This is a genomic window from Microbacterium sp. OR16, assembly GCF_047306725.1.
GTDB lineage: Bacteria > Actinomycetota > Actinomycetes > Actinomycetales > Microbacteriaceae > Microbacterium.
This window is the reverse complement of sequence record NZ_JAZEXK010000001.1, coordinates 1,079,156-1,134,887: the sequence shown is the minus strand read 5'-3', so window position 1 is coordinate 1,134,887 and position 55,732 is coordinate 1,079,156. Positions and strand designations below refer to the sequence as shown.

Sequence of the window (55,732 nt, the reverse complement as noted above, 5' to 3'; positions counted from 1 at the left end):
GAGCGTCGCCCGTATGGTGACCGGAACCAGTCCGGTGAGCGTCGCCCGTACGCTGACCGGAACCAGTCGGGTGAGCGTCGCCCGTATGGTGACCGGAACCAGTCGGGTGAGCGTCGCCCGTACGGTGACCGGAACCAGGGTGAGCGTCGTCCGTACGGTGACCGGAACCAGTCGGGTGAGCGTCGTCCCTATGGTGACCGGAACCAGGGCGAGCGTCGCCCCTACGGTGACCGCCCGCGGCGGGACCGCGATCAGGGCGAGCGCGCGTCGTACCGCGACCGTCCCCGTGGTGGCGTCGACCGACCTGTCAACGAGTACGCCCCGGTTCGCGAGCGCGTTCCCGAGCCTCCGCTGCCCGACGAGATCACCGCGCGCGACCTGCATCCTGCTGCGCGCAACGAGCTGAAGACCCTCAGCAAAGAGAACGCCGAGCAGGTCGCACGACACCTTGCAATGGTCGCGCAGCTGATCGACGACGACCCCGCCCGTGCGCACGAGCACGCCCTGGCCGCATCGCGCCGCGCCGGGCGCGTCGCCGTCGTGCGCGAGACCCTCGCGATCACCGCCTACGGCATCGGTGACTTCGCCCTCGCGCTGCGGGAGCTGCGCACCTACCGTCGCATCTCCGGAAACGACGATCAGATCGCCCTCATCGTCGACAGCGAGCGCGGTGTCGGCCGGCCGGATCGCGCACTCGAGGAGGGACGGGCGGTCGATCGTGCCGCCCTTGCTCCCGCCGTGCGCGTGGCTCTGGCCATCGCGATGTCAGGCGCCCGCCTCGATCGCGGGGAGACCGAACTCGCGCTCGGAGAACTCGAGATACCCGAGCTCGACCCCGACCGCGCCTTCGAGTGGAGTCCCGCTCTCTTCTCGGCCCGGGCAGCCGTGCTCGAAGACCTCGGTCGCACCGAAGAGGCGACCTTCTGGACGCAGCGCGCTGAAGTGGCCGCCTCCGCCCTCGGGCACGACGGCGAGTTCGACGAGATCATCGTCGAAGACGGCATGATCGAGGACTTCGACGACAACGACGGTGCGCATACCGCCGATGACTCCGCCGACGCCGCCGAGCCGCAGCCTGCGTCGGATGCGGATGCGGATGCGGATGCGGATGCAGATGCGGATGTCGCCGAGCCGCAGCTCCTGGCGGATGCGGATACTTCGGATGCGGATGCTCCGAACGCAGCCGTTCCGAACGCCGCCGTCCTTGACGCTTCGGACGCCGGCGGTGGGGATGACACATCCCCCGACGAGGCCTCCTCCGCGTCCGACGTCGCGGAGTCCGATCGCTGATGGCCCTGTTCCGCCGCGCCAAGACGGCCGCCAAGCCGACCGCCACCCCGCTCGCCGGCCGCGACGCGATCCTCGCCGATCTCGACGGGGTCGTCTACGCCGGGCCGAACGCGCTGCCGCATGCGATCGACAGCCTGAACAGGGCTGCACAGACCGCTCGTCTCGGGTACATCACCAACAACGCGGCGCGTACCGACGCGTCGGTCGCCGAGCATCTCACCGGTCTCGGATTGACCGTCGCGGCCGACGACGTGGTCACCAGCCCGCAGGCCGCGATGCGACTGCTCGCGACGATGGTCCCGGCCCCGGCCACGATCCTGATCGTCGGAGGAGAAGGGCTCGTCGTCGAGGCCGAGAAGGCCGGGTACACCGTCACTCGCAGCGCGGAGGACGCGCCCGCCGCCGTCGTGCAGGGCTTCAGCCCGGACGTCGCGTGGACCGACCTGGCCGAAGCCGCGTTCGCTCTCAAGGTGCCGGAAGATGAGGGCGGAATCCCGTGGATCTCCACCAACACCGACTGGACCATCCCGCGCGAGCGGGGCGTGGCGCCCGGCAACGGCACGCTTGTGTCTGCGGTGCACACCGCGATCGGCCGGCTGTCGACAGTGGCGGGCAAGCCCGAGACGCCCATCTTCGAAGAGGCCATCGCGCGCTTCGACGCCCAGCGTCCGCTCTTCCTCGGCGATCGCCTAGACACCGACATCATGGGGGCGGTGCGGGCGGGCATCGACTCGGCGCTGGTGCTCACCGGCATCGACCGGCCCAAGCACGTGCTCGCCGCCCCGCAGGGTTCTCAGCCCGACTACATCCTCGCCGATCTGCGCGACCTGCACGAGCCGTACCCCGAGACGACCGCAAAGGACGGTGTCTTCACTGTGAACGGCGCATCGGTGCGCATCGTGAACGGCGATGTGCAGATCCTGTCGGAGGGCTCGGCGCAGATCGACCTGCTGCGCGCGGGAGCCGCTGCGATCTGGGCCACGGGCCTGGCGATCTACGCCTTCCGGGTGCCCGAGAAGCTGTACGCCGATCCTTTCCACAGGCCCTGAGAGTCGCGGCTGCCGCACCGGTGGCCCGGGCTACAGTTGACGGATGGAGCACACGCGAGACGAGCCGACCGATGCGCTCTGGAGCAGACTGCGCCTGATCGAAAGTCAGCCGCTCGCCGACCGGGCCGAGGCCTACGGCGCGATGCACGACGAGCTGATGAAGCGTCTCGAGAGCACCCCGCGCACCGGCGACTCGGCGCACGGCACCCGATGACCCGCCTCGACGCCGCCCTCGCCGCCCGGGGCCTCGCGCGTTCGCGCACCCATGCGGCATCGCTCATCGCCGACGGACTGGTGAGCGTCGACGGCCGCACGATCATCAAGGCCTCCACCTCTGTCGCCGATGAGGCCGACCTGCAGGTCGACGGCGGCGACCACTACGTCAGCCGGGCCGCACACAAGCTGATCGCCGCGCTCGACGGATTCCAGATCCGCGTCGAGGGGCGCCTGGCGCTCGACATGGGTGCCTCGACCGGGGGGTTCACGCAGGTGCTGCGCGAGCGCGGTGCACGCCGCGTGCTCGCCGTCGACGTCGGCCACGGTCAGCTCGCGCCGCAGATCGCCGTCGACCCGGGTGTCACGAGCGTCGAGGGATTCAACGTCCGCCACATGACCGCCCGATCGCTCGCAGACGCCACCGGCGAGCCGCAGCGACCGAATCTCGCCGTCGGCGATCTATCGTTCATCTCTCTGGATCTCGTGCTGCCGGCGATCGCCGAGACGGTCGCGCCCGCGGCCGACGTCGTTCTGCTCGTCAAACCGCAGTTCGAGGTGGGCCGCACCGCTGTGAAGGGCGGGCTCGTGACCAGCGTCGACGCCAGACTCGATGCCGTCGAGCGCACCCTGTGGAGCGCCCACGACGCGGGGCTCGGGATGCTCGGCATCCTGCCCTCGCCGATCCTCGGCACCCACGGCAACGCCGAGTATCTCGCGCACCTCGCGCCCGGTCGCGGAACGGATCCGTCAGAATGGTCGGAGCAGATCGCACACGTGGCAGGAGGACGATGAACGCGCGCCCCATCCTGGTCGTCGCCCACGCCAAACGGGAGGACACGGTCGTCGCTGCGCTGCGCGTCGTCGAGGCGCTGCGAGGCGCCGGCGCGACCCCCGTGCTGCCGGCCGACGAGCACCACGAGTTCGTCGCACTCGACCAGCGCTTCGCCGACGTCGCGCTGCTGGGAGCGGATGTCTCGGCCGACGACCTCGAGCTGGCCATCGTCCTCGGCGGCGACGGCACCATCCTGCGTGCGGCCGAGCTCGTCCGCGGGTCAGGCGCGCCTGTCCTGGGCATCAACATGGGCCACGTCGGATTCCTCGCCGAGATCGATCGCGACGACATGGACGACGCTGTGGCCCGCGTGATCGAGCGCGACTACGACGTCGAAGAGCGCCTCGCGCTCTCGGTGCGTGTGAAGGATGCCCACGGCACCGTCGTGTACGAGACGTGGGCGCTCAACGAGGCGACAGTCGAGAAGGCCAGCCGTGAGCGCATGATCGAGGTCGTGATCGAGATCGACGGTCGTCCGCTGTCGAGCTTCGGCTGCGACGGCATGGTCGTCTCGACGCCGACGGGGTCGACGGCATACAACTTCTCCGCCGGCGGACCGGTCATCTGGCCGACGGTCGAGGCCATCGCGGTGGTGCCGCTCTCGGCGCACGCGCTCTTCGCCAAGCCTCTGGTGGTGGGCCCCGAGGCATCGGTCGCCATCGAGATGCTCGAGCGCACCGACGGCAGCGGCATCCTCTGGTGCGACGGTCGCCGCTCGCACGAGCTGCCCCCGGGGGCGAGGGTGGTCGTTCGCCGCTCGTCGCGCCCGGTGCGGCTCGCCCGCCTGCATCCGACCGCCTTCACCGACCGCCTGGTGCGCAAGTTCCAGCTCCCGGTCGCAGGATGGCGAGGCGCGTCATGATCGATGAGATGCGCATCCGCGGTCTCGGCGTGATCGACGACGCCGTGCTGCCGCTCGGCGCGGGCTTCACCGCGGTGACCGGCGAGACCGGCGCGGGCAAGACCATGGTCGTCACCGGGCTCGGTCTGCTGCTGGGGGCACGAGCCGATTCCTCGGCGATCCGTGCCGGTGCGGCGCAGGCATCCGTCGCGGGCGTCTGGATGGTTCCCCCGACAGGACCCGTCGCCGACATCGTCACCGACGCCGGGGGAGACCTGGAACCCGCCGGCGACGTGGCAGAGCTCTACGTGTCGCGCACGCTCAGCGCCGAGGGACGCAGCCGCGCCAGCGTCGGCGGACGCCCGGCGCCGGCCGGTGTGCTGTCGTCGCTCGCCGAGGAGCTCGTGGTCGTGCACGGGCAGTCCGATCAGCTGCGTCTGCGCTCGGCCGCCGCCCAGCGGGACGCGCTCGACCGCTTCGGCGGCGAGCGGATCGCCGCCGCCCTGGCGGGGTATCGCGAATGCTTCACCCGGTGGCGTGAGCTGGATGCCGAGATCACCGAGCTCACCGAGAACCGCGACCGGCGCGCCGCCGAGGCCGCGCTGCTGCGCGACCAGCTCGCCGAGATCGAGCAGCTCGACCCGCAGCCGGGCGAAGACGTCGAGCTGAACGAGCGCGCAGAGCGTCTCGCGAACGCCGAGGAGCTGCGCCTGTCGGCATCCGTCGCCCGCTCGGCGCTGTCGAGTGAGGAGGGCGACCCCGACGTCGCGGCCCTGCTCGCCGAGGCCCGCCGCTCACTCGAGCGCAGCGCCGATCCGAAGCTCACCGAGATCTCCGAGACGCTCGCCGACCTCGGCTATCGCGCGGCCGATCTCGCGCAGCAGCTCTCGGGGTATCTCGCCGACCTCGACGAGTCGGGGCCGCACGAACTCGCCGCCGTCGAGGAGCGCCGCGCGGCCCTCGGCGGACTGATCCGTCAGCACGGCTCGCTCGACGACGCCCTGCAGATCTGGCAGACCGGATCGCTGCGTCTTGCCGAGCTCGACGACGACGGCGACCGCATCGAGCGTCTGACAGCCGAGGCCGACAGCGCCCGCGACGCCCTCGACGCTGCGGCCGCAGCCCTCACCGAGGTGCGCACGGCAGCGGCGGTGCGGCTCTCCGCCGCCGTGACCGATGAGCTGCACGCCCTCGCGATGCCGGATGCCACCCTCGAGGTGCGCGTCTCACCCGGCGCCGAGTCCGCGCACGGGCGCGACGACGTCGCCATCCTGCTCGCACCGCACCCCGGCGCGGAGCCGCGGTCGGTGTCGAAAGGCGCCTCAGGCGGTGAGCTCTCGCGGGTGATGCTCGCGATCGAGGTCGTCATCGCCGAGACCGATCCGGTGCCGACCTTCGTCTTCGACGAGGTGGACGCCGGGATCGGCGGCGCGGCGGCCATCGAGGTCGGCCGCAGGCTCGCGCAGCTCGCCCGGAACTCCCAGGTCATCGCCGTCACGCACCTTGCGCAGGTGGCGGCCTTCGCGAACAACCACCTCTCGGTGGTCAAGTCGAACGACGGCGCCGTGACCGCGTCGAGCGTCACCAGGCTCGAGGGCGCCGAACGCGAGGCCGAGATGGCCCGGCTGCTCTCCGGACTCGCCGATTCCGACGCCGCTCTCACCCATGCCCGCGAACTGCTGAGCCTCGGCGCCGGCGATCAACTGATAGGATAAAAGCCCGTGATGAACTCTTCTGTTGCGGCGCCAGACAACGACACCAGCTCCTTCACCACGAAGCACATCTTCGTGACGGGCGGTGTCGTTTCCTCGTTGGGCAAGGGGCTCACCGCAGCCAGCCTGGGCAACCTGCTCACCGCGCGCGGACTGCGCGTCGTGATGCAGAAGCTCGACCCGTACCTCAATGTCGACCCGGGCACCATGAACCCGTTCGAGCACGGCGAGGTCTTCGTCACCGACGACGGCGCCGAGACCGACCTCGACATCGGACACTACGAGCGCTTCCTGGGCATCAACCTGTCCCGCGCGGCGAACGTCACCACCGGGCAGGTCTACTCCGAGGTGATCGCGAACGAGCGCCGCGGCGACTACCTGGGCGCGACCGTGCAGGTCATCCCGCACATCACCGACGAGATCAAGCGCCGTATGCGCCTGCAGGCCACCGAGGAGCCGCAGCCCGACATCATCATCACCGAGGTCGGCGGCACGGTCGGCGACATCGAGTCGCAGCCCTTCCTCGAGGCGGCTCGCCAGCTGCGTCACGAGCTCGGACGCGACGCCGTCTTCTTCGTGCACGTCTCGCTGGTGCCGTTCATGGGCGCCTCGGGAGAGCAGAAGACCAAGCCCACCCAGCACTCCGTCGCAGCCCTGCGTCAGGTCGGCATCCAGCCCGATGCGCTCGTGCTGCGCAGCGACCGTCCGGTCAGCGCCGGCAACCGCAACAAGATCGCCCTGATGTGCGACGTCGACGTCGAGGGCGTGGTCAACACCGTCGACCTGCCGAGCATCTACGACATCCCGTCGACCCTGAACGACCAGGGCCTGGACGCCTACATCATCCGCAGGCTCGGTCTCGGCCGTGCGGGCGAGGTCGACTGGACCCGCTGGAACACCGTGCTGCACGCCGTGCACAACCCGAAGCACGAGGTCACGATCGGCCTCGTCGGCAAGTACATCGACCTGCCCGACGCCTACCTGTCGGTCACCGAGGCGCTCAAGGCCGGCGGCTTCGCGCAGGAGACCAAGGTCAACATCCGCTGGATCGCCTCCGACACCTGTGAGACGCCGGAGGGGGCTGCCAAGGCGCTCGGCGACCTCGACGGCATCTGCGTGCCCGGCGGCTTCGGCATCCGCGGCATCGAGGGCAAGCTCGGCGCGCTGAAGTTCGCGCGTGAGCAGGGCATCCCCACCCTCGGCCTGTGCCTCGGGCTGCAGTGCATGGTGATCGAGTACGCGCGAGACGTCGCCGGGATCGAGGGCGCCTCGTCGACCGAGTTCGATCCCGACACCGCCGAGCCGGTCATCGCGACCATGGCCGAGCAGATCGAGATACTCGAGGGGGGCGATCTGGGCGGCACCATGCGCCTCGGCCTGTATGAGGCGGCCCTCGCCGAGGGCTCGCTCGCCCGCGACCTGTACGGCGCGCCGACCGCCTCCGAGCGGCACCGTCACCGCTACGAGGTGAACAACGCCTACCGGCCGCGTCTCGCCGACGCCGGGCTGGTGTTCTCGGGTCTGAACCCCGACCTCGACCTTGTCGAGTACGTCGAGCTGCCCCGCGACGTGCACCCGTTCTACATCGCCACCCAGGCGCACCCCGAGCTCAGCTCGCGTCCGACGGCACCGCACCCGCTGTTCCGCGGTCTGGTCGGCGCGGCCATCGAGCGCCACCGCGCCAGCGAGCTGTTCACCGAGGACGCCTGATCCCCGTGCCCCTGGAAGACGAGCCGTTCGAGCCCGAGGTCATCTCCAGCGACCTGGCCTTCCATGGTGCCGTCTGGGACGTGCGCGACGACCGGGTGCGCTACGGCGACGGCGAGATCCGCCGGCAGTACGTCGCGCACACCGGCGCCGTGGCGGTCGTCGCACTCGACGAGCAGGAGCGGGTGCTGCTGATCCAGCAGTACCGGCACCCGATCCGCCACCGCGACTGGGAACTGCCCGCGGGTCTGCTCGACGTCGCCGGCGAGGAGCCGGCGCACGCCGCCAGGCGCGAACTCGCCGAGGAGGCGGACATCGTCGCCGAGCATTGGGAGCACCTCGTATCGGCGTGGACGACCCCCGGCGGCAACGACGAGATGATCCACGTGTACCTGGCGACCGGGCTGTCGGACGCCGACGCCCATGACCGCCAGGACGAGGAGGCCGACATCCGCGTGGAGTGGGTGCCGCTGGCCGATGCGGCGGACGGCGTGATGGCCGGGCGGCTGCACAACGGCATCCTGAGCATCGGCGTGCTCGCCGCCGAGCGGCGCCTGCGCGCGCAGCGACGCGACGAGCGCTGAGGTGCGGCTCGACCGGGCGCTGGACGCGTACGTGCGTCACGTCACGATCGAGCGCGGGCTCTCCGCGCACACCGTCGCCGCCTACCAGCGCGACCTGGCCGGATACGTCGCGTGGCTGGGGGAGCAGGGCATCGTGACGACGGACGCGATCGACCCTCGCACCGTGACGGCGTTCATCGCCGATCGTGCGAGCGCCGACCCGCCACCGGCGGCGACGAGCCTTGCGCGGCTGCAGTCGGCCGTTCGCGGATGGCACCGCTTCCTCGTCAGGGAGGGGATCGAGAGCGCCGATCCGACCGGTCGGCTGCGGCCGCCGAAGACGCCGCAGCGCCTGCCCAAGGCACTCACCATCGAGCAGGTCGAGCGACTGCTCGCGGCCCCGTCGGCGGACGAGCCGATCGGGATGCGCGATCGCGCGCTGCTCGAACTGCTGTACGCGACGGGGGCCCGGGTCTCGGAAGCCGTCTCGCTCGACGTCGACGACCTGGCCTACGGTGACGTGCTGCGCCTGCGCGGCAAGGGCGACAAGGAGCGCATGGTGCCCGTGGGGTCGTTTGCGCGGGACGCCGTCGACGCCTACTTGACGCGCGTGCGTCCTGGACTTGCGGCCAGGGGCCGCGCGACCGCTCGGCTGTTCCTCGGAGCGCGAGGGGCGCCGCTGTCGCGGCAGAGCGTGTGGCTGGTCATCCGCGCCGCCGCCGAGCGCGCCCAGATCGACGCCGACGTGTCTCCGCACACCCTGCGGCACAGTTTCGCGACGCATCTGCTGCAGGGCGGCGCCGATGTGCGCGTCGTGCAGGAGCTGCTCGGCCACGCGTCGGTGGCGACCACCCAGATCTACACGCACGTGTCGGTGGATGCCCTGCGCGACGTCTATGCGACGTCCCACCCCCGGGCGCGCTGAGCGCGGCGGATCCGGGCTGGAGCGCGCGCCGCGTGCCGCCCGGTGCCATGCGGCGGCCTGCGGCTAGAATCGAGCGAGCACGAAGGAGAAGGATGGCGGACAAGGTGACGAAGAGCAGGTCGAAGGCGACGAAGGGTGACGACACCCCCATCGGCCCGACCGGTCGTCCCTATCAGGGGTTCCCCACGCCCGCGCCGCTCGCCTCGCACGGCCCGGCGCGCATCATCGCGCTGTGCAACCAGAAGGGCGGAGTCGGCAAGACGACGACCTCCATCAACCTCGCCGCATCTCTCGCCGAGTACGGCCGGCGTGTGCTCGCCGTGGACTTCGACCCGCAGGGCGCGCTGTCGGCGGGCCTGGGCATCCAGACCCACGACGTGCCCACCGTGTACGACCTGCTGCTGGACACCAAGCGCGACCCGCGCGAGGCGATCGTGCAGTCGTCGGTCCCCAACCTCGACGTCCTGCCGGCGAACATCGACCTCTCGGCAGCCGAGGTGCACCTCGTCAACGAGGTGGCCCGCGAGACGATCCTCTCCCGGGTGCTGCGGCACGTGTCGGGCGAGTACGACGTCATCCTCATCGACTGCCAGCCGTCGCTCGGCCTGCTCACGGTGAACGCGCTGACGGCGGCGCACGGCGTGCTCATCCCTCTGGAATGCGAGTTCTTCGCCCTGCGCGGTGTGGCGCTGCTGATCGAGACCATCGACAAGGTGCGCGACCGGCTCAACCCCGCCATCGAGCTCGACGGCCTGCTCGCCACCATGTACGACCCGCGCACGCTGCATTCGCGCGAGGTGCTGGAGCGCGTCGTGGAGGCCTTCGGTGACGACGTCCTCGAAACCGTGATCGGTCGCACCGTGAAGTTCCCCGACGCGTCTGTGTCGGGCGTTCCCATCACCGAGTTCGCGCCCGAGCACGCCGCAGCACAGGCGTATCTGCGACTGGCGCGGGAGCTGGTCGCCCGTGGCGCCGTCGCCTGAGTCGGTCGAGCGCGCTTCGACAGGCTCAGCGACCCAGCCAGACGAGCCCGGCCGCCGCGCCGAGCCGCCTGACGCCTTCCGGGTCTCCCTGTCGAATTTCGACGGACCGTTCGACCTGCTGCTCACCCTCATCTCCAAGCACGAGCTCGACATCACCGAGGTCTCGCTGAGCCGGGTCACCGATGAGTTCATCTCGTACCTGAAAGAGCTCGACGGCGACGCCGAGCTCGACCAGGCGTCGGAATTCCTCGTCGTGGCGGCCACCCTGCTCGACATGAAGATCGCGGGACTCCTGCCGCAGGGCGAGCTGGTGGATGCCGAATCCGTCGCCCTGCTCGAGGCGCGCGACCTGCTGTTCGCGCGGCTGCTGCAGTACCGCGCGTTCAAGGAGGTCTCGGCGTGGTTCGCGCGGTGCCTGCAGCGGGAGGAGCGCCGGCATGTGCGCGCCGTGCCGCTCGACGAGAAGCACCGAAGTCGGACGCCCGAGCTGGTGTGGACGCTGACGCCCGCCGACTTCGCCGCGCTCGCGCTGATGGCGCTCACGCCGAAGGAGCTGCCGAGCGTCGGACTCGATCACCTGCACGCGCCTCTGGTGAGCATCCGCGAGCAGGCCGCGATCGTCGTGACGCTGCTGCGCAGCACCGAATCGCTGACCTTCCGCGAGCTCGTCGCGGGAATCAGCGAGCCGGGCATCGTGGTGGCGCGCTTCATCTCGGTGCTCGAACTGTACCGCCACGCCGCGCTGTCGTTCGAGCAGCTCGAGCCGCTCGGCGAGCTGACCCTGCGCTGGTCGGCCGAGAGCTGGTCGGACGAGCAGCTGGCCACGTTGGGAGCAGACTATGACCGATGAGATTGATGCCCGCACAGCGGCGCGGCCTGCTGACACGGACACCGCCGACGCAGACATCTCCGACGCAGACACCGCCGACGCAGACACCGCCGACGCAGACATCGCTGATGCCGCCATCTCCGACGCGGACATCTCCGACGCGGACATCGCCGACGCGGACACCGCCGACGCAGACGACGCCGACGCCGACGACGCCGACGCCGCCGGCGCCGCCGCGACAGCCGTGTCGCCGCTGGCCGAGCGCGTCGAGGCGATCCTGCTGATCGTCGACGAGCCGATCGGTGTCGTCGCCCTGGCCGCCGCCGTGCACGCGCCCGTTCCGGCAGTACGGCAGGTGCTCGGGCAGCTGGCAGACGACTACGACGGGCGCGGCGCCGGGCCGCGCCGCGGCTTCGAGCTGCGCGAGGTCGGGGGTGGCTGGCGGCTGTACGTGCGCGATGACCACGACGATCTCGTCGCGGACTTCATCGGCGGGCAGGCGCCGGCTCGGCTCTCCCAGGCCGCGCTCGAGACCCTCGCCGTCATCGCGTACAAGCAGCCCGTGACGCGCGGCCAGGTGGCGTCCATCCGCGCCGTCAACGTCGACTCGGTGGTGCGCACCCTGCTCGCGCGCGGGCTCATCACCGAGCTGTTCGCCGACTCCGAGACCGGCGCGATCAACTACGGCACCACCGACCAGCTGCTGCAGCACCTCGGCATCAACTCGATCGACGATCTGCCGCCCATCTCGCCGCTGCTCGACGACGGCGCCGACGGATTCGAAGAGGGAATCATCCGATGAGCACAGACCGGCCCCCCATGGACCAGCCAGAGGGCATCCGGCTGCAGAAGGCGCTCGCGAACGCCGGGGTGGCGTCGCGCCGCGTCGTCGAGCAGTACATCGTCGAGGGGCGCATCCGTGTCAACGGCAGGACGATCACCGAGCTCGGCACCCGCATCGACCCCGAGACCGACCTCGTCGACGTCGACGGCACCGCCGTCCAGCTCGACGTCTCGAAGCGCTACGTCATGCTGAACAAGCCCACGGGCGTGGTCAGCACCATGCGCGACGAGAACGGCCGACCCGACCTGCGCCGCTTCACGAAGGAGTGGCCCGAGCGGCTGTACAACGTCGGGCGACTGGATGCCGAGACGAGCGGCCTGCTGATCCTCACCAACGACGGCGAGCTCGCCCACGTGCTCGCGCACCCGTCGTTCGGAGTCACGAAGGTGTACATCGCGAAGGTGTCCGGGGCGGTCACCGCGCAGACCATCGCCACGCTCACCCGGGGGATCGAGCTCGACGACGGACCGATCAAGGCCGACAAAGCCCGGCTCCTCGACGTGTCGCGCGGGTCGAGCCTGGTCGAGCTCACGCTGCACTCTGGACGCAACCGGATCGTCCGGCGCATGATGGCGGCGGTGGGGCATCCGGTCGACGAGCTCGTGCGCCGCCAGTTCGGCCCGCTGCACCTGGGAACTCTCCCGGTCGGCAAGGCGCGCGAGCTGACTAAAATCGAACGAGGCGCACTTCTGACCCTGTCGCGCCAGGATTCCCCGGCGCCCGCTGCCGCTGAGCAGCGCCGAGCGCACGACAGCCCTCAGGAGAACGAGTGAGCGATTCCCACAGCGTGCGCGCGTCGCAGAACGCCGCGCGGCTCTCGGGGACGGTGCGCGTCGTCGGGGCGGGCCTTCTCGGCTCCAGCATCGGGCATGCCCTCAGCGCCAAGGGCGTCGACGTCGTGCTCGCCGACGCCTCGCCGTCGCAGCTGCGTCTCGCGATCGACTACGGCGCCGGCCGAGCCGCGCGCGACGACGACGCGCCGCGACTGATCGTCGTCGCCGTGCCGCCGGATGTCACCGCCGATGTCATCGAGGCCGAGCTCCGCGCGCATCCGGACGCCGTCGTCACCGACGTCGCCAGCGTGAAGCTCGAGCCTTTCGAAGAGCTGCGCCGTCGCGGCATCGACCTCACCCGCTACATCGGCTCGCACCCGCTCGCCGGTCGCGAGCGCGGGGGAGCGATCTCCGCGCGCGCCGACCTGTTCATCGGACGCCCGTGGGTGGTCTGCCGCGATGACGAGACCCGCGCCGCCGATCTCGCCCTCGTCGAGGCTCTCGCCCTCGACGTCGGCGCGATGCCGCTGGAGATGACCCCCGAGGAGCACGACCGCTCGGTCGCGCTCACCTCGCACGTGCCGCAGGTGGTCGCGAGCCTGCTCGCCGGCCGTCTGGCCGAGGCCGAGGAGGGCTCGCTGCGCCTGGCCGGCCAGGGGGTGCGCGACACGACACGCATCGCCGCGTCGGCCCCCGAGCTGTGGGTGCAGATCCTGGGCGCGAACGCCGCGCCCGTCGTCGAGCTGCTCGACGCGCTGGCCGTCGACCTCAAGGAGGTCGCCGACGCGCTTCGCGAGCCGGATGCGCCGGGGGCCCGGCGCACGGTGGCGGATGCCATCCGCCAGGGCAACGAGGGTGTCGAGCGCCTGCCGGGCAAGCACGGCCAGAACCGGCACTTCGAGACCATGGTCGTCATGGTCGACGACACCCCCGGTCAGCTGGGACGCCTGTTCGGCGAGCTGGGCGAGCTGGGCGTGAACGTGGAGGACCTGCGCCTGGAGCACTCTCCGGGCGCGCAGTTCGGTCTCGCCGAGATCAGCGTGGCACCGGCCGCGCTGCGGGGCGCGATCGAGGGGCTGGAAAAGCGCGGCTGGCGGATTGCGGGGAACACCAATGACTGACGCTTCGAAGTTCATCGCGATCGACGGACCGGCCGGCTCCGGCAAGTCCAGCGTCTCGAAGGAGATCGCGCGTCGCGAGGGCTATGGCTACCTCGACACCGGTGCCGCATACCGCGCGCTGGCGTGGTACGTGCTCGACCGTGGCGACGACACGGCCGATGCCGACGCGGTCCGCGCCGCGGCATCCGACTTCCCCTTCTCGCAGGGACTCGACCCCGACGACCGGATCGTGCGCGTCGGCGACGCCGACGTGACCGCGGCCATCCGCGAGCCGCGGGTGTCGAGCGCGGTCAGCGGTGTCGCCCGGGTGCCCGAGATCCGGGTGCAGGTGAACGAGATGTTCCGCCGCATCGTCGCCGAGTCCGACTACCCGGCCGTGATCGTCGAAGGACGAGACATCACCACCGTCGTGGCGCCGGACGCGCCTGTGCGGATCCTGCTCACCGCGGCGCCGGAGGTACGCGCCGCCCGGCGCGCCGGCGAGCTCGCGGGCGAGAATGCCGCCGCTGTCGCGGACGCGCTGCACAAGCGCGACGCGTCCGACAGCGCCGTCGTCGACTTCCTCAACGCCGCGGAGGGCGTTGACGTGGTCGACTCCACCGAACTTGATTTCGCGCAGACCATCGACGCCGTGCTCGCGGTGATCGCCCAGCGGCGCGACGCTGACAGAGGAGCTTGAACATGGCCGATGAAGAGTACACCGGCGCCCCCGACGATCTCGCCGAGAAGATGGCCTCGCTCGACGAGGACTTCGCCGAGCAGCGCGCCACCGCGATGCGCGCATCGCTCAGCGACTACGAGCTCGAAGAAGACGACGCCGCGCTGCTGGAGGGCGTCGCCCTCGGCGAGGACGGCATCGAGTACTCGCCCGCCCTGCCCGTGGTGGCGATCGTGGGCCGCCCGAACGTCGGCAAGTCGGCGCTGGTGAACCGCATCCTCGGCCGCCGTGAAGCGGTCGTCGAAGACACCCCCGGCGTCACGCGTGATCGCGTGACCTACAAGGCCGAGTGGAGCGATCGTCGATTCTCGCTCGTCGACACGGGCGGCTGGGAGCCGGATGCCAAGGGCATCGACCGCTCGGTCGCAGCGCAGGCAGAGGTCGCGATCGACCTCGCCGACATGGTGCTGTTCGTCGTCGACGCGAAGGTCGGCGCCACCTCTACCGACGAGCACGTGGTCAAGCTGCTGCGCAAGAGCGGCAAGCCGGTCTTCCTCGTCGCGAACAAGATCGACGACGCACGCCAGGAGCCCGAGGCGGCGCCGTTGTGGAACCTGGGTCTCGGCGAGCCGCATCCCGTCTCGGCCATCCACGGCCGCGGCGTGGCCGACCTGCTCGACCTCGTCATCGCGAAGCTGCCCGAGGTGTCGGCCGTCGCGAAGGCGGAGATCGGCGGTCCGCGCCGCGTCGCGATCATCGGCCGTCCGAACGTTGGCAAGTCGTCGCTGCTGAACAAGGCGGCCGGCGAGGAGCGCGTGGTCGTGAACGACCTGGCGGGCACCACCCGCGACCCGGTCGACGAGATCGTCGAGCTGGGCGGCAAGATGTGGCGTCTGGTCGACACCGCGGGCATCCGTCGCCGTGTGCACCTGCAGCAGGGTGCCGACTTCTATGCGTCGCTGCGCACGTCGGCCGCGCTCGAGAAGGCCGAGGTCGCCGTCGTCGTGCTCGACGTGTCGCAGCCGATCAGCGTGCAGGACCTGAACATCATCGACATGGTGCTGGAATCGGGCCGTGCGCTCGTGCTGGCGTTCAACAAGTGGGACCGTCTGTCGGACGACGACATGGAGAACGCCGACCGGCGCCGCTACCTCGAGCGCGAGATCGAGCAGGACCTCGCGCACGTGGCCTGGGCTCCGCGGGTGAACATCTCGGCGAAGACCGGTCGTCACCTCGACAAGCTCGTGCCCGCCCTGGAGCAGGCGCTCGAGAACTGGGACCGCCGCATCCCGACCGGCAAGTTCAACGCGTTCATCACCGAGCTCGTCGCCGCCCATCCGCACCCGCTGCGCGGAGGCAAGCAGCCGCGCATCCTGTTCGGCACCCAGGCGTCGACGCGTCCGCCGACGTTCGTGCTCTTCACGACCGGATTCCTCGACCCCGGCTACCGCCGCTTCGTGCAGCGGCGCCTGCGCGAGCTGTACGAGTTCGAGGGCACGCCGATCGTCATCAACATGCGCGTGCGGGAGCGTCGCCAGCGCTGACCGATTGGCTCTCCGCGCGTCTGCGGCGGGATAATGGCGTCGGATGCCGCAACACCGCGGCGTCCGATGCACCGCCCACGAGGCCCGCGCGATGGAGACTGCGATGACGCACACCCTGCCCCTGCCCGATTTCACCCACGAGCGCGTGGAGGTGATCACCGGTCAGCGCAGCGGGCTGTTCATCGCCGTGGCGCTGCACTCGTCTGTGCTCGGCTCCGCCCTGGGCGGCGCGCGGCTGTGGACCTATCCGCACTGGAGCGATGCGCTCGGCGACGCGCTGCGACTGTCGGCGGCGATGACGCTGAAGAACGCGGCGGCGGGTCTGGATGCCGGGGGCGGCAAGTCCGTGATCGGGCTCGCGCCCGGTGACACGCTCGACGCCGACCGTCGTCGTGACGCCTTCCTCGACCTCGGCGACGCCGTCGAGGTGATGGGCGGGCTGTACCGCACGGCGGAGGATGTCGGCTCGACCACCGACGACATGCTCACCGTCAGCGAGCGCACGCAGCACGTGGTCGGGCTGCCGTCGACCGTGGGCGGCTCGGGTGAGCCGGCGGGCCCCACCAGCCTCGGCGTGTACGCGTCTCTGCAGGCCGTGCTCGAGCGGGTCACCGGCTCGGCGGAGGCCGCGGGCCGTCGCATCACGATCTCGGGTCTCGGACAGGTCGGTGGTCGACTGGCCTCCCGCCTCGCCGAGCAGGGAGCGCAGCTGACGGTGACCGACATCAACCCCGCCCGCCGGGCGCTCGCCGAGGAGATCGGGGCCACCTGGGTCGAGCCCGGCACCGAGCACCTGATCGCCGGCGACGTGTTCGTGCCGGCAGGCATCGGCGGTGTGCTCACCGACGAGGTCATCGACGCGCTCCAGGTGAAGGCCGTGTGCGGTCCCGCGAACAACCCGCTCGCCGATCGGTCGGGTGCCGACCGTCTCGCGCAGCGCGGTGTGCTGTACGCGCCGGACTTCGTCGTGAACGCCGGTGGCGTCATCTACCTCGACCTCGAGGCGAAGCGCATCGGATCGAGCGAGGAGATCATGCAGCGCGTGGCCGGGATCGGGGACACCGTGCGCCGGATCCTCGACGACGCCGAGGCCCGGGGTGTGACGCCGCTGCTCGCCGCCGAGGAGCTCGCCGCGTCACGGCTGCGGGCAGGGGCCGCGGTCGCCGCACGCTGATCTTCTCGGCGTCCGTCGTGCCGGTGGCGTCGCGGCATGAAAAGCTGGGGGAGTGACGATCGTTCCCCCGGCCCCCGATGAGCCGCGTCGCCCGCACGGGCCGCAGGACCCGGGAGACGCGTGGGTCGTCGCCGAGACGGGGGAGAAGTACTGGGGCCGCTACGGCGCGGCTGGGGTTCTCGCCGTCGACCCGTCGCGCGGCGTGCTGCTGCAGCACCGGGTGGGATGGAGTCACTTCGGCGGCACCTGGGGGATCCCCGGTGGGGCGCTGCACCGGGACGAGACGGCGCTCGACGGTGCTCTGCGGGAAGCGCAGGAGGAGGCCGGCATCCCCGACGGCGCACTGCACGCACGGTTCGCGCGGGTGCTCGACCTGCGGATCTGGTCGTACACCACGGTCGTCGCCGATGTGCTCGCTCCGTTCGATCCGGTCATCAGCGATCCCGAGAGCCTCGCCCTGGAGTGGGTTGCGGTCGACGAGGTCGATCAGCGGCCGCTGCACCCGGGGTTCGCGGCATCGTGGCCGCTGCTGCGCTCGCTGCTGACCGTGCATCCGGCGGTGGTGGTCGACGCGGCGAACGTCGTCGGCTCGGTGCCGGACGGCTGGTGGAAGGATCGCGCGGGTGCCGCCTCGCGGCTGCACGCGCGGCTGTCGGCCTGGGCCGCCGCCGGGGTGGAGGCCGACGAGCTAAGCCTCGAAGCCGATCGCTGGTTCCCCCCGGTGTCGATGGTCGTGGAGGGCGCCGCCCGCGACATCCCGGATGCCCGCCACCAGACGCACGGCGCCCGCGTCGCCATCGTCCGCGCCGAGGGTGCCGGTGACGATGCGATCGTCGCGGAGGCCCGCCGCCTCGGCGTCGATGGAGCCGAGGTGATCGCGGTGACCAGCGACCGAGGACTCGCCGCGCGGCTCGACGATGTCGGCGCGCGGGTCGAGCCGGCCGGCTGGCTGCTGCGCCAGATGGATGCCCGCCCCTGACCCGACGACAGCTGATCAGAACGGCGGCTGCTGCGCCAGATGGATGCGCGCCCCCACCCGACCGCAGCTGATCAGAACGGCGCCTGCTCCGGAGGACCGCCCGGTCCGGGTGAGTCCGACGGATCGCCCCGCTCGCGTGAGTCCGGCGGACCCGGTGGCTCGACCGAGGGCACGAACATCACCCGACGGTTCGGCCTGTCGCGATAGCGCCGCCCGTTCGGGCTGACCCATTCGACCGAGCGGTCGGGAAGCTGGCGGGCGTACCACCGATGACTGTCGGGGATGTCAGGGTGCTTGAGCGGGTGATGTCTGGCGCAGAAGTGCGCGAGGTTGTCGATGTGGGTCTTTCCGCCCAGCGCCCAGTCGTCGTTGTGATCGATCTCGCACCGGTGGATCGGAGCACGGCATCCGGGGAATCGGCAGTGCTGATCCCGCGCCCGCAGGAACCGGCGCATCTGCTCGGTTGGCGTGTAGGTGTCGGTCTCGACGACCATGCCGGCGGGGTCGAGGAACAGCCTCGTCCAACCCGTGCCGAGACCGCAGAGCGAGCGGGCGACGGCCGGGTCCAGCGGCCCGCATCCGTCGAGTTCGGCGGGGAGATCGTCCTCTCCGACGAGGGTCGTGGCGGCGACCGTGACCTGGATCGTGGCGTGGATGCTCTCGAGCCCCGTTCCGTGTGCCTCGGTGGGGATCGACGCGAGCAGCAGGTCGGTGAACAGGTCGGTGCGCAGCTGATCCATCGTCCTCGTGTCGGCAGGGACGTGGGTGATGCAGGGGCTGTCATCGTGAAGCCTCGGGTCGAGGGGCGGCTCGAACGGATCGGCCGTGAAGGTGTGCGATCCGAAGATCGCGCCCTCTGTCAGGTCGCCGTCGGCATCCGGTCTGCGGCCGTCCAGCGGCATCAGGGTCTCGGGGTCGAGCCCGACGTCCTCCGGCTCCGACGGGCCGAGGTCAGGGTCGCGGTCCTCAGGGTGCTTCTGCATGTGCCGGGCCATCCTGGTGAGCCGGTCGAGAATGGCGACTCCCAGATGCTCGGGGAGGACAGCCTGAAGCAGCACGAGCCCGTCGCCGATCGAGCGCACCGTGACCGTGCGCTCGGCCGCAGCGCGCTCATGCTGCTCGACGATCGTCGACCCTGCCAGCGCTGCGGCGATGCGGCGCGCCTGTGCCCGGGTGCGCGCCGCGGTGTCGTTCTCGGCTGTCTCGAGGGCGGCAGCCTCGTAGAGCAGCAGGGTGCCGGCCTCGACCGCACCGGTCTCGATCGCCTCGCGCACCGGCCCGGCTTCGCGCAGGATCTCGCGCACGTGGTGAGGGGTGATGCGCCCTGCGGCGAACGATGCACGCACCGTCTCGAACTCCGTCGCCAGCAGATGAGCGTCGGTGAACGCGAACGTCATCGAACCCTGCGCGACACGGCCTGCGGCGGCGTACTCGGCCATCATCGACCGCTCGATGGCATCCCGGTGCTGCGGTGCGGCCGACACCTCTTCCTGCCACAGCTCCCACCGACGAGCGAGCAGGTCCGACGCCTCGGCCTGCAGCGCCGCGATCTCACGCTGCTTCACCGCCCACTCGTCGAGCAGCGCGATGCGCCGTTCGATGAGAGCCTGCATCTCGTTCGCCATGAGTTCAGAGTAGAACATACGTACGACATTCGGGCGGCGTGCAGCCCGCCTGTGGACAACTCGGCGAGTCAGTCGTCGTGCGGATCGCGACCGCGCAGCCGGTCGATCTCACGCCGCTCGCGCTTGGTCGGCCGGCCCGCTCCGCGGTCGCGCACGGCGAGCATGGCCGACGGCTCACGCGGGGGAGTGCGGTCTTCGTACGCCGTCACCGCGACCGGAGCGCCGACGCGCTTCGACAGGGTCTGCTTGACGATGAGTATGCGGTCGAATCCCGACATCCGCACTCTCACCTCGTCGCCGGGCTTGACGGTCTGCGCGGCCTTGGTGCGCTCGCCGCCGACGCGCACGTGTCCGGCACGGCAGGCGGTGGTGGCGGCGGAGCGGGTCTTGTAGATGCGGATCGCCCACAGCCAGCTGTCGACCCGTACGGGCTTCATGGCATCCATCATCCGTCCTTCTCCGATCGCAGGGTGCGGATCACACCGGCGATGATCAGCCCCTGCCCGAGGGTGTAAGTGAGCATCACGGCGGGGCTGGTCCAGGCCGGCATCGCGTCGGGGAGGAAGAGGCGGAAGGCGAGGATCGAATCGCTGGCGAGGAAGAGCGCGCCACCTGTGGTGATGACCGCGTTGCCGCGGGCGGAGGTCGCGGCCGTGCCGGCGAGCACCAGGCCGTACGCCGCCGCGGCGATGAACAGGCCGCCGACGTGCGGACCGACGACGGCCAGCATCCCGATCCACCAGGCGGCGTAGAGCAGCGCCCACCGCGGCAGTCGGCGGATCGAGGCGAATCGCAGGAAGACGACGATGTAGACGACGTGCGCGAGGCCGAAGAAGAGCAGCATGAGCGGCAGCTCGGGGCCTCCGGGGAAGAACGCGCCAGCGCCGTCGCCGAGCCACGAGAGCAGCAGCGCGGTCAGCAGAAGCGCGACGGTGACGCGCGGACGCAGCCGCGGGGCTGCGGCGGCCACGGGCAGCGCGAGCAGCGGCATGAGCGTCAGCTTCGTCGGTGCCGCGAGTGGACTCTGTGTCGCCAGTGCGATGACGTGGATGATAGCCAGAACGACGTACGGCGTCCAGACGGCGATGTCGAGCGGACGGATGCTGCGAGGCATCCAACCATCGTATTCAGCGGTCAGCCCTCGACGGTGACCTCGCCGATGGTGCCGTCGAGCCCGAGATGCACGGCCGGCCAGTAACCATCGGGAAAGTGCCGCCCGCAGGAGTCGGTGAAGTGCAGCACGGTCGCGTCATCGGTGATCTCGAGGGTGTCGAGCACGAGATCGTCGGATCCCGTCTCCAGCTCGTCCGGCGAGGGCTCGCCGTCGCTGAAGTGAGTGATGATCGCATCGGATGCCCGGCGGCGGATGCCCTCGAGGTCGGCCACGACCGCGTGGACGCGAGGGATGAGGCTGCCCACCTGGTCGACGTCGGCCCCGTCGATCATCAGCTCGAGTTCGCGGCCGTCGATCGTCAGCGCGCCCGAATACCAGTCGTGCGTGACGACGTCGCCATCGTCGAGCGTCGTCTCGGCGCGGGAGAGGGTGCCGAGTTGCGGGTCTTCGATGGCCGCGTGCTGGGTGCTCATGCGGTTACCGTAGCGCCGAAGTGGCCGGCGATCAGTCGGCCAGACCGCGCGTCACGAGTACTCGTCCTGCGGTCAGCGTCGGACCGAGCTCGAATCCGGCCGCGAGGAAGGTGGAGACGGTGCCGTGGTAGAGGTCGTTCGACCAGTGCGAGCCGGTGGAGGTGTCGACCGGGTACGCCTCGAGCAGGCGTGCGCCGGACTCGTGCGCGTAGTCGAGAGCGGATGCCAGGAGTCGGCCGTTCAGACCATTCCCGCGGTGCTCACTGCGGGCCACGAAGCAGGTCACCGCCCAGACGGAGTCGTCGTCGAGGGGTTCGGCGGTCGCCGCGGCGATGGCCCGGGTGTGCAGGATGCGCTGCTGCAGGGTGCGTGGTCCGACGCGGATCCATCCGGCAGCCTCATCGTCGACGTAGGCGATGAGGCCAGGGGGAGGGCCGGCCGCGACCTCGGCATGGAGCATGTCGCGTCGCTCTTCGAGTGTCGTCGTCTGCCAGACGCTGTTGCGCACGACGGGCCAGATGCACTGGCAGCTGCGCCCGTCGCCGCCGCCCGAGAATGCACGCTGAACGTCATCCCAGCGGGGGATCGTCGCAGGTTCGATGGTGATCGTCGCCATGTCGGCACGCTACGCGGGGGCGCGGACATCGGCAACGCCTCGCGTCGGCGCGCGGTGCGCCACGCCCGGCGGTGCCGGTTCGCGGTGGCCGAATCCGTCGGCTACGATAGTGGAGTTGCCCGCGCGAAAGCGCGGACTGCCACGGGCTGTGGCGCAGCTTGGTAGCGCACTTGACTGGGGGTCAAGGGGTCGCAGGTTCAAATCCTGTCAGCCCGACGTAAACGTAAACGTAGCGAAGAGGGCCGGATCCGCCAGGATCCGGCCCTCTCGTCACGCCTGCTCGCGCACGTGGAGCGGTGCTCACGTTGCTCTACTATGGCCCGATGCGAATGCTCTTCACGTCGAACGGCATAGCCAACGACGCCATTCACGAAGCGCTCGTCGATCTGCTCGACAAGCCCCTGGCCGAGTCCCGCGTCATCGTCGTGATCGACGGCATCCTCGGCTTTCCGGGTGACAACTCCACGCTCGTCGAGCACCTCGCGAGCCTGCGCTCGCTGGGGTGGGCCGAGTTCGATGTGGCATCGCTCTTCGCCGGTCCGCCGGCCCTCGTCGAATCGCGCCTGCGCTCGGCGGATGCGATCATCGGGTACGGCGGCAGCAATCTGTGGGCGGCACACGCCTGGCAGGCGACGGGGTTGGCGCCGGTGCTCGCGGAGCTGCTGCACGAGAAGGTGTACATCGGGTGGAGCGCCGGGTCGATGATCTTCGCCCGCCGACTGCATCGCTGGCCCGCCGACTTCGATGATCAAGAGGAACTCGAGCTGTTCGGGCTCAAGACGGTCGCACCTGCCGTTGCGCTGTTCGACTGGTTCTTCGCCGGGCACCTGGGCGCGGACTGGACGCCCGACGATGCAGAGGAGCGGTTCGCGCGAGGCGCTGACCGCTCGAACCAGGAGGTCTGGTTCGTCGACGATGACACCGCGCTCCTCATTCGCGATCCGGCACAGGAGCCGACCGTCATCTCGTCTGGCCGGTGGCGGCGATACGGCGTCGATGGTTCACTCGTCGCGGCCCGGTGACCTCAGATCGACCGAGCCACCGGGCCCGGTCGCGCGCGGGATGCGGACGACGCCGTGAGAGGCGGCGTTATCCCATGGCGGCGTCACGCACTGCGGCCCGCTCGCGTCGCGGCAGAGCCTCGCGAGCTCGTGCGTTCACCTCCCCGCTCAGCTCACGCAGGAGCGCTCGATGCTCGGGCGACGTCTCGGCGAGCGCGGCGAGGCACTTCTGAAGACGGATGAGGACTTCGACGAACCCGGCGCCGTCTCGGGCGAGAGGCCGGAAGGCGTCGGTGAGGAGGTCGCGCGCCCGCGCGCGTGGCATCCAGACGCGATCGTGGTCGATCTGCGAGGCCTCATCAGTGTCGGTCGTGAACGCCGTGCTGAAGACTCGCTGCAGGGCGGCAGTCACCTCGATCGCGGTGCCGGGGTCGTTGGTTCCCGGTGACAGAGCGCGGCTGCCGATCTCGGCGAGGGCGATGACGCCCAGGCGAGGGTCCTGGTCGTAGTCGCGGTGGCGTCCGAGAGTGAACGCGGCCGGAAGCTGTTCGCGCAGCGACTGCGTGGGTGGCACGCTCACATGCACCAGGGGATGCAGCGTGTCGGCGATCGTGCCGGGTGTCGCTGCGACGTAGATTTCGCAGTCGTGCTCCTGCGCGAGCGCGTCGAGTCGTGCGACGTCGATCGCGAGCACGTAACGAGCGTCGGTGACGGCGACGGGGAAACCGGCTGCAGGCATGCGAGTGAGCTCGCGGGCGCCGAGCGTCGGGCGGCGCATGTGCGAGGTCAGCGCGGAGGTCGCAGCATCCTCCACCCGATCGATGACGTCGGCCATCCGCCCGAATCGGGCGAGGTGACCGATCCAGCGCAACAGGGTGATCACGATGACGCCGATGACCACCAGCGTGCCGAAGAACAGGATGGTGCGACCCTGTTCGGTGTAGTACCCCGTGGACAGGGCGATGATGCCGACGAGAGCGAACACGAACGCGCCAGTGAACGTCGAGAGCGCCGTCTGCGAGGTCGGATCGGCGATGAGCAGCTTGGTTGACCGGGGTGTGGCGATCGTCGTCGCCGACGAGTACGCCGTCACCATCGCGGTGATGGAGAAGGTCGTCGCGGTGAGCATGGCGGTCGCGATGATCTGCAGAATCGAGTCGACCGAGTTCTGGCCGAGCTGCACCGTCACTTCGAACGGGATCCAGGCGCCGACGACTCCGGCCGCCAACGCGAACAGCACTGCGACGACGGTGAACCCGATCGCCCTGGCCCAGACGGTGCGCAGCGCGCGCTGCAGGTGAACCAGAAGACTCCCGCCAGAGGTGCTCGTCATGCGCCTCATTCAACACGGTCGGACGCACCGTTGTGACCGCGCCGCACCGCGGTGTCGTCAGCTGACCAGCAGCGCGTCCCTACAACGAGACAGAAGCTCGTGAAGACGCGCGCGCTCCACCGGCTCGACATCCGCGGTCATCAGCTGAACAACCGAGGAGACTTCCTCATGCGCGCGGGCGAGAAGCGGCTCCGCGGCGGCGTTCAGAACCACGCTCCGCTCTCGCCGGGGTCCTGGATCGGTCGAACGCGTCACCAGCCCGCGCTTCTCCAGACCCTGCAGAAGCACGTTCATCGACTGGCGGGAGACGAACGCCCGTCGGGCGAGCTCGGAACCGGTGATGCCCGGAGTGGTCTGCAGTGCGGTCAAGCACGCGTACTGCGGCACGCTTAGCGAGAGCGGGCGAAGCCGGTCATCCATCCGCTGATTCAACAGCGACTGCGTCTCCTTGATCAGCACGCCCAGCGCCTCCGGGCTTCGGTCAGATGCATCCATGTCAACAGTTTGACACACGACTGCTCAAAGTGTCAGCATATTGACACCCAAGCATCGAGCAGAACAGGAGCTCACTCATGGAAGCCACCACCGCCGGACCCGATTTCGTCTCGTTCCAGGTACGAGATCGAGCGACCTCCGCGAAGTTCTACCAGGACCTCGTCGGACTCACCCCGCTCCCGGGTTCGAACCCCGCCGCGACCGTGTTCTCCGCGGGAGATGTCGCGTTCGCTGTCCGTGACCCGTTCCCGGGTGTGGATCTCGATGCGATCCCCGAACTCGGCGCAGGCATCGGCGTCTGGTTCTACAGTGCCGACGCGGCGGGCGTGCACGCACGACTGGTCGATGCGGGAGTCGAGGTCGTGCAGGAGCCGATCGAGGGGCCGTTCGGCCTGCAGTTCTCCTTTCGTGATCCCGACGGCTATGTCATCACCGTTCACGCCGGCGGCTGAGTACGGTGAGGTGAGCACCCGTCAGGGCGTCACCAGCACCGAGATCACGTTGCCGGCGGGGTCCTTGAACCATGCGATCTCCGGGCCCGACGCGCCGTCCGGTCCCATCCGTGCGATTCCCTTCTCGTCGGTGCCGAAGTCGGGGTCGGTATAGATCTTGGTGACCACATCGCGGGCGTTCAGAGCATCGACGGCGGCATCGATGTCGGCCACCTCGAAGTTCAGAACGGTGTACGTCGCCGGCACATGGTCCGGCTTGTCGTACACGAGGATCGAGCCGCCCTGCGGCAGACCGATCTCGAGGAAGCCCATCGGGTTGCTCGAGACCGGCATGCCGAGCGTCTCGCCGTAGAACGTGCGGGCGACGTCGAGATCATCGACGCTGAAGCCGCTGAAGACCCGCTCCGGGTCGAATGCGCTCATGAGGCAATGGTGCGCTCGCCGCCGGCGCATTTCCACTGCTTCTGCGACCGTTCCGCGCCGCCGACGGCATCAGACCCGATCCACCGCCGACCGGTCGTCGACCCGCGTCTTCCGGAGGCTCGCGACCGTCGCCACCGCGATCGTGCCCGCGATGAACAGCAGCGACAGCCAGATCGGGATCTCGGGGATCACCGTGATCGGCTCGCCGCCGTTGATGAAGGGCAGCTCGTTCTTGTGCAGCGCGTGGATCAGCAGCTTCACTCCGATGAACGCGAGGATCACGGCCAGGCCCTGGGCGAGGTACACGAGTCGCTCGAGCAGGCCGCCGATCAGGAAGAAGAGCTGTCGCAGCCCCATCAGGGCGAACACGTTGGCGGTGAAGACGAGGTACGCCTCCTCGGTCAGCCCGTAGATCGCGGGGATGGAGTCGACGGCGAAGATGAGGTCGACGAAGCCGATGGCGACGATGGTCAGCAGCATCGGCGTCACCCACCGGCGGCCGTCCTTGCGCACGGTCAGCTTGTCTTCGTGGTACTCGTCCGTCACCGGCAGATGCTTGCGGACGAAGCGCATGAACCTGCCGTCGACGACGTTCGAGTCGCCGTGCGAGAACGCCTGGTGCCAGGCGAGCACGAGCAGCAGTGCTCCGAAGAGGTAGAAGACCCAGGTGAAGTTCTCGATCAGCGCGGCGCCGATCGCGATGAACACGCCGCGCAGGATGAGCGCGATCACGATGCCGATCATCAGCACCTTCTGCTGATAGATCTTCGGCACGGCGAAGCTCGACATCACGATGAGGAACACGAAGAGGTTGTCGATGGACAGCGCCTTCTCGGTCAGGTAGCCGGCGAAGTACTCACCGCCGAAAGTCCAGCCCGAGACCACTCCGACTCCGACGCCGAACAACAGCGCGAGAGCGATGTAGAACGCCGACCACCGGGCCGACTCGGCGATGGTCGGCTCGTGCGGCTTTCGCACATGCGTGAAGAACTCGTAGACGAAGAACGCGACGGTCACCGCGACCGTGACGATCCAGACGAGGGGCGTGACTTCCAAAGGGGTCTCCTGACCTGAGGCGAACGGATGACGCCAAGGTCTTCTCCGTGCCCGAATCGGGAACCGGTGGACCGGGATGCGACGTGCATCCGTGGTGACGAGCCACCGCGCGGGAGTACTCCCCTTGTGATGACAAGTGTAATCGCTGTCGCAATGCATCTTGAATGCGCTCCTCACACGCTGGGATCGTCGCCTCCGAGACGACAGCGAAGTTCGACAAGAGGAGTGTCAATGCAGATCTCACGACGCGGGTTCGCGGCGAGCGCGGCAAGGTCGGCGCGCACAGCCTGAAGTGGCAGCACGCGCCCGGCGGCGTGCTCACCATCAAAGAGCCGCTGCGGTATCAGGCCAGCCGCTACACCGCGGGCATGGACCAGGCGATGAACCGGGTGCGCTTCATCGCGCCGCGGCGTTCGGGCACCCTGTTCATCGACCAGGTGGTGCTGAACACCGAGATACGCCCCGATCACCCGACTCCCGACCGCCAGGCCCCCTTCGTGCAGCCCGAGATCGTCGAGGCCGACAACCGCCACTGGCTCGACCTGATGCGCTTCGACGACGACCTCGCCGCGGCATCCTTCCCGCCTGCCGAAGGGCTCGGCGATCTCGCCGGCATCCGCGCTGCGCTGCTGAAGTCGGCGACGGTCGCCGCCGACGTGACCGCCGCCGGGCTGGCGAAGGCGAAGGAACAGGTCGACGAGCTCGGCGTCCCGGCACGGGCTTCGGATGCCCCTGTCGGTCCGGGCTCGTACATCAACGGCTACCAGTCGGCGATCCTCCCTGCTGAGATCCGCGCCGACGTGATGACCCTCGCATCGGCGGTGGCGCTGCGCGCGTACGGCACGCGGATGCGCGCGATCGCCGCCGCCTCGGCGAAGGCGCGCAGCGCCGGGGCCGCGGCGTCGGCAGAGTTCGACGAGCTCTACCTGCGCATGTACGCCCACCTCGAAGACCAGGGATTCGCGAAGGGCAGCGCGCAGGGCACGATCCATCACATCGGCTACCAGTACCGCGAGGCAGCCGACTCGTTCCTTGTCGTGCAGCCGCTGCTCGCCGAAGCCGGGCTGTGGCGGCGCGCCATGGACAACCTCGCCTGGTTCGTCGGGCTGGGCCGGCTCACGCACGACTTCAGCGACCCGGCCGAGTACGGCGGCATCATTGATGTGCAGAACACCCTGCTGAAGCCGATGGCGATCTGCGCCGTCGGCGCCGAGACCGACGACGAGAAGTGCCGGCTGCTGGCCGCCCTCACCCGCTTCACCGAGCGCTCGCTGCGCACCTCGGGGCGGTGGTCGTGCGACGCAGACGACGTTACGGTGACGCTCGCGGGCGACACGACGAGGGTCGCCGTGACCTGCCGCGACGGCGCCTCGCGCGATCTCACCATGACCGCCATCGGGTGAGAGCCGGCGCAGGTACTTCGTAGGGATGCGGTGAACCGCGGCGACGCGCTCGGGCCGGCGTCGGTGGGATACTGGCGGCACCATGACGACGACGATGCTGCTGCTCGCCGACACGCACATCCCGGCGCGTGCGAGACGACTGCCGCGCGCTGTGCTCGACGCGATCGACGTCGCGGATGTCGTGGTGCACGCGGGGGACTGGGTCGACATCGCCACCCTCGATCTCATCGAATCGCGATCCCGAGAGTTCCACGGCGTCTACGGCAACAACGACGGGCCCGAACATCGCGAGCGGCTCCCCGAGATCGCGCGCTTCACCGTCGAAAACGCTCGTTTCGCCGTCATCCACGAGACGGGCCCGGCGGCGAAGCGCGAGCAGCGCATGGATCAGGCGTTCGCCGACACCGACGTGCTGGTCTTCGGGCACTCGCACATCCCGTGGGACACCGTCACGGCAGGCGGCCTGCGTCTGCTCAACCCCGGGTCGCCGACCGATCGGCGCCGTCAGCCGGCGTGCACGATGATGAGCGTGCGCATCGACGGGGGAGCGCTCGACGTCACGCTGATCCCGGTGAACCGCGACGAGTGAACCGCTGCCGGTGAACCGCTGCCGGTGAACCGAGGTGGACCACCGCGAGCGATTCTCTGAAAGCGCGGCGAACCATATCACCGCCAGTTATTCCGTGATAATGGTCGCCGGAACTCGGCATCGCCCAATAGGCTCCAAGAAGCGGAGTATTCTCGAGTGGCTCCGCATGTGTATCGCGCTTCCGGGGGGACTCTCTACCCGCGTCTCTCCTGCGCGGGTGATGGGCGGACGGATGAGTGGGCAAGCTCTGCTGACGGTACCGGCGATCGGCGTGCGCGCCGCAGAATTCCCCGCTCCGCCGTCCCCGCTGGGGCGGGCGGTGCCCCGGCTCACGTGGGTGCTGTGCGCCGCGCTGCTGCTCTGCGGGTGCATCCTCGTGTCGGCGGCGACCACGACCGACCCGGACTGGTGGCGACTGTACTTCAGCAGGCTCGGCATGATGGGCGACTTCTCCAGCTTCGCGTTCAACGGAGGGCTCGTCGCGAGCGGGGCGATCATCGCCGGCTCGTCGTGGATGCTGCGGATCCGCCTGACCGGAGTGATGCCGCACTCGCGGCGTTCACAGGTCGCGATGCGTGTGATGCCCCCGGCGATCGCCGGCCTCGGCATCAGCCTGCTCGCGATCGGCGCCTACCCGCTGTCGGTCGACCCGATCGCCCACGAGCGGGCCACCAACGGCGCGGTGCTCTCGTTCGCTTCTCTGCTGCTCTCGCACCGTGTTCTGCTCTGGCAGCTCGAAGGAGCGCTCCGCCGAGCCACGATCATCAGCGGCGTCACGATGGTCATCGCGCTCGCCGCGTTGAAGGCCGAGGTCATCTCGCTGACGATCTTCGAGGCGATCGCCTTCGCGATCATCCTGTGGTGGGTGCACCTGCTCGAGCAGATCGCGCACCGTCACGCGTCGGACGCACCGCGGACCACCTCCGCCTGGTGGCCGCGCCGACGGCGAATCGAGGCGAATGCTTGGAGCGCGACGTCTCAGCCGCACGCGGGCGAGGCGAGCATCCGTCAGGAAGATGCAGAGCGTCTCGCCCGTGCGACGACGATGCCGCGCCGCGACGTCTCGAACCCGTCGAGCATCTCGCGCAGCTCATCAGCGCCGACGTCGGCGCCGAAGGCGTCGGCTCCCGGCTCGAGCATGATGCCGGATGCCAGTGGGCCGGCGATCACCGGATCGAAACCCAGGTCGTCGACCAGCCTCGACACGACATCCAGGTCCTCGGCCGAATCACCGGCGATCGCGATGGCCTTGCGATCGGGTGCCCCGGCTGGGCGAGCCTCGTCCTCCATGTCGTGGTACCCCATGTGCCCCAGCCCCTTGACTACGCGGGCGCCCGCGAGGTGCCGCTGAACCAGCTCGCTCGTGGAGGTGCGCGGGTCGTCGAGGTCGGGACGGTCTCCGTCGGCGCCCCACCAGTAGTTCATGGCGTCGATGACGAGCATCCCGCTCATCTGCTCAGCCGGCAGCGTGCGGTACTCGCCGAGCGGCAGCGCCAGCACGATGGCATCCGACATCGCCACCAGGTCGCCGACCGTCGCGGCCTCGGCTCCGATCGCGGCGATCGCCCGAGCGATAGGCGCGGGGTCGCCTGATCGCGCGACGACGACCCGGTAGCCGGCACTCACCGCGAGAGCGGCCAGCACCCGACCCAGCCGGCCGGCGCCGATGATGCCCAGCGTCTCGATCGGCGAGATGACAGTCACCCCGTCATCGTACGGGTGCTCATCGGGGCGCCGGCGCGGCGTGCTCAGTGGTCGCGCAGCATCGTGATGAGCTCGGCCTTGCGCTTGTCGGAGTAGCCCTCGATGCCGAGCTCCTTCGCGCGCTTCTTCAGCTCCTCGACCGTCCAGTCGTCGTAGTCGCCGGACTTGCCTCCCCGGCGTCCGACCGCCGAGCGGCCGTCGCGGGCGGCCGCGTTCGAGATGCGCGCCGCCTTCTCCTTCGATGCGCCCTCGTCGCGCAGCTTCTCGTACAGCTCTTCGTCCTTGAGCTCTGGCTGGTTCGGCATGGCCGCCTCCTCGGATCGTCGGACGTCGCGGTCAGCGACTGGGGACGACCCTACGCACGGCACTGCGGCAGTCGAACGGCCTTGACACGCCGACGGAGGCGGCCTATCCGCGCACCTTCGAAAACCGCCGGCCGCTCAACCCCAGGCGGCTTCGTCGATGCCCGGCGGATGCTCGCCCGCGGTCTGCGGACGCTCGCGGATGTCGCCCACCTCGCGCGAGTCACGGGCCGCGTCGAAGAGCTTGATCAGATGGCCCGCTCCCACAGCTCCACCTGCCCGGGCACGACGGTGAACAGCGGATGCGGGGCGGGAGTCGAGGCGCGCCAGCGCACGGCATCCACCGGGCTGCGCTGATCGAGCTTCGCACCGAGGTGCTGCCACTCCAGCGCCAGCTGGCCATCGGTCACCGGGATGAGGGCGACCGGCGATGTCGGCGCGAGGATCCGCGTTCGATCGAAGCGGTAGCGCCGGGCATCCGCCTCATCCGCGACCGACGACAGGTACGCGCCGACCGACGCGAGCGGGTCCGCCTGCGCGCGGAACCGCTCGAGTTGCGGATGCCTGGTGTACCCCTTCGTGCGCCCGGCGAGCACCGCCTGCGCGAGCAGCGTCTCCCGCCAGCAGGCGACCAGAGCCGCCCTGTCGAGGTGCGCGGGATGCAGTGACCAGATCCTCACCTGCGGCTCGGCTCCTCCGGGTTCGTGGCCGCCGGCTCGACGCCCTGCTCGGCATCGGACGCCACAGCCGGCTCGGCATCGCGGCGGCTGAGCTTCGACGGCCACCAGATCGCCCTGCCGATGTCGTAGCTGAGCGCCGGCACGAGCAGCGAGCGCACGACGAACGTGTCGAGCAGCACGCCGAAGGCGACGATGAACGCCAGCTGCACGAGGAACAGGATGGGGATCACCGACAGCGCCGCGAACGTCGCCGCCAGCACGAGCCCGGCGGAGGTGATCACACCGCCCGTCACCGCGAGCCCGCGCAGGATGCCCTCGCGTGTGCCGTGACGCGTCGACTCCTCGCGCACCCGGGTCATCAGGAAGATGTTGTAGTCGATGCCCAGCGCGACCAGGAAAACGAAGCCGAACAGCGGCACCGCCGGGTCGGCCCCCGGGAACTGGAAGACCCCGTTGAACAGCAGCGCAGCCACGCCCATCGCCGAACCGAACGACAGCACGGTGGTGAGGATCAGCAGCACGGGTGCGAGCACCGCGCGCAGCAGCAGCATGAGGATCACCAGGATCACGCCGAGGATGACGGGGATGATCAGGTTGCGATCGTGGATCGAGGCGGTGTTCGTGTCGACGGCCGTCGCGGTGACGCCGCCGACCTTGGCGCCGGTCTCGTCGAGCTCGGCGCGCAGCCGGTCGACCGTCGCCTCGGCATCCGCCGAGTCGGCAGCGTCGGTGAGGGTGCCCTGCAGCAGCACACGCCCGTCGATGACCGTCGGCTCCGGCGCGGGAGTTCCCGGAGGGCCGAGGGCGGTGATGCCGTCCTCGGTGACCGGGGCGCTGCCCGACGGCGAGTCCTCCGCGGTCACGGTGACACCGTCGACGCCGTCGTCGGAGAGCAGCACGTCGGCAGCATCCTGCAGCCGGTCCTCGTCGACGAGCACGTACGCGGGGCTGCCGGATCCGCCCGGGAAGTGCTCGCCGAGCACCTTCTGACCGTCGCGGGCCTCGGAGGCGCCGAGCACGAGATCGGACTGCGGCACGCCCTTGGCGTCCAGCTGCACGACGCCCACCGCGGCGATCGCCAGCACGATCGCCGTCGAGATCCAGATGAGGCGCGGGCGAGTGCGGATGCCGCGCGCGAGCCTCGGCCACAGTCCGCGCCCCTGCAGCGGGCTCGCGTCGGCCACCCGCTCGGGCTCGTACTTCGGGCGCTTGGGCCAGAACGCGGCCCGGCCGAACAGGCCGAGCAGGGCGGGAAGCAGCGTGAGCGCGGCCAGCATCGCGAAGACGATGCCGATCGCGGCCACCGGACCGAGCGTGCTGTTCGACTTCAGGTCGCTCAGCAGCAGGCACAGCAGGCCGGCGATCACGGTGCCGCCGGAGGCGAGGATCGGCTCGAACGAGCCGCGCCAGGCCGCCGCGACCGCCGTCCACCTGTTCTCGGTGATGTGCAGCTCTTCGCGGAAGCGCGCGACCATCAGCAGCGAGTAGTCGGTCGCGGCGCCGATGACGAGGATGAAGAGGATGCCCTGCGTCTGACCGCTCAGCAGCAGGATGCCGAACTTCGCCGCCCACCACACGACCAGCAGAGCCACGCACAGCGCGAACAGGCTGGTGCTGAGCACGACGAGGGGAAGCAGCAGTGAGCGGTACACGATCACGAGGATGACGAGCACGGCGGCGAGAGCGACGAGCAGCAGGATGCCGTCGATGCCGGCGAATCCGGCGACGAGGTCGGCGGTGAAGCCGGCAGGTCCCGTGATGTACACGTCGACGCCGTCGGGCACGCTCTCGCGCAGGTCGGCTGAGAGCGCCGCGGAGATCTCGCCGATATCGGCGTCGGCGTCGATGGGCACGAACGCCTGGGCGGCGAGTGCGTCGTCGGAGACGATCACGGGGGAGGAGCCGTCGTTGACGCCCTCGGCGGTCGTCGCCTTCTCGAGCGCGGATGCCAGGTCGTCCCGCAGCGCGTCGTCGATCTCGTCGTCGGAGTCGAAGACCACCACCGCCGGGATCGAATCGGAGCCGAGGAAATCGTCGAGAGCGGACTGCACCTCGGTCGCGTCGGCCGATTCGGGCAGGTAGGCCGTGCGGTCGTTCGAGGAGACCTCGTCGATCTTGCCGAACAGCGGTCCGCCGAGCCCCGCGCCGGTGAGCCAGAGGAGGATGAGCGCGGCCGAGATCAGTACGCGCAACAGCGTCTTCGGCTTCTTCTTCTGCTGCTGCTGGCGGAGCTGCGCTCGCGTGTTCATCGGGGTCCTCTCGTCAGAGCAACGGTACCGGGCAGGAGAAAGGTCGCCGGAGGACTTGACAGGCCTAGCATGAGGGCATGCAGAGAACACTCGTCATCGCGGCATCCGCGCCGGTGCCGAGGGGGAATCGCGTCGAGATCGCGCAGGCGGTCGACGGGACGGTGATCGCCGTGCGCGACCTCGACCGGGGCATCCAGTACGAGGTGCGCGACGTCGCGCAGGAGCGGGTCGATGTCTGGCGGGCCGTCGTGCGCGACTGCCGGGTCACCGAGTCGATCCGCCACCCGCGCACGACTCTCGTCGTCGGATTCTCGGACGCGGTCTCGGCCGCAGAGGAGGCGCTCAGCGAGGCGGATGCCGCGGCCGCGGCGGCCAAGGCGGAGTCGGACCGCTGGGGCGGCGCCGACAAGCCGCCCGCCGAGGTGCCGGAGCGGTTCTGGTGATCGCGGGCTCGGCGCGGATCGTGGACTGATGCTCAGCGGAAGTCGCGGGAGCGGTGCGCGAGGCCGGTGCGCAGGTCTTCGAACGCGTCGGCGAGCACGTTCGTGACACCCTCCGGGGAGCGCTCCAGAAGCCCTCGGACGATGAGCGCGGGGGAGTCGCGGGCCACCCGGCGATAGCGGGCCCAGACTCCCGTCGAGCAGATGACGTTCACCAGCCCGTGCTCGTCCTCCAGGTTCAGGAAGGTGACGCCGCTGGCCGTCGCCGGACGCTGCCGGTGTGTGACCACTCCAGCGACCTCGATGCGCCGCCCGGTCTCGTGAGTGCGCAGCCGGGCGGAGGTGAGCACGCCCCGCTCGTCGAGCGCGGCCCGCAGGTGCGACATCGGATGATCGTCGATCGAGACGCCCGTCGCCCACAGGTCGGCCGCCAGACGCTCGTACCCCGACTGGTCGGAGAACAGCGGCGGCTGCACCGACAGGGCGGTGCCGGGCAGGAAGCGCGCCCGGTCTTCGGCGGCGGCACCGGCGAGCCAGATGGCCTCACGTCTGCTGAGCCCCAGGCACTCGAAGGCTCCGGCTGTGGCCAGCGCCTCGATCTGCGCTGTCGTGGCGTCGGTGCGGCGCACCAGGTCATGCAGGTCGCGGAACGGCCCGTGCTCGTCACGTGCCGCCACGATCCGCTCGGCGAGCTTCACGCCGATCCCGCGCACCCCCGACAGGCCGAGTCGCACGGCGAACCGGCCGTCGCGTCGGTGCGCGGCCGACTCGTCCGGGGCGGAGATGTCGAACCGCAGGGGAGCCGGCTGGTCGAATGACGCACAGGAATCCCGCCCGGTGGGCCCCGGCCCGCCGCCCGGTCCTGAACTGCCGTCCGGCCCGGTTCCTGCGTCCGGCCCGGTTCCGGCATCCGGACCCGCGTCGATCGGCTCCAGGCCGTCCATCACGCCGGACGCGTGCAGGTCGGGCCTGCGTACCTGCACGCCGTGATGGCGGGCGTCCGCCGTGAGGGAGGCCGCCGAGTAGAACCCCATCGGCTGCGCCCGCAGCAGCCCTGCCAGGAACGCCGCCGGATAGTGCAGCTTGATCCATGAGCTGGCGTAGACGAGCAGCGCGAACGACAGCGAATGCGACTCGGCGAAGCCGAAGTTCGAGAAGGCCTGGATCTGCGCATAGATCCGATCCGAGACCTCCGCGCTCAGACCCCGCCGGCCCATCCCGGCGTACAGCTTCGCCCTGACCTTCTCGATCTTCTCCAGACCGCGCTTCGAACCCATCGCCCTGCGCAGCAGATCCGCCTCGTCGGCGGTGCAGTCGCCGATCGCGGTGGCCATCTGAATCAGCTGCTCCTGGAAGATCGGCACGCCCAGCGTGCGCTTCAGGATCGGCTCCAGGTCGCGGTGCGGGTAGGGGATGTCGAAGGGCACAGGCTGTTCGCCCCGGCGCACGCGCTCGCGGTTCTCGGCATCCACCCTGTCCTTCTCGAGCTTGCGACGCACGAACGGATGCACCGCACCGCCCTGGATGGGCCCTGGCCGGATGAGGGCGATCTGGATGGCGAGGTCGTAGAAGCAGCGCGGCTGCAGCCGGGGCAGCAGACCCATCTGCGCCCGAGACTCGACCTGGAACACCCCGATCGAGTCGGCTCGGCAGAGCATGTCGTAGACCCCCGGCTCCTCCTTGGGGATCGTCTCGAGCGTCCAGCGCTCGCCGGTGGACGCCAGGATGAGGTCGAAGCAGTGCTGGAGGGCTGCGAGCATCCCGAGCCCCAGCAGGTCGAACTTCACCAGCCCCATCGAGGCCGCGTCGTCCTTGTCCCACTGGATCACCGTGCGCTTCTCCATGCGGGCGTGTTCGACCGGCACCACCTCGCCCACCGGACGGTCGGTGAGCACCATCCCGCCGGAATGGATGCCGAGATGCCGCGGCGCTCGCAGCAGGTCATCGGCATAGCCCAGCACGTCATCGGGGATGTCGTGACCCTCCACCGGCTGCAGCCCCGAGCTCCACCCGTCGACCTGCTTCGACCAGGCATCCTGCTGACCGGGGGAGTATCCCAGTGCCCGCGCCATGTCGCGCACGGCGTTCTTCGGGCGGTACTGGATCACGTTCGCGACCTGGGCGGCGCGCTCGCGGCCGTAGGTCTCGTACACCCACTGGATGATCTCCTCACGGCGGTCGGAATCGAAATCCACGTCGATGTCGGGCTCCTCGGTGCGGGTGGTGGCGAGGAAGCGCTCGAACGGCAGTCCGTACAGGATCGGATCGACCGCGGTGATGCCCAGCAGATAGCAGACCGCGCTCGCCGCGGCCGACCCCCGGCCCTGGCACAGGATGCCGCGCCGTCTGGCCTCCTGCACGATGCCGTGCACGATGAGGAAGTACCCGGGGAAGTCCTTCTCTTCGATGACGTCGAGCTCGCGCTCGATCCGCGCCCACCCCGCTGCGTCGATACGCGGGTACCGCTCGGGCACCGCCTGCCGGACGAGGTGGCGCAGCCAGGTCATCGGCGTGTGCCCGTTCGGCACCTCCTGCTTCGGCAGCGCAGGGCGTGCGGATCGCAGCGGGAAGGCGCACTCGGCGGCGAGCCGCAGCCCGTGCTCGATCGCCCCCGGATAGCGGCGGAACCGGGCGGACATCTCGGCGCCGCTGCGCAGATGCGCCCCGCCGTGCGCGGGCAGCCAGCCGTCGAGGTCGTCCATGCTGCGCACCGCCCGCACCGCGGCCACCGCCTCGGCCAGCCGCGCCGTCTCGGGTGAGGCGTAGTGCGCATTGCTCGTCGCCACCACGGGCAGCCGCAGGCGCGCGGCGAGCTCGGCGAGGGCATCGTTGCGGCGGGTGTCGAGCGGGTCGCCGTGATCGAACAGCTCGACCGCCACCCGATCGTGCCCGAACAGATCGACGAGCCGCCGCAGCGGCGTCTCCGCATTGCCGAGCTCCAGCCCGCGGCGCACGGCTCCCTTGCGGCATCCGGTCAGCACCGTCCAGTGCCCGTCCGCCCGCGCGGCGAGCTCTTCGAGATCGTAGACCGGACGGCCCTTCTCGCCGCCGCGCAGCTGGGCGGCCGAGATGGCGCCGGAGAGGCGGTGATAGCCCTCGGTGCCGCGAGCCAGCACGAGCAGGTGATCGCCCTCCGGGTCGGGAGTGCCGGCCCGCACCCGCGAGCGGGTGCGAGCCGGGTTCTCGGCGATGCCGAGCGAGAGCTCGGCGCCGTACACGGTCTGCACCCCGGCATCCATCGCCTCGGCCACCTCTGCGAAGCGGGACGCCCCGTAGAAGCCGTCGTGATCGGTGATCGCGAGGGCGCTGAGGCCGAGGCGCTCGGCCTCAGCGAGCAGGTCCTCAGGAGAGGAGGCGCCGTCGAGGAACGAGTACCACGAGTGCGCATGCAGCTCGGCGTAGGGCACGGCATCAGCCGGCCGCTGCACCTCGAGGTGAGCCGTCGTTCGGCGACGCCGGCTCACCGGACCCGGATCGGCTCGAGGGCGCACCGGTTCGCTCTGCACCGGAGCAGGACGCTGCAGATCGAGGGTGCGCTCGAGCTGATGCCACGTCTGGCCGGGATTGTTGTGCCAGTTCATCAGCGGTACCGGCCCTCCGCCCACCAGCCGTCCGCCGAGTGGAACACCAGCCAGGCGCGGTGCCCGGCATCGAGCAGCTGGAAGCGGTGCCCGGAGCGGGCGCGCTCGGCATCCCACCGGTGCTCGTGCACCGGCCACGGACCCGCCCAGCCCACCACCTCGCTGTCTTCGATCAACGCTGGCGGTGTCGACAGGGCGCCGCGCTCGTCGATGCGGATCTCGGCGCCCTCCGCGCCGCTCACCCGCACCGGGCGCATCGGCGTGTACACCTCGGTCGGCAGCGGATCAGGCAGGCGGCCGGGCCAGGGCTGCGTGGGATCGCGCTGCACGAGCGGTCGCTCGCCCCACGGCGTGAGCACCTGACGGTCGGCCAGCATGCGCCCGCCCGACATCGCGGCCGTGCTCACCCCGCGATGTCCGAGCAGCGTCTGCACGCGCGAGACGGCATGGTGCAGCCGCTCGTCGGTGCCCGAGCCGAACAGGCCGGGCTGATGATGGGCGGCGTCATCGACTGCGACCGGGGCGAGCCGCACCCCGACGATGCCGCGGAAGGCGTGGGCGGCATCGTCGGGCGCGTCATCGACGATCGTCTCGAGCTGCCAGCGCACCCGATCGACCAGGTCGCCGGCATCGAAGCAGGTCGGATGCAGCCAGGTGCGCGAGAACACCGCGCCGTCGTCGTCGGTGAGGTCGATGCGCACCTCAGTGCACACGGCCGAGACGTCGGCGAGCGCGAGCAGCACGGCATCCGCCGTCTGCCGCACGGCGAAGGCGATCTGATCGGACTGCCCGAGCGGCGTCTCGAACTGCACCTCGCGTGCCAGCTGCGGGTCGGGCGGCCGCGGGGTGATCGGTCGGGAGTCGGCTCCGGATGCCAGGTCGTGCAGACGCGCGCCGTGCTCGCCGAAGCGCGAACGCACCGAGAGGGCATCGAGGGCCGCGAACTCGCCGAGCGTCGACACTCCCAGTCGCCGCAGCAGGTCGGCGAGCTCGGACTCGCCGAGCGCGTGCAGAGGAAGTGGGGCGAGGAATCGGCGGGACGCCCCCGGCGGGATCACCGCCCAGGGGTCGATCCCGTCACCACCGGGGGGAGCGGCCCGAGCGGCGAGCTCGGCGGTGAACATGCCGTCGCCCACGCCGATGCGCACTTCGCCGAATCCGGCATCCGAGAGCATCCGCACCAGCGCGGCCGCAGCCCCCTCCTCCCCGTCGTGGTAGCGCGAGATGCCCCGCGAGCGCAGCGCGGCGAGCCCGGGGCGCAGCAGGTGCGCGCCGGGTGCGTGCGCCTCGATCAACCGCAGCACGGGCAGGAAGGCGCGCTCGTCTGCGGTCTCGTCGTGCGGCAGCATGCGCAGCGACGGCAGGCTGCTCTGCGCCTGCCGCTTGCGCTGCCCGACCCGCACACCGTGCGCTCTGGCGGAGTCGGTGCAGGCCGAGACGACGCCGGCGCGCACGAGGGCGGTGGGCGGATGCGGGGGTGCGGTGCCCAGCGCGGCGCGCAGCGGCCAGTCGGGAAACCACAGCACGTGCACGCGCATCGTCTCGCTCGGCGTGGAGGCGTCGATGCTCATGACGCCACCGCCCAGCTCGGGTGCGTCGGCAGCGCCTCGCGCGGATCGAGCGCGGGCTCGGCCGCGGTGTCGATGCGGCCCAGGTCATCGGGCAGGCGCACGCGCAGGCTCTTCGGCACCGGCGTGGAGCGGGTCTGCGCGGTGACGGTGACCGTGCGATCCGACAGCAGCCCCCACCCCTCGCCGAGCCCCTCCCAGTGCGGGTCGTGCAGCGTGATCAGACCCTCGCCCTGCGGCCAGGGGGATGTGGTGAGCAACGTGCAGCCGCGGTCGCGCAGTCGCGCAGCGAGGCGAGCGGCATCGGCATCCCGCACGCGAGAGCCGGGATTCATCGCGATCAGCGGCACCACCTCGGCCAGCGCCGAGACGACGGCGAGCCAGCGCTCGCCCGGCTCGGGTACGAGGATCAGCCGTGACAGATCGATGCCGAAGGCGGTCGCCGCCTCGAGGCCGAGCGTGGGCATGCCGACCGCAGCGCACCAGCCGCCTCGCTGGGAGAGCGCGCTCATCAGCGCGAAGATCAGGCTCGGCGAGGGCGACACCGAGTACACGGTGCCCGTCTGCAGCCCACCCTGGGGCAGCAGGTCCTGCAGCGCTGCAGGCATCGGCAGATGCGCGTCGTCGCTGCGACGGCGCTGCATGCGTCCGATCTCGCGTCGCAGGCGCAGAATGTCCCCTGCCCGTTCGTCGGCGGGGGAGAGTGCCGCGGTCGTTCTGATCCCCATGCATCCATCCTCGAATAGATCTTCGAACACTTCAAGTCGTCCTGCGAGGCTAATTCGGACATCCGACATCGTCACGCACGCCGTCATCCCGCAGCCCCGCCGACGTTCTCCACAGGCCCTCGACGACGTCTGCCGCTTCTCGCCTAGCCTGCGAGCGTGACTGCTCACTCCGTCGCCGTGCTGATCGTGCACCTCGGGCTCGCCGCAGTCGGCGCCTGGCTCATCGCGATCGATGCGCGCACGCACCGGCTGCCGAACCGCATCGTGCTGCCCGCGCTGGGCGCCCTGATCCTGCTCGTCGTCGTCGAGGGGCTGGCGACGGGCGACGGACAGCGGCTGACGCGATCCCTGCTCGGCGCTTTCGCACTCGGCGCGTTCTTCGCCGTGCTGCGCCTCGCGTCGCGACGGGGCATGGGCGGGGGAGATGTGAAGCTGGCCGCCGTGATCGGGCTGGTGCTGGCCTGGCACGGCTGGCAGATCCTCGTGCTCGGCGCAGCCGCGGCATTCCTGCTCGGCGCTCTGCACGCGCTGGTCCTGATGGGGCTGCGGCGGGCCACCCGGCACACGCAGATCGCGTTCGGGCCGTGGATGATCATCGGCGCAGCCCTCGCGATCGGGCTCTCGTGAGCGCATCGGACGTGTGTCGGCGCAGGGGGATAGGGTGAGCACATGGCTATCGCACGACTTCACGGCGGCCCGCTCGACGGGCAGATCATCCTGCTCGACGATGCAGATCAGGATTCCCTGATCCTGCCCTACAGCGAGACCCAGCTCACCTACCGGCGCGAGGGCGAGGCGTCCAACACCGGCGAGCACGACGGTCCCACCGAGACCGTCTTCTGGTTCGTCGAGGCGGGCGACGACATCACCCCCGGCGACGACTGACCGCGCGACGCACGTGAGTGCAGAGCCGCAGCGCTCGTTCGAGGTCGAGCGCAAGTACGACGCGGATGCCGACACGCGACTGCCGGACTGGTCGGACGTCCCCGGCGTCGTCGCAGTGACGGACGGCGAGCCGAGAGAGCTCGACGCCCGGTACTTCGACACGGCGGACGCCGCGCTCGCACGTCTCGGCGTCGCCGTGCGCAGGCGCACCGGAGGGCCGGACGCCGGCTGGCACATCAAAGGGCCGCGGCAGGGCGACGGCCGGCTCGAACTCGGCTGGCCGCTCGGTGAGACCGATCGGCTGCCCGATGCGGTCGCCGAGACCGTCGCGCAGTGGACGGATGCCGAGCTGCAGCCGCTCGCGCGCATCGAGAACTCCCGTACCGCCTTCCACCTGCTGGGCGCGGACGGCGTGATCGCCGAGTTCGTCGACGACCACGTGCGGGCGACGGATCTGCGCACCGGGACGCGCCGCGAATGGCGCGAGTGGGAGATGGAGCTCGGTCCCGCCGCTCCCGGTGATCCGGCTCGACGGGAGGCGTTCTTCGCGGCGGTCGAGACGGCCGTGAGGAAGGCGGGCGGTCGCGAGCCGTCGTCCGGATCGAAGCTCGCCAGGGCGCTCGGTCACTGACCGAACACCACCGGCTGCGCAACCCCTTTCATCGGTCTCGCCCGACGTGCTTGAGTCGCATCATGAATCATGCTGTGCAGCTGCGCTCCATCCGAACGCTCGTACCCGATGTGACGCTCGAACAGCACACGATCCGCGACATGTTCGCCGCGCAGCCCGGCTTGTCTCGGCTCGCGCAGCGACTGATCGCGACCTCTTTCGACGGCGCCGGGGTCGAAACGCGACACACCGTGCTCGCAGAGCTCGACCCCGCGGCCGAGATCGACGCACCGCAGTTCCTCGAACGCACCACCGGTGAGCTGCTCGAACCCGGCACCGCGGTGCGCAACGACATCTACGCGCGCGAGGCCGACCGGCTCTTCATCGAGGCCGCCGGGCACACCCTCGCGGCCGACCCGGACCTCTCGGCATCCGACGTCACGCACGTCGTCACCGTCTCGTGCACCGGCTTCCACGCGCCCGGACCCGATTACGCCATCGTCCGCGCCCTGGGGCTCTCCGCCGCCGTGCAGCGCTACCACCTCGGGTTCATGGGCTGCTACGCCGCCCTACCGGCGCTGCGCGCCGCCGCCCAGTTCTGCCGGGCCGACCCCGATGCGGTCGTGCTGGTGGCCAGCGTCGAGCTGTGCACCCTGCATCTGCGCTCGTCGGACGACCCCGATGCGATCATCGCCTCGTCGCTGTTCGCCGATGGGGCCGCTGCCGCCCTCGTCACCGCTCGTCCTCTGCCGACCGACGCCCCGGGATTCGTCATCGACGCATTCCACACCGCGCTCATTCCGGACGGAGAGGCGGACATGGCGTGGACGGTGGGTGACACGGGGTTCGAGATGGTGCTCTCGACGCGGGTGCCGCAGCTGATCGGCACGCACATCGACGACGCGCTGGACGCTCTGTGGCAGGGGGACGAGGGCACCGCGGGCGGGCTCGGCCGGCATCCGATCGGCGAGCTCGTGCGGCACTGGGCGATCCATCCGGGCGGGCGCAGCATCCTCGATCGCGTGCAGGAGCGACTTGGGCTCGACGACGGTCAGCTGGCGCCGGCGCGCGAGGTGCTGCGCACGCGCGGCAACATGTCGAGCGCGACGGTGCTGTTCGTGCTGCAGCGCATTCTCGAGCACAAGTCGCCGCAGCCGGGCGAGCGCGTCGCCGCGATGGCGTTCGGGCCGGGTCTCACCGCCGAGAGCGCGCTTCTGACCATCGCCGGTCGTGACGCGGTCGCCGGTCGCGACGCCGTGTCCGGTCGCGACGCCATCGCCGGTCGTGACGCGGTCGCCGGTCTCGGCGATGAGCGCTGAGCGCGGCTCCGCCATCGATCTGCGCCGGCGCGCGATCGATCTGCCCGAGCGGATGGATGCCGACGACGCCGATCCCGAGATGCTCGCGCGAACCTACGCGCGCTTCCCGTACGTCAACGCGATCCTGGCGGGCAGGCGCGGCCTGCACAGCCGCGAGATCGACCCGCGCGCGCGGCACGGCCGGATCCGCGTGCTCGACATCGGCTGCGGGGGAGGCGACATCGCCAGGTACGTCGCTCGCCGGCTGCGCAGAGACGGCATCCGCGCCGAGGTGATCGGCGCCGACATCGACGCGCGGGCGGTGCGCTGGGCGTCGGATGCCGACGACGAGGGGCTCGTGCGCTGGCGCTGCGTGTCGAGCGCGCAGCTCGTCGCGGAGGGGGAGCCGTTCGACGTCGTGCTCTCCAACCACGTGCTGCACCATCTCAGCGCGCCGCAACTGGCTGACCTGCTCGACGACTCCACGCGCCTGACCGCCCCGGGCGGCATCGCCGTCCACAGCGACATCGCCCGAAGCCGGACGGCCTACGCGCTCTTCGACGCACTCACCCGGCCGATCGCCGGCACCCTGCTGAAGAACTCGTTCATCCGCGAAGACGGGCTGCTCAGCATCCGCCGCTCGTACACCGCGGCGGAGCTCGCCGCCGTCGCGCCGCCGGGATGGCGCGTCCAGCGGCGGTTCCCGTCGCGGCTCCTGCTGGTGCACGCCGGCCACCTCTACTGAAACGGGCCCACAATGCGGAAGGAGGCCCGGTCCGAGCGGACCGGGCCTCCTTCTCGAGACGGGATGTCACATGTTGATCATGTGACCGGCGAGACCGTGGAAGGCCTCCTGCAGCGCCTCCGACAACGTCGGGTGGGTGTGCACGTTGCGTGCGGCCTCGAGCGCGGTGAGGTCCCACTTCTGCGCGAGGGTCAGCTCGGGCAGAAGCTCGGACACATCGGGTCCGATGAGGTGGCCGCCGATGAGCTCGAGGTGCTCGGCGTCGGCGATCAGCTTGACGAAGCCGACCGGCTCGCCCAGGCCGTTGGCCTTGCCGTTCGCGCTGAACGGGAACTTGGCGACCTTGATCTCGCGACCCTCGGCCTTCGCCTGCTCCTCGGTGAGGCCGAAGCTGGCGACCTGCGGCTGGCAGAACGTGGCGCGCGGCATCATGCGGTAGTCGCCCAGCGTCTGGGTCTCGGCCTTGCCGATGGTCTCGGCGGCGACGACAGCCTGCGCCTCGGCCACGTGGGCCAGCTGCAGCTTCGCCGTGACGTCGCCGATCGCGTAGATGCCCTCGACGTTGGTGCGCATGTGGTCGTCGATGTCGATCGCGCCGCGCTCGGTGAGCTTCACACCGGTCTTGTCGAGGCCGAAGCCCTCGATGTTCGGCGCGAAGCCGACCGACATGAGCACCTTGCCCGCTGTGATCTCGCCCGGCTGGCCGTCGCGGGTCTCGTAGGTCACGACGACCTCGGAGCCCTTGTCGGTGACGGTCTTCACCGCGGTGGAGGTGAGGATGTCGACGCCGAGCTTCTTGTACTGACGCTGGATCTCCTTCGAGACCTCGGGGTCCTCGTTGGGGAGTGCACGGTCGAGGAACTCGATGATCGTGACCTTGACGCCGTAGTTCGTCATCACGTAGCCGAACTCCATGCCGATGGCGCCGGCACCGACGATGACGATCGACTCGGGAAGCTCGCGCGAGAGGATCTGCTCCTCGTAGGTGACGACGTTGTCGCTGAGCTCGACGCCGGGCAGCAGTCGCACGGTCGAGCCGGTGGCGATGATCGCGTTGTCGAAGGTGATCTCCTCCGATGACCCGTCGCTCTTCGCGACGGAGATCGCCTTCGGGCCGGTGAAGGTGCCGCGACCCTCGTACTCGGTCACCTTGTTCTTCTTCATCAGGAAGTGGATGCCCTTGACGTGCGTCTCCGCCACCTTGCGGCTGCGGTCGAACGCCGCGCCGAAGTCGAAGCTCACATTCCCCGAGATGCCGAAGAAGTCGGCCTTGTGGGTGAAGGTGTGGGCCACCTCGGCGTTCTTCAGGAGCGACTTCGAGGGGATGCATCCGACGTTCAGACACACACCGCCCCAGTACTTCTCCTCGATGATCGCGGTGGACAGGCCGAGCTGGGAGCTGCGGACGGCGGCGACGTATCCGCCAGGGCCCGCGCCGAGGATGACGACATCGTAGTGTGGCATGCCCTCAGCCTAATCCCTGGCCGAAGGTGCGAGCGGGCGCGGGACCCGACAGAAAGTGACGAGTCGGCCTGTATCGGGCCTCCTCCCTGGTCCGCGCATCAGATAGTCTGGAGTGCCGGAGGAGGGAGAACCGTGACAGACGACAGCATCGGCGCCGGAGGCGCTATCCACCGCAGCGGCGGCGAGAAGCGCCACGACGTGACACAGACGTTCGGGCACGACTCCGATCTCTCCTTCGTGCCCTTCGGCGCCGACCTCACCGAACCCGAGGCGGCCGCGATATCCGCACTGCCGTCCGGGTCCGCGCTGCTGCTCGTGCGAGCCGGTGCCCTGGCGGGTGCCCGCTACCTGCTCGACTCCGATGTCACCACTGTGGGGCGCCACCCCGAGGCGGACATCTTCTTCGACGACGTCACCGTCTCGCGTCGTCACGCCGAGATCACCCGCTCGGGAACGGCGTTCGAGATCGTCGACCAGCGCTCGCTGAACGGCACCTACGTCAACGGAGAGCGCGTCGACCGCAGCGAGCTCGCCAACGGCTACGAGCTGCGCATCGGCAAGTTCCGGATGAACTTCTTCGCGTCGCCGATCGACCTCGCGACGGCGATCGACTGATGGCGGCGGCCGGCGCCGCCAGGGACCGCTCCGCATCCGCGGGTCTTCTGAGCATCGGTCAGGTCCTTGCTCGGCTCACCCCCGAGTTCCCCCAGCTCACCTCCAGCAAGCTGCGCTTCCTCGAGGTGCAGGGCATCGTCACTCCGTCGCGCACCGAGTCCGGCTACCGGAAGTTCTCCGCCTCGGACCTCGAGCGTCTGCGTGCGGGCCTCACCCTGCAGCGCGATCACTACCTCCCGCTCAGCGTGATCCGCGAGCAGCTCGATGAAGCCGAGGCGAAGGGCGAGGGATGGGGCAGCATCGCTCCTCCGTCGATCTCGCCGCCGGCCCGACGCCGTCGACGCGACGAGCTGCTGCTGCACACGGGTGCGACTCCGCAGCTGCTCAACGACGCGATCAGTGCCGGGCTGATCGTGGCGGCCGAGCACTACACCGATCAGGCGGCCACGATGCTGTCGGGGCTGGTGACGCTCGCCCGCCACGGCATCGAACCTCGCCACCTGCGCAGCATGCGTCAGAACGCCGAGCGCGAGGCGGCGCTGATCGAGTCGGCGCTGTCGACGCTGCTGCGTCGCACCGACGCGGCATCCCGGGGGAGGGCGGCGGAACTCGCCCCCGAGCTCGCCACGCACATCGACGAGGTGCGCCGCCAGCTCGTGGCCCAATCGCTCGAGCGCGTGCTTTCGTAACGAACGGATTGCGACACACCTTCCCCGCGGGTCGGATGTCGTTGCCGGGGCAGGGGTCCTGCTCTACCGTGGGGGATAAGCCGTTCAGGAGGGACAGAGTATGAGTGCGGATGGGCTTGCAGGCAACCCGCGGTTCGTGACCGAACTCCTGTTCACCGACGGTCTGCCGGCGATGGACGACGAGGTCGGATACCGCGGTGCCGTCGCCGCTCGTGCTGCGGGCATCACGTACCGCCAGCTCGACTACTGGGCGCGTACCGAACTGGTCGTCCCGACCGTGCGCGGCGCCTCCGGATCCGGCTCCCAGCGCCTGTACGGCTTCCGTGACATCCTCGTCCTCAAGCTCGTGAAGCGATTGCTCGACACCGGTATCTCGCTGCAGCAGATCCGCACCGCGGTCGAGCAGCTCCGCGCAGCGGGCATCCGTGATCTCGCCGGAACCACGCTGATGAGCGACGGCGCGTCGGTCTACCTGTGCACCTCGAACGACGAGGTGATCGACCTCGTCAGCCGCGGACAGGGCGTCTTCGGCATCGCCGTCGGCAAGGTGCTGCGCGAGGTGGAGTCCACGCTCGTCGAGTTCGACCCCACCGCGCCCGACCCGGTCGACGAACTCGCCGCGCGTCGCTCCAAGCGCACCGCCTGATCCTCCACGTCGACTCGCTGCGCTCGTTCAGTGCACGCGGCGAGCTCAGGAACCCAGCGTAGGCTCAGGTACCTATCTGGTGTAGACGAAGAAAGCCGCCCCGAGGGGCGGCTTCTCTCTTCTGTGCGCTGGGGCACTCAGGCCGTCGCGCCGCTCTCAGGAACGGGCACACGGCCGGTGCGGATGATGCGATCGAGCAGCGCGTCGAAGTCGGCCGCGAGCTCCTGGGCGGAGTCGCCCGGCCAGATGTGCAGCGGCTTCGCGGCGCCCTGCGCCTGCTGCAGCGACGTGCGCTCGGGCAGCTGAGGCGACAGCACGAGGGGGCCGAACATGTCGCGCAGCTCTTTGATGCGGAACTGGTGCTCGATCGACTGCGGACGCACGCGGTTCACGACGATGCCCAGCGGCTGGAGGCGAGGGGAGAGACCGCGGCGGATCTCCTCGATGGCGCGCAGTGCGCGGTCGGCGGCGGCGACCGAGAAGAGGCCGGGCTCGGTGACGACCATCACGCGGTCGCTGGCAGCCCAGGCGGTGCGCGTGAGGGCGTTGAGTGACGGGGCGCAGTCGATCAGCACGAGGTCGTACTCGCTCTCGACGGTCGCCAGAGCCTCTTCCAGCTTCCAGACGTCGCGCACGCTGGGATGCGGTCCGTCGAAGTTGATCGCCGACGGGCTTCCGATCAGCACATCGATCGTGCCGGGGTGCACCTTCGCCCACCCGCTGGTGGTGATCGCCTGGCGCACCACCTTCTCCTTGGGATTGCCGAGGACGTCGGCGATGTTCAGCCGTCCGGCGATCTGAAGGTCCATGCCGGTGGACACGTCGGACTGCGGATCGAGGTCGACGACCAGGGTCCGGATGCCACGGGCGAAGGCGGCGGAGGCGAGACCGAGAGTCACGGTCGTCTTTCCGACGCCTCCCTTTAGGGAGCTGACGCTGAGTACGTGCACGACCTACACGTTACCGTGCGCTCCTTCGGGCGGCGCTCAGCGTCGGGCGGTGCGTCCGGGCCGGACAGTGCTTTTGCCGGGGATCAGGCGGGCGCACTAACCTTGTCGGGCGCCCACCAGGGTGCGAGCTGGGAGTGAACCGTGAACCCGAACAACAACGTCGGTCCCGAGGATGACGATTCGCTGGGTGTCCTCGATGACACCCCGTCCTCCGACACGACGGGAATCGGCCTGGTCGGCGGCACCGCGCACGTCGAGGTCGTGCTGCCCACGGGTGAGTACGACGACGCCGATGACGACGCGGTCGACGACGAGGTCGTCGGCGGCGAGGTCGCGGCGCTGGTCACCGACCTCATCATCGACACGTCGGCCGTCGCCGACCCCCACGTGCTCGCCCGAATCCAGCAGGAGGCGCCGGACATCGTCATCGAGCTTCCGGCCGAAGACCTGCCGGTCGCCGCGCCGGAGGCGCTGAGCGGCGCAGAGGAGCCCGGGGGCCCGGCAGCGGATGAGGTGACCGTCGACGCGGAGATCGTCGATGACGTCGACGACTTCAGCGGATCGGCACTGGATGGCGTCGACGAGCACATCTCTGAAACCGAGCCTGAGCCTGAGCCTGAGCCTGAGCCTGAGCCTGAGCCTGAGCCTGAGCCTGAGCCGGAGCCTGAGCCTGAGCCTGATGTCGACGAGACTCCCGCTTCGGCCGTCGATGACGACGACGATGACGATGACGACGATGACGATGACGATGACGATGACGACGATGACGACGACGACCACGTCCACGACGATGACGATGACGATGACGATGACGACGACGATGACGTCGTAGAGGTCGACCACGTCCACGACGATGACGATGACGGCGATGCCGATGTCGACGAGGCCGACCACGTCGACGACTCTGACGACGCTGGCGACGGTGACGGGCTCGTCGACGTGCCCGGCGATGTCGACGACGAGCAGGATCGTCCCGAGCCCGCCGACGTCGCCCGGACGCCCGAGCATGCAGCCGTGCGGATCGATCCGCCCCGACCGGCCGAGTCCGCAGAGGAGACCGCGCCCATGGCATCCCCCGACCGTGCACCCGCGCCCCGGCCCGTGGCACCTCAGCCCGCCGAGATCGCGCTGACGTCGAAGCGACTCGACGACCTCGGGTCCGCTGCGACCAGCGAGACCGCCGACCTGCTGACCGCCGACCGGCTGCTCGACCCCGCCCGCGTGGCGAAGCCCGAGCCGGAGGGCACCTGGAGCCACCTGCTCTACTCGATCTCGGGCGGCCGGATCAACGTCGGTGACAGCCGCAAGGCCCGCGAGCGCAAGCAGCTCAGCGCGCGCATCGCCGCGCCCCTCACCGGCACTGCGCGCTTCATTCCCGTGCTCTCGCGCAAGGGCGGTGTGGGCAAGACGACGGTCACCGCACTGCTCGGCATGGCACTGGCGGATGCACGCGACGACCGCGTCATCGCCGTCGATGCGAACCCCGACCGGGGCACCCTGGCCGAGCGCGTGGTCGGCTCGCACACCAGGTCGGTCCGTGACCTGGTGCGCGCGCAGCGCGACATCCGCGGCTTCCACGACGTCTCGGCGCTCGTCGCCCGCGACGAGACGCGCCTCGACGTGCTCGCCTCCGATGCAGACCCGCGGGTGTCCGAGGCGTTCGGAGACGCGGACTACCGCGATGTGGCCACCGTCGCCGCGCAGTACTACTCGCTCGTCCTCACCGACTCCGGCACGGGCATCGTCCACTCCGTGATGGGCGCCACCCTCGGCCTCGCCGACCAGCTCGTCATCGTCTCGGGTCTGAGCGTCGACGAGGCGCGCCTGGCATCCGAGACGATCACCTGGCTCGAGTCGAACGGATACGCTTCTCTCGCCCGCGAGGCGATCGTCGTGCTGAACCAGTCGAATCCCGGCGCGCCGCTGGTGCGGCTGGGCGAGCTCGAGGCGCACTTCTCGACCCGCGCCAAGCATGTGCTGCGCATTCCGTACGACCCGCAGATCGCTGGCGGAGGCGCCATCGACTTCGGCAGCCTGCAGCCGGCCACTCGCCAGGCTGCTCGAGAGGTCGCCGCCGCTCTCATCGAGGGCCTGAGAGCGAAGGCTGCCTGATGACCGTCCGCGAGATCCGCCTCTACGGCGACCCGGTGCTGCGCACCGTCTGCGAACCGATCGGCGAGATCGACGACGGTGTGCGCGCCCTCATCGCCGACCTCATCGACACCGTCGAGCTGCCCGGTCGCGCCGGAGTGGCGGCGAACCAGATCGGCTTCGCTCTGCGTGCCTTCAGCTACAACGTCGACGGAGAGATCGGCTACGTCATCAACCCCGTGCTCACCGAGGTGCGCGGCGAGGCCGTGCCGACGGGGGAGGGATGCCTGTCGGTGCCCGGCCTGTGGCACGACACCCCTCGGCATCCGTGGGCTCGTGTCGAGGGCATCGACCTCGACGGCCAACCGGTCGTGCTCGAGGGTGACGGTCTGCTCGCGCAGGCGCTGCAGCACGAGACCGACCATCTCGACGGACGTGTCTACCTGAGCCGGCTGGAGGGCGAGACCCGCAAACTCGCCATGCGGCAGGTGCGCGAGAGCGACTGGTTCTGACGTCGAGTCTCTGAACGTCGACGCCCCCTCTGGGGCCCGTCGCCCGAGGGGGCGCGGACGCTCCGAGGGGGCGTCGACGTGTGAAGGTCAGCCCAGGGGCGTCGTGGTCGTCTGGACGGGGGTGTCGTAGATATCGGCCACCGCGTCGGCGAAGTCTTCGAGGATGACGTTGCGCTTGATCGACATCTTCGGTGTCAGGTGACCGCTCGCCTCGGTCCACTCCACCGGCAGGATGGTGAACTTGCGGATCGACTCGGCGCGGGAGACCGTCTTGTTCGCGCGGTCGATCGCACGCTGCACCTCTTCGCGCACCGCCGCGTTGCGGCTGGCCTCGCTCAGCGACATGTCGGCGGGAAGACCGTTGTTCGCCAGCCACGTCGGCAGCATCTCGCTGTCAAGGGTGACCAGGGCCGAGATGAACGGCTTCTGATCGCCCAGCACGACGACCTGGCTCACGATGGGGTTCGAGCGGATCGGATCCTCGAGCATCGCCGGGGCGACGTTCTTGCCGCCCGCCGTGACGATGATCTCCTTCTTGCGACCGGTGATCGTGAGGAAGCCCTCCGAGTCGAAGCTGCCCAGGTCGCCGGTGCGGAACCAGCCGTCGTCGAAGGCGGCCTCGGTGGCCTCGGGATTGTTCCAGTACTCCTTGAAGACGTTGATGCCCCTGACCTCGATCTCGCCGTCGTCGGCCAGCCGCACGCCCACGCCGGGCAGTGCGGGGCCGACCGTGCCGATCTTCGACTTGTGGGCGAGGTTGACCGTCGCAGGGGCGGTCGTCTCGGTCAGGCCGTAGCCCTCGAGGATCACCACGCCGAGACTGTGGAAGAAGTGTCCGAGGCGGGCGCCGAGGGGCGCCGAGCCCGACACGGCGTAGGACACGTTGCCGCCCATGGCCTCACGCAGCTTGCTGTAGACGAGCTTGTTGAAGAGCGCGAACTTCATCCGCAGGCCGAACGGGATCGGCTTGCCCTCCTCGAGCAGGGTGGAGTGCTCGATCGCCGCCGCGGCCGCTGCGCGGAAGATCTTGCCCTTGCCGCCTGCCTCCGCCTTCTGCTCGGCGGAGTTGTAGACCTTCTCGAACACCCGGGGCACAGCGAGCAGGAACGTCGGCTTGAACGAGCCGAGCGCGGGAAGCAGCTGCTTCGTGTCGGGCTGGTGCCCGGTGCGCACACCCGAGTGCACGGCGAGGATCGAGATGAACCGTGCGAACACGTGCGCGGTCGTGATGAACAGCAGGGTCGAGGCGCCGGGCGCCGAGACGACCTCGTCGAGGGCCTTCGCGGAGTTGCGCGAGAGCTCGACGAAGTTGCTGTGCGTGAGCACGCAGCCCTTCGGGCGACCGGTCGAGCCTGACGTGTAGATCAGGGTGGCGATGTCGGAGCCGACGGCGATGCCGCGACGGCGCTCGATCTCAGCGTCGTCCACTTCAGCCCCGCGTGCGGTGAGGGTGTCGATCGCGCCGAGGTGCAGCTGCCATATCTCGCGCACGAGCGGCAGGTCACCGCGTACCTCGTCGGCGCGGGTGAAGTGCTCGGCCGACTCGACGATCAGGGCTGTCGCCCCGGAGTCCTCCATGATCCACTGGATCTGAGCGGGGGAGCTGGTCTCGTAGATGGGCACCATCACCGCGCCCGCGTAGAACAGCGCGAAGTCGATGAGCGTCCAGTCGTAGGTGGTCTTCGCGATGAAGCCGACCTTCTCACCGGGCTGGATGCCGGCGGCGACGAATCCCTTGGCGAGAGCGATGACCGCGGTCTCGAAGTCCTTCGCCGAGATATCGCGCCATCCGCTGCCTTCCGGCACGCTGAACAGGGCGAGGTCAGGGGTCTTCCTGACCCGCTCGGCGAGCAGGTCGCTGACATTTCCCTCGGGGTCGGCAGGGACGATTGCGGGGACTTCGAACTGGACCACGGCAGCTCCTTCGGCACCGATCGGACGGGTGTGCAAGAAGTCTATGGCATGAGACCCAGTCGCATCCTTCAAGAAACTCGGTCGCCGATGTCGCCTCGGCGGTAGACTTCCCTCGATGTTCTACTGGCTGATGAAGTACGTCGCGATCGGTCCGCTGGTCAAGGCGATCTTCCGACCCTGGATCGTGGGGCGTGACAACGTCCCCACCAGCGGCGCGGCCATTCTGGCGAGCAATCATCTGTCCTTCGCCGACTCGATCTTCCTGCCGCTGCTCATCGACCGACCGATGTCGTTCCTCGCCAAGAGCGACTACTTCACCGGGCGGGGTCTGAAGGGGTGGGCGACGCGGGTCTTCATGAAGGGCACCGGGCAGATCCCGATCGACCGCTCCGGAGGAAAGGCATCCGAGGCCTCTCTGAACACCGGCCTGCAGATCCTCGGCCGCGGTGATCTGCTGGGCATCTACCCTGAGGGCACGCGAAGCCCCGACGGACGGCTCTACCGCGGGCGCACGGGCATCGCACGCATGGCGCTGGAGGCGAAGGTCCCGGTCATCCCGGTGGTCATGGTCGACACCGACACGGCGATGCCGATCGGCCAGCGCATCCCGAACATCATGCGCGTCGGCATCGTGATCGGCGAGCCGCTCGACTTCTCACGCTACGAGGGCATGGAGAACGACCGATACATCCTCAGAGCGGTCACCGACGAGATCATGATCGCGCTGCAGCGACTCGGCGCCCAGCGCTACGACGACGTGTACGCGTCCACCGTGAAGGACCGTCTGCCGGCCGGCGCGCCGGGGCGCCCCTGACCGACCGCGCTGCTTCTCCGCGTCGCCCGTCACAGGGCCGATCCGCATGGTCAGCGGACACTAAGCTTGAGCACATGCTTCCCTCGCACCCCGAACTCGACGCGTGGCGATCCCTTCCCATCAAGCAGCAGCCGCAGTGGCCCGATGCAGAGCGTGTCGCCGAGGTGTCGACCCAGCTGGCCGCCCTCCCGCCGCTCGTCTTCGCGGGAGAGGTCGACAACCTCCGCGCGCGGCTCGCCCGTGCGGCGTCCGGTAACGCGTTCCTCCTGCAGGGCGGCGACTGCGCCGAGACCTTCGCGGGGGCGACAGCCGACCAGATCCGCAACCGGATCAAGACGGTGCTGCAGATGGCGGTCGTGCTCACGTACGGGGCGTCGATGCCCGTGGTGAAGATGGGTCGCATGGCCGGCCAGTTCGCCAAGCCGCGCTCCAGCGACACCGAGACCCGCGGTGAAGTGACGCTGCCCGCCTACCGCGGAGACATCGTCAACGGGTACGACTTCACCGAGAACTCGCGTCAGGCCGACCCCGGTCGCCTGCTGCAGGGCTACCACATGGCGGCGTCGACCCTGAATCTGATCCGCGCGTTCACCCAGGGTGGCTTCGCCGACCTGCGCGAGGTGCATTCGTGGAACAAGGGCTTCGCTCAGAACCCTGCCAACCAGCGCTACGAGCGCATGGCGGCCGAGATCGACCGGGCGATCAAGTTCATGGAGGCGGCCGGCGCCGACTTCGAAGAGCTCAAGCGCGTCGAGTTCTTCACCGGCCACGAGGGTCTGCTCATGGACTACGAGAGCCCGATGACCCGCATCGACTCGCGCACGGGAACCCCGTACAACACATCGGCGCACTTCCTGTGGGTGGGCGAGCGCACGCGTGAGCTCGACGGTGCGCATGTCGACTACTTCTCGCGCATCCGCAACCCCATCGGCGTCAAGCTCGGCCCGACGACGACTCCCGAGACCGCGCTCGCGCTGATCGACAAGCTCGACCCGAACCGCGAACCGGGGCGGCTCACCTTCATCACCCGCATGGGTGCGGGGAAGATCAGAGATGCTCTTCCTCCGCTGCTCGAGGCGGTCAAGGACTCCGGCGCCACGCCCCTGTGGGTCACCGACCCCATGCACGGCAACGGGATCACCACGCCCAGCGGTTACAAGACGAGGCGCTTCGACGACGTGGTCGACGAGGTGCGCGGCTTCTTCGAGGCGCACCGTGCCGTGGGCACGTTCCCGGGCGGCATCCACGTCGAGCTCACCGGCGACGACGTCACGGAGTGCCTGGGCGGCTCGGAGCAGATCGACGAGGCCGGCCTGGCGACCCGTTACGAGAGCCTGTGCGACCCGCGTCTCAACCACATGCAGAGCCTCGAGCTCGCGTTCCTCGTAGCCGAGGAGCTCGAGAAGCGCTGAGTCCCTGCCTGAAGAGCGGCCGTCCGGATCACCGGGCGGCCGCTCTCACTGCGTGCCGGCCGGTGTGCGAGCAGACGAAGCCGCTCAGCGGAGCGTCCTCCAGCCGACGAATGCGCTCAGCAGAAGAGAGCTGTCAGCAGAAGAACCCCGGGGTGAGCGTGACCGTCGTGCCGCGGGCGGCGCTGCCGCTCGGGTCGTAGCTGCACACCTTGTAGACGTCCCAGTACTTGCCGCCGAGGGGCAGCCCGATGTCTTCGATGGTGGGGTTCACCTTGAAGCCGGCGCCCTTCAAGGCATCGACAGCCTGGCGCACGGTCTTGCCCTTGACGTCGGGGATGGGCAGCGGCTGCGGACCCTTCGACACCGTCAGCGTCACCGTGTCGCCGGGGCGCCAGGGGCCGCCGTCCGGCCGCTCGGCACTCTGCGAGATGACCGATCCCTTGGCAACCGAATCGCTCCAGTCCTCGGGACGCTGATCAGAGACCTGCAGACGGGCGTCCTCGAGCAGGCGCACCGCCTCGTCGAGCGGGCGGCCGGTGACGTCGGGCACGGCGCCGAGCGAGAGCTGGATGAGCGCCGTGTCGTCTTCGAACACCTCGCAGCCGTCGGCGCAGCCGTATGCGTCGCCCTCGTCGCGCGGCGTGACGCGCACGTTCAGCACCAGCCCCGCGTCGAGCTCGTCGAAGTACTCCTCGACGTCGTCCGACACGTTCACGCGGTTGTCGGCGAGGATGCTGCGCACCTCGTCCGCGCTCTTGCCGCGCAGCGCCGGCAGCTGGTGTCTGGCAGGCCCCGTGGATACGACGAGCGAGACGGTGCTGTCCTTCTCGACGCGATGGCCTTCGCCGGGAGTCGACTCGATCACGAGTCCCGCGTCGACGTCGATCGATGACTGCTCGGCCCTCTCGGGAACCAGGCCCTCCGACGTGACCGCGGCGGCGGCATCCTCGTAGGTCATCCCCGCGACCGCCGGAACGGCGATGAGCGAACCGGGGCCCGACCCGAACCACCATCCGACGCCGCCCGAGAGCACCGCGAGCAGAAGCACCACGGTGAGCAGCGCCGCACCGGTCGAGCGACGGCGCGCCGTGCGCCGACGAAGGCGAGTAGCGTTGTCGACCGGTTCGCCGACCTCCTCGACGGGCGTCGGCAGCAGCGCAGTGCCCGGCAGTATCTTGGTGACCGAACCGGAGTCGTATTCGCGAGCGGGTGCAT

57 protein-coding genes, 1 tRNA gene and 1 pseudogene (2 of these 59 cut by a window edge) are annotated in these 55,732 nt (G+C 69.8%); 37 read left to right on the top strand and 22 right to left on the bottom strand.

Going from position 1 to position 55,732, the window contains the following annotated elements; translation table 11 throughout:
- On the bottom strand, positions 1-501 hold the 5' end (the start) of the coding sequence (locus V2S05_RS05510) for a hypothetical protein (RefSeq protein WP_413634319.1). Its footprint begins 624 nt before the window's first position; the window shows 501 of its 1,125 coding nt (coding positions 1-501); the start codon lies at positions 499-501; the stop codon falls past the left edge of the window.
- On the opposite strand from V2S05_RS05510, the gene V2S05_RS05505 reads away from it, so the two are divergent.
- The 18 genes from V2S05_RS05505 to V2S05_RS05420 all read left to right on the top strand — a co-directional run bounded on the left by V2S05_RS05505 (position 454) and on the right by V2S05_RS05420 (position 18,040).
- The gene (locus tag V2S05_RS05505) at positions 454-1,290 is read left to right on the top strand and encodes a hypothetical protein (protein ID WP_413634318.1); all 837 of its coding nucleotides are present in this window, start codon (positions 454-456) and stop codon (positions 1,288-1,290) included. The genes V2S05_RS05510 and V2S05_RS05505 overlap by 48 nt on opposite strands.
- The gene (locus tag V2S05_RS05500) at positions 1,290-2,339 is read left to right on the top strand and encodes an HAD-IIA family hydrolase (protein ID WP_413634317.1); all 1,050 of its coding nucleotides are present in this window, start codon (positions 1,290-1,292) and stop codon (positions 2,337-2,339) included. The genes V2S05_RS05505 and V2S05_RS05500 overlap by 1 nt, the downstream gene beginning before the upstream one ends.
- Positions 2,340-2,382: 43 nt before the next feature.
- On the top strand, positions 2,383-2,553 hold the full coding sequence (locus tag V2S05_RS05495) for a hypothetical protein (protein ID WP_413634316.1): 171 nt from the start codon (positions 2,383-2,385) through the stop codon (positions 2,551-2,553).
- Complete coding sequence (locus V2S05_RS05490) at positions 2,550-3,347, top strand: TlyA family RNA methyltransferase (RefSeq protein ID WP_413634315.1); 798 nt, start codon at positions 2,550-2,552, stop codon at positions 3,345-3,347. Before V2S05_RS05495 ends, V2S05_RS05490 begins: the two co-directional genes overlap by 4 nt.
- Positions 3,344-4,249, top strand: coding sequence for an NAD kinase (locus V2S05_RS05485; protein ID WP_271637278.1), 906 nt, complete (start codon positions 3,344-3,346; stop codon positions 4,247-4,249). Before V2S05_RS05490 ends, V2S05_RS05485 begins: the two co-directional genes overlap by 4 nt.
- Entirely contained in the window at positions 4,246-5,943 is a 1,698-nt protein-coding gene (recN, locus tag V2S05_RS05480; RefSeq protein WP_271637279.1) for a DNA repair protein RecN, read from the top strand. Before V2S05_RS05485 ends, recN begins: the two co-directional genes overlap by 4 nt.
- Before the next feature lie 9 nt (positions 5,944-5,952).
- Positions 5,953-7,650, top strand: coding sequence for a CTP synthase (locus V2S05_RS05475; protein WP_413634314.1), 1,698 nt, complete (start codon positions 5,953-5,955; stop codon positions 7,648-7,650).
- A gap of 5 nt (positions 7,651-7,655) precedes the next feature.
- Positions 7,656-8,231 carry an NUDIX domain-containing protein gene (locus V2S05_RS05470; protein WP_271637280.1) on the top strand — a complete coding sequence of 192 codons (576 nt, stop codon included), beginning with the start codon at positions 7,656-7,658 and terminating at the stop codon, positions 8,229-8,231.
- Between the two features lies 1 nt (position 8,232).
- Positions 8,233-9,135: a site-specific tyrosine recombinase XerD gene (gene xerD / locus V2S05_RS05465; protein WP_413634312.1), complete on the top strand. Its 903-nt coding sequence runs from the start codon at positions 8,233-8,235 to the stop codon at positions 9,133-9,135.
- A gap of 92 nt (positions 9,136-9,227) precedes the next feature.
- The gene (locus V2S05_RS05460) at positions 9,228-10,118 is read left to right on the top strand and encodes a ParA family protein (protein WP_271637282.1); all 891 of its coding nucleotides are present in this window, start codon (positions 9,228-9,230) and stop codon (positions 10,116-10,118) included.
- The gene (locus tag V2S05_RS05455; protein WP_413634310.1) at positions 10,102-10,968 is read left to right on the top strand and encodes a segregation and condensation protein A; all 867 of its coding nucleotides are present in this window, start codon (positions 10,102-10,104) and stop codon (positions 10,966-10,968) included. Before V2S05_RS05460 ends, V2S05_RS05455 begins: the two co-directional genes overlap by 17 nt.
- A gap of 223 nt (positions 10,969-11,191) precedes the next feature.
- Positions 11,192-11,749, top strand: coding sequence for an SMC-Scp complex subunit ScpB (scpB, locus tag V2S05_RS05450; protein WP_413635244.1), 558 nt, complete (start codon positions 11,192-11,194; stop codon positions 11,747-11,749).
- 17 nt (positions 11,750-11,766) lie between these two features.
- On the top strand, positions 11,767-12,564 hold the full coding sequence (locus V2S05_RS05445) for a pseudouridine synthase (protein ID WP_413634308.1): 798 nt from the start codon (positions 11,767-11,769) through the stop codon (positions 12,562-12,564).
- The gene (locus V2S05_RS05440; RefSeq protein ID WP_413634307.1) at positions 12,561-13,685 is read left to right on the top strand and encodes a prephenate dehydrogenase; all 1,125 of its coding nucleotides are present in this window, start codon (positions 12,561-12,563) and stop codon (positions 13,683-13,685) included. Before V2S05_RS05445 ends, V2S05_RS05440 begins: the two co-directional genes overlap by 4 nt.
- Positions 13,678-14,364, top strand: a complete 687-nt coding sequence (cmk, locus tag V2S05_RS05435) for a (d)CMP kinase (RefSeq protein WP_413634306.1) — start codon at positions 13,678-13,680, stop codon at positions 14,362-14,364. Before V2S05_RS05440 ends, cmk begins: the two co-directional genes overlap by 8 nt.
- Before the next feature lie 2 nt (positions 14,365-14,366).
- Positions 14,367-15,887 (top strand): ribosome biogenesis GTPase Der, encoded by a 1,521-nt coding sequence (der, locus tag V2S05_RS05430; RefSeq protein ID WP_413634305.1) that lies wholly within the window; start codon positions 14,367-14,369, stop codon positions 15,885-15,887.
- Between the two features lie 103 nt (positions 15,888-15,990).
- Positions 15,991-17,061: a Glu/Leu/Phe/Val dehydrogenase dimerization domain-containing protein gene (locus tag V2S05_RS05425; protein WP_413634304.1), complete on the top strand. Its 1,071-nt coding sequence runs from the start codon at positions 15,991-15,993 to the stop codon at positions 17,059-17,061.
- A gap of 52 nt (positions 17,062-17,113) precedes the next feature.
- The gene (locus V2S05_RS05420) at positions 17,114-18,040 is read left to right on the top strand and encodes an NUDIX domain-containing protein (RefSeq protein WP_413634303.1); all 927 of its coding nucleotides are present in this window, start codon (positions 17,114-17,116) and stop codon (positions 18,038-18,040) included.
- 71 nt (positions 18,041-18,111) lie between these two features.
- Here the strand turns inward: V2S05_RS05420 and V2S05_RS05415 are convergent, their stop codons facing one another.
- From V2S05_RS05415 to V2S05_RS05395, 5 genes are all read right to left on the bottom strand, one after another.
- Complete coding sequence (locus V2S05_RS05415; protein WP_413634302.1) at positions 18,112-19,665, bottom strand: HNH endonuclease; 1,554 nt, start codon at positions 19,663-19,665, stop codon at positions 18,112-18,114.
- 68 nt (positions 19,666-19,733) lie between these two features.
- Entirely contained in the window at positions 19,734-20,114 is a 381-nt protein-coding gene (locus V2S05_RS05410) for an RNA-binding S4 domain-containing protein (RefSeq protein WP_413634301.1), read from the bottom strand.
- A complete protein-coding gene (locus tag V2S05_RS05405; RefSeq protein WP_413634300.1) occupies positions 20,111-20,779 on the bottom strand; it encodes a lysoplasmalogenase family protein in 669 nt (222 codons plus the stop codon). The genes V2S05_RS05410 and V2S05_RS05405 overlap by 4 nt, the downstream gene beginning before the upstream one ends.
- Positions 20,780-20,799: 20 nt before the next feature.
- A complete protein-coding gene (locus tag V2S05_RS05400) occupies positions 20,800-21,252 on the bottom strand; it encodes a hypothetical protein (protein ID WP_413634298.1) in 453 nt (150 codons plus the stop codon).
- Between the two features lie 31 nt (positions 21,253-21,283).
- On the bottom strand, positions 21,284-21,868 hold the full coding sequence (locus V2S05_RS05395) for an N-acetyltransferase family protein (RefSeq protein WP_413634297.1): 585 nt from the start codon (positions 21,866-21,868) through the stop codon (positions 21,284-21,286).
- A 142-nt stretch (positions 21,869-22,010) separates the two neighbouring features.
- Between V2S05_RS05395 and V2S05_RS05390 the strand changes: the two genes are divergently transcribed.
- Together V2S05_RS05390 and V2S05_RS05385 are read left to right on the top strand one after the other, a co-directional pair.
- Positions 22,011-22,084 (top strand) — tRNA-Pro (locus tag V2S05_RS05390).
- 107 nt (positions 22,085-22,191) lie between these two features.
- Positions 22,192-22,890: a Type 1 glutamine amidotransferase-like domain-containing protein gene (locus V2S05_RS05385; protein ID WP_413634296.1), complete on the top strand. Its 699-nt coding sequence runs from the start codon at positions 22,192-22,194 to the stop codon at positions 22,888-22,890.
- A 67-nt stretch (positions 22,891-22,957) separates the two neighbouring features.
- Here the strand turns inward: V2S05_RS05385 and V2S05_RS05380 are convergent, their stop codons facing one another.
- Positions 22,958-24,202 carry a DUF2254 domain-containing protein gene (locus V2S05_RS05380; protein WP_413634294.1) on the bottom strand — a complete coding sequence of 415 codons (1,245 nt, stop codon included), beginning with the start codon at positions 24,200-24,202 and terminating at the stop codon, positions 22,958-22,960.
- A gap of 57 nt (positions 24,203-24,259) precedes the next feature.
- Positions 24,260-24,697 carry a MarR family winged helix-turn-helix transcriptional regulator gene (locus V2S05_RS05375; protein WP_413634293.1) on the bottom strand — a complete coding sequence of 146 codons (438 nt, stop codon included), beginning with the start codon at positions 24,695-24,697 and terminating at the stop codon, positions 24,260-24,262.
- A 77-nt stretch (positions 24,698-24,774) separates the two neighbouring features.
- Between V2S05_RS05375 and V2S05_RS05370 the strand changes: the two genes are divergently transcribed.
- Positions 24,775-25,149, top strand: a complete 375-nt coding sequence (locus V2S05_RS05370) for a VOC family protein (protein WP_413634292.1) — start codon at positions 24,775-24,777, stop codon at positions 25,147-25,149.
- 21 nt (positions 25,150-25,170) lie between these two features.
- Here V2S05_RS05370 and V2S05_RS05365 read toward each other — a convergent pair whose 3' ends face one another.
- Both V2S05_RS05365 and V2S05_RS05360 read right to left on the bottom strand, forming a co-directional pair.
- Positions 25,171-25,572 carry a VOC family protein gene (locus V2S05_RS05365; RefSeq protein WP_413634291.1) on the bottom strand — a complete coding sequence of 134 codons (402 nt, stop codon included), beginning with the start codon at positions 25,570-25,572 and terminating at the stop codon, positions 25,171-25,173.
- Positions 25,573-25,641: 69 nt separating this feature from the next.
- Complete coding sequence (locus V2S05_RS05360) at positions 25,642-26,628, bottom strand: TerC family protein (protein WP_413634290.1); 987 nt, start codon at positions 26,626-26,628, stop codon at positions 25,642-25,644.
- Between the two features lie 164 nt (positions 26,629-26,792).
- Here V2S05_RS05360 and V2S05_RS05355 point away from each other — a divergent pair, with 164 nt between their 5' ends.
- The 3 genes and pseudogenes from V2S05_RS05355 to V2S05_RS05345 form a co-directional block, all read left to right on the top strand.
- Positions 26,793-28,031, top strand: a complete 1,239-nt coding sequence (locus V2S05_RS05355; protein ID WP_413634289.1) for a chondroitinase family polysaccharide lyase — start codon at positions 26,793-26,795, stop codon at positions 28,029-28,031.
- A gap of 82 nt (positions 28,032-28,113) precedes the next feature.
- Complete coding sequence (locus V2S05_RS05350) at positions 28,114-28,620, top strand: metallophosphoesterase family protein (protein ID WP_413634288.1); 507 nt, start codon at positions 28,114-28,116, stop codon at positions 28,618-28,620.
- A gap of 100 nt (positions 28,621-28,720) precedes the next feature.
- A pseudogene (locus tag V2S05_RS05345) lies at positions 28,721-29,434 on the top strand (DUF998 domain-containing protein); the annotation flags it as partial.
- 194 nt (positions 29,435-29,628) lie between these two features.
- Here the strand turns inward: V2S05_RS05345 and V2S05_RS05340 are convergent.
- The 5 genes from V2S05_RS05340 to V2S05_RS05320 all read right to left on the bottom strand — a co-directional run bounded on the left by V2S05_RS05340 (position 29,629) and on the right by V2S05_RS05320 (position 33,555).
- Entirely contained in the window at positions 29,629-30,324 is a 696-nt protein-coding gene (locus V2S05_RS05340; protein WP_413634287.1) for an NADPH-dependent F420 reductase, read from the bottom strand.
- A 44-nt stretch (positions 30,325-30,368) separates the two neighbouring features.
- Positions 30,369-30,629: a Rho termination factor N-terminal domain-containing protein gene (locus V2S05_RS05335; protein ID WP_413634285.1), complete on the bottom strand. Its 261-nt coding sequence runs from the start codon at positions 30,627-30,629 to the stop codon at positions 30,369-30,371.
- A 135-nt stretch (positions 30,630-30,764) separates the two neighbouring features.
- The gene (locus V2S05_RS05330; RefSeq protein WP_413634283.1) at positions 30,765-30,893 is read right to left on the bottom strand and encodes a hypothetical protein; all 129 of its coding nucleotides are present in this window, start codon (positions 30,891-30,893) and stop codon (positions 30,765-30,767) included.
- Complete coding sequence (locus V2S05_RS05325; RefSeq protein ID WP_413634282.1) at positions 30,875-31,306, bottom strand: pyrimidine dimer DNA glycosylase/endonuclease V; 432 nt, start codon at positions 31,304-31,306, stop codon at positions 30,875-30,877. Before V2S05_RS05325 ends, V2S05_RS05330 begins: the two co-directional genes overlap by 19 nt.
- Positions 31,303-33,555, bottom strand: a complete 2,253-nt coding sequence (locus tag V2S05_RS05320) for an MMPL family transporter (protein ID WP_413634281.1) — start codon at positions 33,553-33,555, stop codon at positions 31,303-31,305. The genes V2S05_RS05325 and V2S05_RS05320 overlap by 4 nt, the downstream gene beginning before the upstream one ends.
- A 77-nt stretch (positions 33,556-33,632) precedes the next feature.
- On the opposite strand from V2S05_RS05320, the gene V2S05_RS05315 reads away from it, so the two are divergent.
- Entirely contained in the window at positions 33,633-33,998 is a 366-nt protein-coding gene (locus V2S05_RS05315) for a hypothetical protein (RefSeq protein WP_413634280.1), read from the top strand.
- 32 nt (positions 33,999-34,030) lie between these two features.
- On the opposite strand, the gene V2S05_RS05310 is transcribed toward V2S05_RS05315, so the two are convergent.
- The 3 genes from V2S05_RS05310 to V2S05_RS05300 are packed head-to-tail and all read right to left on the bottom strand — an operon-like array spanning position 34,031 to position 39,872.
- Positions 34,031-37,576, bottom strand: coding sequence for an error-prone DNA polymerase (locus V2S05_RS05310; protein WP_413634279.1), 3,546 nt, complete (start codon positions 37,574-37,576; stop codon positions 34,031-34,033).
- On the bottom strand, positions 37,576-39,147 hold the full coding sequence (locus V2S05_RS05305) for a DNA polymerase Y family protein (protein WP_413634277.1): 1,572 nt from the start codon (positions 39,145-39,147) through the stop codon (positions 37,576-37,578). Before V2S05_RS05305 ends, V2S05_RS05310 begins: the two co-directional genes overlap by 1 nt.
- The gene (locus V2S05_RS05300) at positions 39,144-39,872 is read right to left on the bottom strand and encodes a hypothetical protein (RefSeq protein WP_271637309.1); all 729 of its coding nucleotides are present in this window, start codon (positions 39,870-39,872) and stop codon (positions 39,144-39,146) included. The genes V2S05_RS05305 and V2S05_RS05300 overlap by 4 nt, the downstream gene beginning before the upstream one ends.
- A 156-nt stretch (positions 39,873-40,028) precedes the next feature.
- On the opposite strand from V2S05_RS05300, the gene V2S05_RS05295 reads away from it, so the two are divergent.
- The 5 genes from V2S05_RS05295 (at position 40,029) to V2S05_RS05275 (ending at position 43,410) form a co-directional block, all read left to right on the top strand.
- A complete protein-coding gene (locus V2S05_RS05295; protein ID WP_413634275.1) occupies positions 40,029-40,499 on the top strand; it encodes a prepilin peptidase in 471 nt (156 codons plus the stop codon).
- A 42-nt stretch (positions 40,500-40,541) separates the two neighbouring features.
- Positions 40,542-40,757, top strand: coding sequence for a response regulator (locus V2S05_RS05290; protein ID WP_413634274.1), 216 nt, complete (start codon positions 40,542-40,544; stop codon positions 40,755-40,757).
- Positions 40,758-40,770: 13 nt separating this feature from the next.
- A complete protein-coding gene (locus tag V2S05_RS05285) occupies positions 40,771-41,388 on the top strand; it encodes a CYTH domain-containing protein (protein WP_413634272.1) in 618 nt (205 codons plus the stop codon).
- 62 nt (positions 41,389-41,450) lie between these two features.
- A complete protein-coding gene (locus V2S05_RS05280) occupies positions 41,451-42,686 on the top strand; it encodes a type III polyketide synthase (protein WP_413634270.1) in 1,236 nt (411 codons plus the stop codon).
- Positions 42,676-43,410 (top strand): methyltransferase domain-containing protein, encoded by a 735-nt coding sequence (locus tag V2S05_RS05275; RefSeq protein ID WP_413634268.1) that lies wholly within the window; start codon positions 42,676-42,678, stop codon positions 43,408-43,410. Before V2S05_RS05280 ends, V2S05_RS05275 begins: the two co-directional genes overlap by 11 nt.
- A gap of 66 nt (positions 43,411-43,476) precedes the next feature.
- Here the strand turns inward: V2S05_RS05275 and lpdA are convergent, their stop codons facing one another.
- On the bottom strand, positions 43,477-44,874 hold the full coding sequence (gene lpdA / locus V2S05_RS05270; RefSeq protein WP_413634267.1) for a dihydrolipoyl dehydrogenase: 1,398 nt from the start codon (positions 44,872-44,874) through the stop codon (positions 43,477-43,479).
- 132 nt (positions 44,875-45,006) lie between these two features.
- Here lpdA and V2S05_RS05265 point away from each other — a divergent pair, with 132 nt between their 5' ends.
- The 3 genes from V2S05_RS05265 (at position 45,007) to V2S05_RS05255 (ending at position 46,824) form a co-directional block, all read left to right on the top strand.
- A complete protein-coding gene (locus tag V2S05_RS05265; RefSeq protein WP_271637316.1) occupies positions 45,007-45,489 on the top strand; it encodes an FHA domain-containing protein in 483 nt (160 codons plus the stop codon).
- Positions 45,489-46,178: a MerR family transcriptional regulator gene (locus V2S05_RS05260; protein ID WP_413634266.1), complete on the top strand. Its 690-nt coding sequence runs from the start codon at positions 45,489-45,491 to the stop codon at positions 46,176-46,178. The genes V2S05_RS05265 and V2S05_RS05260 overlap by 1 nt, the downstream gene beginning before the upstream one ends.
- Positions 46,179-46,278: 100 nt before the next feature.
- Entirely contained in the window at positions 46,279-46,824 is a 546-nt protein-coding gene (locus V2S05_RS05255; RefSeq protein WP_271637318.1) for a MerR family transcriptional regulator, read from the top strand.
- A 137-nt stretch (positions 46,825-46,961) separates the two neighbouring features.
- Here V2S05_RS05255 and V2S05_RS05250 read toward each other — a convergent pair whose 3' ends face one another.
- The gene (locus V2S05_RS05250) at positions 46,962-47,774 is read right to left on the bottom strand and encodes a ParA family protein (protein ID WP_101186900.1); all 813 of its coding nucleotides are present in this window, start codon (positions 47,772-47,774) and stop codon (positions 46,962-46,964) included.
- A gap of 141 nt (positions 47,775-47,915) precedes the next feature.
- Here V2S05_RS05250 and V2S05_RS05245 point away from each other — a divergent pair, with 141 nt between their 5' ends.
- Both V2S05_RS05245 and def read left to right on the top strand, forming a co-directional pair.
- The gene (locus V2S05_RS05245) at positions 47,916-49,886 is read left to right on the top strand and encodes an AAA family ATPase (protein WP_413634264.1); all 1,971 of its coding nucleotides are present in this window, start codon (positions 47,916-47,918) and stop codon (positions 49,884-49,886) included.
- The gene (gene def, locus V2S05_RS05240) at positions 49,886-50,377 is read left to right on the top strand and encodes a peptide deformylase (protein ID WP_413634263.1); all 492 of its coding nucleotides are present in this window, start codon (positions 49,886-49,888) and stop codon (positions 50,375-50,377) included. The genes V2S05_RS05245 and def overlap by 1 nt, the downstream gene beginning before the upstream one ends.
- Positions 50,378-50,464: 87 nt before the next feature.
- On the opposite strand, the gene V2S05_RS05235 is transcribed toward def, so the two are convergent.
- Positions 50,465-52,291 (bottom strand): AMP-dependent synthetase/ligase, encoded by a 1,827-nt coding sequence (locus tag V2S05_RS05235; protein ID WP_413634262.1) that lies wholly within the window; start codon positions 52,289-52,291, stop codon positions 50,465-50,467.
- A gap of 115 nt (positions 52,292-52,406) precedes the next feature.
- Between V2S05_RS05235 and V2S05_RS05230 the strand changes: the two genes are divergently transcribed.
- Both V2S05_RS05230 and V2S05_RS05225 read left to right on the top strand, forming a co-directional pair.
- The gene (locus V2S05_RS05230) at positions 52,407-53,105 is read left to right on the top strand and encodes a lysophospholipid acyltransferase family protein (protein ID WP_413634261.1); all 699 of its coding nucleotides are present in this window, start codon (positions 52,407-52,409) and stop codon (positions 53,103-53,105) included.
- Positions 53,106-53,179: 74 nt separating this feature from the next.
- Positions 53,180-54,517, top strand: a complete 1,338-nt coding sequence (locus V2S05_RS05225) for a class II 3-deoxy-7-phosphoheptulonate synthase (protein WP_271637324.1) — start codon at positions 53,180-53,182, stop codon at positions 54,515-54,517.
- A gap of 133 nt (positions 54,518-54,650) precedes the next feature.
- Here the strand turns inward: V2S05_RS05225 and pknB are convergent, their stop codons facing one another.
- A protein-coding gene (gene pknB, locus V2S05_RS05220; RefSeq protein WP_413634260.1) for a Stk1 family PASTA domain-containing Ser/Thr kinase crosses the window boundary here: on the bottom strand, positions 54,651-55,732 show its 3' portion. It continues 868 nt past the right edge of the window; only the last 1,082 of its 1,950 coding nucleotides appear in the window; the start codon falls outside the window, past its right edge — the gene reads right to left on this strand; its stop codon occupies positions 54,651-54,653.

Coding starts and splice junctions, on each gene's coding strand:
- V2S05_RS05385 (WP_413634296.1), top strand. CDS start 22,192: ATGCGAATGCTCTTCACGTCGAACGGCATAGCCAACGACGCCATTCAC.
- V2S05_RS05370 (WP_413634292.1), top strand. CDS start 24,775: ATGGAAGCCACCACCGCCGGACCCGATTTCGTCTCGTTCCAGGTACGA.
- V2S05_RS05445 (WP_413634308.1), top strand. CDS start 11,767: ATGGACCAGCCAGAGGGCATCCGGCTGCAGAAGGCGCTCGCGAACGCC.
- V2S05_RS05290 (WP_413634274.1), top strand. CDS start 40,542: ATGGCTATCGCACGACTTCACGGCGGCCCGCTCGACGGGCAGATCATC.
- V2S05_RS05425 (WP_413634304.1), top strand. CDS start 15,991: ATGACGCACACCCTGCCCCTGCCCGATTTCACCCACGAGCGCGTGGAG.
- V2S05_RS05400 (WP_413634298.1), bottom strand. CDS start 21,252: ATGAGCACCCAGCACGCGGCCATCGAAGACCCGCAACTCGGCACCCTC.
- V2S05_RS05495 (WP_413634316.1), top strand. CDS start 2,383: ATGGAGCACACGCGAGACGAGCCGACCGATGCGCTCTGGAGCAGACTG.
- V2S05_RS05230 (WP_413634261.1), top strand. CDS start 52,407: ATGTTCTACTGGCTGATGAAGTACGTCGCGATCGGTCCGCTGGTCAAG.
- V2S05_RS05255 (WP_271637318.1), top strand. CDS start 46,279: ATGAGTGCGGATGGGCTTGCAGGCAACCCGCGGTTCGTGACCGAACTC.
- V2S05_RS05310 (WP_413634279.1), bottom strand. CDS start 37,576: ATGAACTGGCACAACAATCCCGGCCAGACGTGGCATCAGCTCGAGCGC.
- V2S05_RS05500 (WP_413634317.1), top strand. CDS start 1,290: ATGGCCCTGTTCCGCCGCGCCAAGACGGCCGCCAAGCCGACCGCCACC.
- V2S05_RS05410 (WP_413634301.1), bottom strand. CDS start 20,114: ATGATGGATGCCATGAAGCCCGTACGGGTCGACAGCTGGCTGTGGGCG.
- lpdA (WP_413634267.1), bottom strand. CDS start 44,874: ATGCCACACTACGATGTCGTCATCCTCGGCGCGGGCCCTGGCGGATAC.
- V2S05_RS05335 (WP_413634285.1), bottom strand. CDS start 30,629: ATGCCGAACCAGCCAGAGCTCAAGGACGAAGAGCTGTACGAGAAGCTG.
- V2S05_RS05490 (WP_413634315.1), top strand. CDS start 2,550: ATGACCCGCCTCGACGCCGCCCTCGCCGCCCGGGGCCTCGCGCGTTCG.
- V2S05_RS05350 (WP_413634288.1), top strand. CDS start 28,114: ATGACGACGACGATGCTGCTGCTCGCCGACACGCACATCCCGGCGCGT.
- cmk (WP_413634306.1), top strand. CDS start 13,678: ATGACTGACGCTTCGAAGTTCATCGCGATCGACGGACCGGCCGGCTCC.
- V2S05_RS05300 (WP_271637309.1), bottom strand. CDS start 39,872: ATGGGGATCAGAACGACCGCGGCACTCTCCCCCGCCGACGAACGGGCA.
- V2S05_RS05415 (WP_413634302.1), bottom strand. CDS start 19,665: ATGGCGAACGAGATGCAGGCTCTCATCGAACGGCGCATCGCGCTGCTC.
- def (WP_413634263.1), top strand. CDS start 49,886: ATGACCGTCCGCGAGATCCGCCTCTACGGCGACCCGGTGCTGCGCACC.
- V2S05_RS05405 (WP_413634300.1), bottom strand. CDS start 20,779: ATGCCTCGCAGCATCCGTCCGCTCGACATCGCCGTCTGGACGCCGTAC.
- V2S05_RS05320 (WP_413634281.1), bottom strand. CDS start 33,555: ATGAACACGCGAGCGCAGCTCCGCCAGCAGCAGCAGAAGAAGAAGCCG.
- V2S05_RS05315 (WP_413634280.1), top strand. CDS start 33,633: ATGCAGAGAACACTCGTCATCGCGGCATCCGCGCCGGTGCCGAGGGGG.
- V2S05_RS05380 (WP_413634294.1), bottom strand. CDS start 24,202: ATGACGAGCACCTCTGGCGGGAGTCTTCTGGTTCACCTGCAGCGCGCG.
- V2S05_RS05375 (WP_413634293.1), bottom strand. CDS start 24,697: ATGGATGCATCTGACCGAAGCCCGGAGGCGCTGGGCGTGCTGATCAAG.
- V2S05_RS05305 (WP_413634277.1), bottom strand. CDS start 39,147: ATGAGCATCGACGCCTCCACGCCGAGCGAGACGATGCGCGTGCACGTG.
- V2S05_RS05280 (WP_413634270.1), top strand. CDS start 41,451: ATGAATCATGCTGTGCAGCTGCGCTCCATCCGAACGCTCGTACCCGAT.
- V2S05_RS05365 (WP_413634291.1), bottom strand. CDS start 25,572: ATGAGCGCATTCGACCCGGAGCGGGTCTTCAGCGGCTTCAGCGTCGAT.
- der (WP_413634305.1), top strand. CDS start 14,367: ATGGCCGATGAAGAGTACACCGGCGCCCCCGACGATCTCGCCGAGAAG.
- V2S05_RS05395 (WP_413634297.1), bottom strand. CDS start 21,868: ATGGCGACGATCACCATCGAACCTGCGACGATCCCCCGCTGGGATGAC.
- recN (WP_271637279.1), top strand. CDS start 4,246: ATGATCGATGAGATGCGCATCCGCGGTCTCGGCGTGATCGACGACGCC.
- V2S05_RS05275 (WP_413634268.1), top strand. CDS start 42,676: ATGAGCGCTGAGCGCGGCTCCGCCATCGATCTGCGCCGGCGCGCGATC.
- V2S05_RS05475 (WP_413634314.1), top strand. CDS start 5,953: ATGAACTCTTCTGTTGCGGCGCCAGACAACGACACCAGCTCCTTCACC.
- V2S05_RS05460 (WP_271637282.1), top strand. CDS start 9,228: ATGGCGGACAAGGTGACGAAGAGCAGGTCGAAGGCGACGAAGGGTGAC.
- V2S05_RS05260 (WP_413634266.1), top strand. CDS start 45,489: ATGGCGGCGGCCGGCGCCGCCAGGGACCGCTCCGCATCCGCGGGTCTT.
- V2S05_RS05225 (WP_271637324.1), top strand. CDS start 53,180: ATGCTTCCCTCGCACCCCGAACTCGACGCGTGGCGATCCCTTCCCATC.
- V2S05_RS05355 (WP_413634289.1), top strand. CDS start 26,793: ATGCGCTCCTCACACGCTGGGATCGTCGCCTCCGAGACGACAGCGAAG.
- V2S05_RS05505 (WP_413634318.1), top strand. CDS start 454: ATGGTCGCGCAGCTGATCGACGACGACCCCGCCCGTGCGCACGAGCAC.
- V2S05_RS05485 (WP_271637278.1), top strand. CDS start 3,344: ATGAACGCGCGCCCCATCCTGGTCGTCGCCCACGCCAAACGGGAGGAC.